A 57671-nucleotide genomic window follows, 5' to 3' on the forward strand; every position below is an offset into this window, starting at 1 on the left:
GCCCGCCGCCTGGGGATAGGGATTGCGGAAAACACTGCCACAACTGGGCAAATGGTAGGGCTGGGTGGATTTGCGCATCCGGAGATTCCGATTGGTTTCCGCCCGTACCGTTGCTTTATCAAAACCGGGTTCCAGTTGAAAGGCGGCTTCGAGCACAAGGCGATCGCTCCCTTGGAGATTAGACGTGCGGTAACGGTAATCGAGATCCGTCGGTTGGAGTTGATGGATTGTCCCGTCGGGATTGAGTACCTTGAGCCACAACAACTGATCGGCAACACAACCTTGGTGAGCGCCGGCATTCATCACTACACTCCCGCCAACACTCCCCGGAATGCCCACGGCCCACTCCAAACCTTTCCAACCCCGTTTCGCCGCATTCCAAGCAAGGCGAGCAATGGGTTCCCCCGCACTGGCTACGAGAATGCCGTCGTCTTCTTGGGCATGGTAATAGCGCAATTTTTTGGTGTTGATAGTAAGGCCAGGAATGCCTTTGTCACTAATCAAAAGGTTAGAACCGGCCCCCAGAATAGTGAGGGGAAATCCCGATAAATGCTTGAGATACCATTCAAAACAAGCTTCTGTTTCCGCCAGATTGCTGGGTTCTGCATAAAATTCTGCCTGTCCCCCAACCCGAAAGGAGGTGTAGTGAGCCAAGGGAACTTGGGCTTGAATCAGGCTAGTGCCGTCGCCTAGGGTTGTCGCAGGAGCAGCAATCTGGGAACGGGAGGGGGAGCAAACCATGGCGTATTTCCGGGTCTAGGGGGCAAAGGTCAAAAGCGCTTAGTCTGGGGCAGAACATTGGGTCAACGGCGCTTGGGGCAGCGCAGGGTCGCCATTGGCAGACAGTTGAGCCAAGAGGCTTGGGATAGTTTGGTTGAGATTCCCGGCTCCCAGAAACAGTACCAGATCCCCCGTTTGCAGTTGCGGTGCTAACCATGTGGGTAGGCTTTGGAGATCTGGGTAATAGGCAACGTCACCATCTTGTTGATGGGCGATCGCCTGCTGTAGGGCTTCACCTGTAAGGTTATCTACATTTTTCTCCCCTGCGCTATAAATATCAGTAATTATGGTCACATCTGCGTTTTTGAAAGCTTTTGCAAATTCATCGAAGAAAGCTTGGGTACGGCTGTACCGATGGGGTTGAAAGATTGCCACAACGCGCCGCCCTTGACCAGCCCGGAGCCGAGCGGCCTGGAGAGTCACTTCAATTTCACTGGGGTGGTGGGCGTAGTCATCAATGAGAGTAATGCCCTGGTATTGACCGCGAATTTCAAACCGTCGCTTTGCCCCTTGGAAAGAAGCTAAAGCTTCGGCAATGGGCTCAAAGGGCACACCACAGCACCGGGCGGCGGCGATCGCCCCCAGGGCATTGCTCAGGTTGTGGGCACCCAGTAGGGCTAGATTAATTTCTCCGAGGCGATCGCCCCGTTCCCAAATGGTTGCCCGGGTTGACGTTGCCCCATAGTGAATATCCGTCGCCCAATAATCAGCTTGTTCAAGATTCTGTAACCCATAGCCCACCTGATAGGGCACGACCCCCGTGGCGATGGTGGGACAGTCCACGCAGGCAATCAGGCGATCGCACTGCTGGGCAAAGGTTTGAAAAATTTCTACTACCTGATCCAGCGATTGGTAATGATCCGGGTGATCCAATTCAATGTTTGTGACAACCCCCAACTGGGGACGGAGTTTTACCAAGGTGCCGTCCGATTCATCGGCCTCAGCTACCAAATAATTACCCTGGCCGAGGCGAGCATTGCCATCCCAAGCATCCACTTCGCCCCCGACAATGATAGTCGGGTCAACGCCGGCCACCAGGAAAATATAGCCGATTAAACTACTGGTCGTCGTTTTGCCGTGGGTTCCCCCTACCGCCACACTGTCATATTCGGCGACGAGGGCAGACAAAACATCAGACCGATGAAAAATGTGACAGCCTAGGGATTGGGCCGCTTGAAATTCTGGATTTTCTTGACCAATGGCTGTTGAGCAAATGACCTGGGGTAAACCATTGTGATGTTCAATGGCATCGGACTCCCCCCCAAAGGCCTGTAAATTTTCTTTGACTTGCTGACTGAAAATATGGGCACCCACTGCCGCCAAGCGTTCTGTAATGTGACTGGTGCGTTGGTCAGAGCCAGAGACGGGTAATTTTTTTTGGGCCAAGACATAGGCAAGGGCAGACATCCCAATCCCGCCAATGCCAATGAAATGGAATGGCTTTCCGTTTAGATCTACTGCTTTCAAAGATCCCTCCCCTCACACGTTCTATCGCTGGTATGGGTAACGATAGATAACAGAACACATTTAAGTATGCAATATTACCGGACATTTACAAGTAAATCATTCCGCAGAAACATCCCTTGGGGCGATCGCCTTTTGGGGTCTAGCCAATCGATCTAGAGGCGTAGCACCGAAGTCTTAATTCCCAAATCAATTCGGCAGTTTCCCGAAATTCGGGGATCGAATTGTGCAGTCTTTGATATGATTGGGGTCATCAAATGAAAACTTTTATTGCAATTTAATCTTTAATAGAGGGCAAGACGCGGTGATTAGAGTAGCGATTAATGGATTTGGACGTATTGGACGCAACTTCTTGAGATGTTGGGCTGGTCGCGAAAACAGCCAACTCCAAGTCGTTGGGATCAATGCGACCACCGATACCAAAAGTAATGCCCACATGCTTCGTTATGACACGATGCTGGGTAAATTTGATGGCGAAATCGATTATGACGCCAACTCTCTGACTGTCAACGGCAACGTAATCAAATGCTGTTCCGACAGAAACCCCCTCAACCTCCCTTGGAAAGAGTGGGGCGTCGATTTGGTGATCGAATCTACCGGTGTATTCAACACCGAAGAAGGATCTTCTAAGCACATTACAGCTGGTGCACAAAAAGTATTGATCACAGCCCCTGGTAAAGGCGGCCATATCGGCACCTATGTAGTTGGTGTAAACGCCGATCAGTATGGCCACGACAAACAAAATGTCATCAGTAATGCCAGCTGTACCACCAACTGCCTCGCCCCCATTGTTAAAGTACTCAATGATCGTTTTGGGATCGTCAAAGGGACGATGACCACCGTCCACAGTTACACTGGCGACCAACGTATCCTCGACAACAGCCACCGGGATCTGCGTCGAGCGCGGGCAGCCGCAGAAAATATTGTGCCGACTTCTACTGGCGCAGCTAAAGCCGTTGCCTTAGTTATTCCCGAAATGAAGGGTAAGCTCAACGGCATCGCCATGCGGGTACCGACTCCCAATGTCTCCGTAGTTGACCTGGTTGCCCAAGTAGCGAAGCCCACCATTGCTGAGGAAGTTAACCAAGTTCTGAAAGAAGCTTCTGAAACCTACATGAAAGGGATTTTGGCTTACACCGAAGAACCCCTCGTCTCCTGTGACTTCCGGGGAACTGATGTTTCTTCCACCATTGACGGTAGCCTCACCCTCGCCATGGATGGTGACTTGATTAAAGTTGTGGCTTGGTACGACAACGAGTGGGGTTATTCTCAACGGGTTGTTGACCTCGCAGAAATCGTTGCTCAAAACTGGCAAGGGTAATTTTTCAAAACGATATGCGCCATGTCTGATCTGACATTGATGTTGAACTAAGATTTGATATTTAGTCAGGTAGGGCAAGTTACAAATCAATAGTAAAAAAAGGTGGTACGCAGCCACCTCTTTTTTTGCTAACTAAACTTCGAATAAGTTTTCAAATTCATGGCGTAGGGCCTGAAGATTGGCAATGCGGGCCACCACCAAATAGGGTTCTTGGGGAGTATCGGGTAATTCCTGTTCACAACGGCGTACCACCGCTTCTTGTTTGAGCCAAAAGTGAACCATGGTTTCGACGACCTCGTCCCAATTCCAATGGGGCTTTTTGGGAATGGTGTCTAGGGCCTGGATAAAGCTATCTAAAGTACAACGATGGGCAGCGAGATAGGCTTTGGGACGCTGGGGGTCTAGTTCGTATTGCTGTTGGTAGTTAAAAAAAGTAAGCAGGGGGGCCACCCCAAGCAGATCGAAAGCGTAAGTCATTTTTTTGCACACTCCAAACGCATAACCAGGGGAAAAGTCAGTCCACAACATCCTCAGGCTGGGACTGTCCCGTACATTAGAGGCGATCGCCACAGGATAGGACAGTGGGAGGGAGAGCGCTCGTCCCTATGGTTGAGGTATAGGGACTGTTACTGATCTAGTTTAAGGAAAATCCCCCCTAAAAGGGTTATCTGCAAACTTTTTGCAATATTTAGCAGTTTCTAGAGGAGAGTGCTAATTTTGGACTGATTTACAAGTATTTGTTGAGCAATAAAGCCAGTTTCTCCTTGGTGCTAGCTGGGACTTGGTCGAGGGGAGTGAGAATCGCATATTTAAGGGCATCATGGGCAGCGGACTGGGGAGGATTTGCCGCTAGTTTTTCGACGACAGCCCGGATCACTTTTTGGGCATTGGTGGCATTTTTGTGGAGATTGCCAATGACCATTTCAACGGTGACACTGTCATGGTCGGGGTGCCAACAGTCGTAATCGGTCACGAGGGCGAGGGTTGCATAGGCGATTTCTGCTTCCCGGGCCAGTTTTGCTTCCTGGAGGTTGGTCATGCCAATGATGCTGGCGTCCCAACTGCGGTAGAGATTGGATTCGGCTTTGGTAGAAAAGGCCGGGCCTTCCATGCAAACATAGGTGCCGCCCTGATGGAGATCAACGCCTTCTAAGTTTAAGGATGCCACTGCATCACCGAGGATCTTCGCCAACTGAGGACAAATAGGATCACCAAAGGCAATATGGGCGACGATCCCGTCTCCAAAAAATGTGTCAGTGCGGTGACGGGTGCGGTCAATAAATTGATCGGGAATGACCATGTCTACAGGTTTGATATGACCCTGGAGAGAACCCACAGCCGAGGCAGAAATAATGTATTCAACGCCGAGGGATTTGAGGGCGTAGATATTCGCTTGAAACGGAAGCTCTGTGGGGAGGAGATGGTGATGGCGGCCATGGCGGGGGAGGAAGACAACGGGGGTGCCGTCGAGGGTGCCGCTGATGAGGCGATCGCTAGGGGCACCAAAGGGGGTTTCAACGGTAATTTCTTCGATGTCTTGGAGGGCGTCCATTTTGTAGAGACCGCTACCGCCGATGATGCCAATTTTAATGTCTGCCATGGTGACTCGCTGTTAGATTTGCCTTGATTTGCTACAACATTATCTTGTATCAAAACCAGCTTGAAATTCCATGTTGCAATTTTTTCGGACGATTCTCATTACTGTGGTGGCGATCGCCTTTATGTGGTTCCCCGGTGAGGCGGCGATCGCCCTGGGTGGCCCCCAACCCGAACTTAACCAGCTCGCCCCAGAATTCACGCTTTTGGGCAATGACGGCGAGGGGGAAATTCAAGAATTCTCCCTCCAAGACTACCGGGGCCAATGGGTCGTACTTTACTTCTATCCTCAGGATTTCACTCCTGGCTGTACCCTCGAAGCTCGCCGTTTCCAACAGGATCTCCCTAAATACCTAGAACGTAATGTGCAGGTGCTAGGGGTCAGTGTTGACGATGTCGATTCCCACGAAGCTTTTTGTGATGCCGAAGGCTTAAAGTTTCCCCTCCTGGCCGATAGTACCGGGGATGTGAGTAAACAGTACGGTTCCTACTTGACAGGCTATTCCCTGCGCCATACCTACCTCATTGATCCAGAAGGGATTTTGCGCAAAATTTATCTAGGAGTAAATCCCGCGATCCATAGCCAAGAAGTCCTCACAGACCTTGATTCCTTGATGGCAAATTCCTCAGCCCAGCTTCCCCCAATGGGTTAAAATCGACAACGATTGTAAAGTTTGTCCACACCGTTGTTTTAAAAGAAGATTCCTCCATGATTCACGATATTTTCATGCCCGCCCTCAGTTCTACGATGACCGAAGGTAAAATCGTCTCTTGGACTAAGTCCCCGGGGGATAAAGTCGCTAAAGGTGAAACCGTTGTCGTGGTGGAATCTGACAAAGCCGATATGGACGTTGAGTCTTTTAATGAAGGGTTTCTCGCAGCGATTATCGTTGATGCGGGGGAAGAAGCACCAGTGGGTTCGGCGATCGCCCTTATTGCTGAAACCGAAGCAGAAATTCCAGAAGCCAAACAAAAAGCCACGACTCTGAAAGGGGGGAGTAGTGCTCCTGCCGCTAATCCTGCGCCTGCACCCGCCCCTGCTGCACCTAGTCCAGAACCGGCTCCCGTTGTGGCAGCCCCTGTGCCTACACCTGCAACCCCGACCCCCGCACCAGTGGTCAACGATGGCAGAATTATTGCTTCTCCGAGGGCGAAAAAACTCGCCAAAGAATTTGGCGTTGATCTTAAAACAGTGCCTGGTTCTGGCCCCCACGGTCGAATTGTCGCCGAAGATGTCGAAAAAGCCGCTGGGAAAGCACCTACTATTGCCCCTGCTGCCGTATCAACTCCAGCGCCGACAACCAGTAAGCCTGCCGCCCCAGCGCCAGCTCCCGTCGCCGTTACTCCTGGTGAAGTTGTCCCGCTGAATACGTTGCAACAGGCGGTTGTGCGGAATATGAATGCCAGCCTGAATGTACCCACCTTCCATGTGTCCTATGACATCACGACCGACGCCCTAGATGCCCTCTACAAGCAAATTAAGAGTAAGGGCGTCACCATGACAGGTCTATTGGCGAAGGCCGTGGCTGTGACTCTCCAGAAACATCCAGTGGTTAATGCCAGCTTTGGGGATAATGCGATCCAATACAGCAGTGGTATTAATGTGGCGGTGGCCGTTGCGATGCCCGATGGCGGCCTGATTACCCCTGTGCTGCAAAATGCCGATCAAATGGATATCTATTCCCTTTCCCGCAAGTGGAAAGATTTGGTAGACCGGGCGCGCCTCAAGCAACTGCAGCCCGATGAGTACAGCACTGGCACCTTTACCCTCTCTAACCTAGGCATGTTTGGGGTCAGCAGTTTTGATGCGATTTTACCCCCCGGCCAAGGTTCAATCCTCGCGATTGGGGGGGCTCAGCCTAAAGTCGTTGCGACGCCCGACGGTTTATTTGGTGTGAAAAAGCAAATGACCGTCAATATCACTTGCGACCACCGCATTATTTATGGTGCCGATGCGGCAGCATTCCTTAAGGATCTAGCTGACTTGATTGAAAATAACACGCACAGTCTGACCCTTTAGGTTCATCTCGTTGCTCCTTGGGATTTTCCTCAAATACGCAATAAAACATGATCTATGGCTCCCCGGTCTGGGGAGTTTTTTATTGCAAAAGTCAATGAACACTTTTAGAGACAATAAAAAAGACAACCTCATTATGGTTGTCTTCGGTACTTCATTTTGCGAATTTTAGATAAAAAAGACGATTTAAATAAAGTCGATCAATCGTGTTTTAGTTAACGGTTTTACCACCACCCCAAGCAACACCACGCACCTGGGCTTGAACGAGGACATAACCGGAAACATTTTGCAGATCCTCTTCGTTGAGGTTACGCATGCTACTCCAGATGTCGGCACGGACGGTATTGGGGTGTAACTGAGATAGGTCTAATTCACCATCGTAGGAGGTGGGATTTTTGAGATAGTCCACCATGGCCAGGATATTATCGCGGCGGGGTTCTGCCCCTTCTAGATCCACTAGAGAAAGGGTTACGTTGGGGTTGCTCTTTGTCCGGCCGCTGTTGTGGCAGGTGGAACAGGTGTTGATAAAGATCCGCTCTCCTTTGGCAACCTGCTGGTCACTGAGGACGACCGTTTCGGTTTCATTGAGGTTGACGGTGCGGTCTACTTCCCGGAGGGCGGTGGCATTGGCAGCGCCGACATTGAGTTGCCAAAATAGTAAAACGAATGCGCTAATCCCGAAAATAAATTTTTTGAGTGGGTCGATCCCCAGAATTTTATTCATGTTTTTCCTCAATACAGCAATAACGTAAATAAATCTATCTCCACCTATTTAACTGTGAAGGCAGACCTACAGGCAAGAATTTATCAAGGCTGTAAGTAAATGTGCTTATCTTTGTTTATTTAAATTTGCGTTGCCAACGGCACCAGTCAGCCAGGGCAACTAACCATACATATCATGCCATTGGCGTGAATTTTTCTTATAAATCCGTAAAGAACAGCAATATTTCACCCTGCATTTCACTATTTTTTTAGGGGTCGCCCCGGAGAATCTGGGCGATCGCCACTGCACATTGGGGATCAGTGCCAAAGGGTTGACCAAGCTGAATTGTCATGGTGGGATTGGCCTGAGCGAAGGTTTTCATCTGGGCGGCGATCGCCTTTGGGATTTTGCCAGAAAAAAGAAAATAGGGAACCAAGTGAATCGTTGTTGCGGTCGTCTCTTGGAGCTGTGCAAGTTTTTGGTCTAAAGAGGGTTCTGTGGCCCAGTAGGCGGTACTGGCGTTGAGGGCCTGGGCGAGCTTTTCGATTTCGGGATTCGCGCCAGTGCGACGGCTACCATGGGCGATCAAAATACGTTCGGCCGTAGAATTTTCGGCAAACTGTCGCTCTAGGAACGGGGCAAGGCGGGCATCTTTACCGAGGTAATCGAGTTGTTGAAACTTTACTTGGGGAAATTGGGACTGCAGTTGGGCGATCGCCTCTGGGAGATCTTCCCGGACATGGACACCGGGCAAGAGGAATAGAGGCAGAATTTGTACTTCAGCGGGTTCTGGGGCGTGATCCCGGAGGAACTGGGCGATCGCCGTCGTTAGGGGCACCTCGCTACATTCTAAATAGGCCCCAAGCACCGGATGATCTACCTGGGCTTTCACCTGGGTCATCAGAGTTTGAAATTCCTGCTGGTAACTGTCACTAAAACTGCCATGGACGACCACCACCGATAACCGCTGCATGAATTTTTGTCCCGTCTATTGTTTCTGTTTGGTGATTATAGAAAAGTTAGCGCCAAATTTCTGGGCCGTAGTTGTGGCGGGATTGGCTTCGGCGTAGGATAAAACGAGGAAAAACTGTGGGAGTCATTAAACTGTGCAATGTCCTAAATGTCGCGATGTTGAGCTTGGGGATCAGCTTCTATCTGGGGAGCTGACCAGTTGTCATTGTGAAAAATGTGAAGGAGATTGGCTCCCTGGCGATCGCTACCAAACCTGGCAAAATAGCCAACGAAAACCACAGCGCCTCAATACCCAACTGTCCCTCCCAGAAACCGTGATCCCCGGTGAAACAGACAATAAAGCGGCCCTCTGTCCCGAATGCCGCCGCTATTTATCGCGGGTAAAAATCCCCGTTGACCAACCTTTTTACTTGGAGCGTTGCCCCGAATGTAATGGCTTCTGGTGCGATCGCCAAGAATGGGAAATTTTAGAAAAACTCCAACTCCACACTAGCCTCGAATATATTTTTACCGCCGAATGGCAGCACAAAGTCCGGGAACAACAGCACAACATCAGCGAACGACAGGCCTTGATCCAGAAACTTGGGCCGACCCTCGCCACCGACGTTTTCGACCTAGGGGAAAAACTAGCGGCCCACAACAATGGCGATTTTGCCGTGGCTTACCTGGCCCGTCAAGTCACTGAAAATCAGACTAATCAAAGTCAATCACGCTAATTGCTAAATGTCACAGCCCCATCGCATCCTTGCAATTCGTTAAGGCTGCCCGGAAGAACGGAAAGGCGATCGCTATGATTTAAAGAGAAAGCCAAGCTTACCCAAGGCTTTTGGAGACTCCACAGCGGCAAAATATTTCCATTTATATGTCTTATCCCCTCTACATCGCGTTTATTTGGCATCAGCATCAACCCCTCTACAAAGCACCGGACGGTCAATATCATCTCCCCTGGGTGCGGCTCCACGGCACTAAAGATTACCTAGATTTGATTTTGCTGCTCGAAAAATATCCGCGCCTCCACCAAACTGTGAATTTGGTACCTTCCTTGATGATGCAGTTGGAAGATTATGCCGAAGGCAAGGCCCTTGACCCCTATCTAAAGCTGGCCCTCACCCCCGTCACCGACCTCAATAGTGACCAAAAATGGTACATCCTGGAGCATTTCTTTGATGGCAACCACCGCACCTTAGTCGATCCCCATCCCCGCTACCGGGAGCTGTACACCGAGCGCCAGGACAAAGGCAAAGCCTGGTGTCTGGAAAATTGGGACGAACAAAAATTTAGTGATCTCTTGGCTTGGCATAATTTAGCCTGGATTGATCCCCTCTTCTGGGATGACCCGGAGATCGCTGCCTGGCTCGAAAAAGATCGCGGCTTTACTTTAGGCGATCGCCAACGCATTTATTCCAAACAACGGGAAATTATTAAGCGGATTATCCCCAAACACAAACAGATGCAGGACAATGGGCAACTGGAAGTGACCACCACCCCCTACACCCACCCGATTTTGCCCCTGCTCGCAGATACCAATTCTGGCCGCGTCGCCGTCCCCAAGATGGAACTTCCCCAGGAACGCTTCCAGTGGTCAGAAGATATTCCCCGCCACCTCAACCGCGCCAAGGAAATGTACCGGGAACGTTTTGGCCGAGAAGTACGGGGTCTGTGGCCATCGGAGCAATCTGTCAGCCCGGAAGTGCTTAACCCCATCGCCGCCGCTGGCTTTAAGTGGATCTGTTCCGATGAAGCAGTGTTGGGTTGGAGCCTGAAACATTTCTTCCATCGGGACGAAGTGGGCAATGTCTACGAACCGGAAAAAATGTATCGCCCCTATCGCCTCGAAACAGACCATGGGGATCTCGCCATTGTCTTCCGGGATCACCGTTTGTCGGATCTGGTGGGCTTTACCTACAGTGGTATGGACTCAGAACAGGCCGCCTGCGATCTGGTTGGTCACCTAGAGGCGATCGCCCGCAGTTTGCGACACCACCAAAAAGAAGGCCAAACTGCCCTCCAAGAACCACACCTCGTAACCATCGCCCTCGATGGTGAAAACTGCTGGGAATTCTACGAAAAAGACGGCATCCCTTTCCTGACCTCCCTCTACGAAAAACTGAGCGCCAATCGCCAACTCGAACTCGTCACAGTCTCCGAATTTATCGAGCAATTTCCCCCCACCGAAACCATTCCTAGCCACAAACTCCATAGTGGTTCCTGGGTTGATGGGAGTTTTACCACCTGGATTGGGGACCCCGCCAAAAATCGCGCCTGGGATATGCTCACCAAAGCCCGCCACCTGCTGGCCACCCATCCTGAAGCGACAGAAATTACCAACCCCGAAGCCTGGGAATCCCTCTATGCGGCCGAAGGCTCAGACTGGTTCTGGTGGTTTGGGGAAGGTCACTCCTCTAACCAAGACGCCATGTTTGACCAACTCTTTCGGGAACACGTCGCTGGGATCTACAAAGCCCTAAACGAACCGATTCCGCCGGAAGTGCTCCAACCCATTGAAGACCACACCCGCCACCGGGAGCACCTCCCCGAAAGCTTTATTCACCCGATCATTGATGGTATCGGCGACGAACAGGATTGGGATAAAGCCGGTTGCATCGAAATTGGCGGTGCCCGGGGAACTATGCACCAAAGCAGCGCTCTACAACGACTCTTTTACGGTTGGGATCATCTTAATTTTTATTTGCGCTTTGACCTCAAGCGGGGCATCAAATGGGGCGAGGAACTCCCGGCAGAACTCCATCTCCTTTGGTTCTATCCAGGGGTAAACTGCGCCATTAGCCCGGCTCCCATCGCCAGTATGCCCGACCAGGCTCCCCTAAATTATCTCTTCCGGCACCACATCGGCATTAATCTCTTAACCCAATCTATCTGGTTTGAAGAAGCCAGTGATTATGGCCAGTGGCGGCCCCGGGGTGCCCATGCCAAAATGGCTTACCGAGAATGTTTAGAATTGTCTGTGCCGTGGGATGTACTGCAGATTAAACCGGACTATACGCTCAATTTAGTGGCAATTTTGGCCGATGATGGTGAGTACCATAGTTTTGTGCCGGAAAATCGCTTTGTTACCCTACAGGTGCCTTAAGCCATTTTCTCAGGATAAAACTTAGCTCGTCGATAACCGTTGCACCGCTGCTCCTCCCAATAAATTATCGGCTTCCTGGAGGTACTGGAGAATGTGTTTGCGGTGGGGACTAAGGCGTAATACGTTGCGTAGATCTACCTCCGTTAAGCGGTCGGCTTTTTGGCCAGGAAACCAGTGGCCGCCGTTGCCCATCAGGTTGTAGCGGGCTTTGCCGTATTCAATCATGTCGTAGGCGATCGCCAAATTTCTGAGCCAGAGAATGACGGGGATATTAATCTGGTGCGGGGTTTGGTCGTAGGTCGGCAGGCCCACTTGCCAGGTCTTGGCCCAATCTTCTCCCAGGGAGGCGATCGCCTGATTTTCCAGTCGCGCGAGAATATCTGGCAAAATTTCATCGGCCCGCCCCAGCAGAGGGAGGGTTTCTAGGTGCTGATCAAAATCTGACGGACGCGCCGCCCCCACACTCAAAGTATGGATCTGGGGATGGGACAAACAAAATAAATCGTTAAACACCATTGGATGCAACGGCCTGCAGAGATCGACTAGCTTTTGGGGTGGATTGTAAAGATGTCCCCCCTTATCTGATGGGCTAATGATAAATACCCCCATATCCTGCTGCGTTGCTGCTTCGATGGCCCGCCAATTGTCCTGATTAATCCAATACCAGTGCAGATTCACATAATCCATCGCCCCCGTTTCGATGGTTTTCACAATCAAATCCGTCGAACCATGGGTCGAAAAACCAATGTGACGAATCCGTCCCGCCCGCTGCAATTCCTGGGCGACTTCTAAACAACCCCGTTCAAAGGTGAACTTAAATATTTCCTCGTTATTAATGCCGTGGATACCAAATAAATCCACATAATCCAGTTGCAAATAATTGAGGGATTTTTCAATTTCGCGCCGAAATGCCTGGGGATCAGCCTTTGGGGAAACCTTTGTTTGGATAATGAGATCTTCTCGTTTAAATTGCGATAAGACCCACCCAAGTTGCATTTCTGACGTGCCGTACCCACGCGCCGTTTCGATGTGGTTAATGCCCAGCTCAAGCGATCGCCGAATCGTTGCCGCTAGATTTTTTTGGTTGTCAGCAGGAATTTTCGCGGGGTCTTGATCCTGCCACTTAAACTGATAGCGCATCCCGCCACAGGAAAAAACAGGCATTTGCAGTTCGGTGCGACCAAAGCGACGATATTGCATAGATCTCAAGCGTATTTCTTAACTTCTATTGGGAGGTATTCAGAAAAAACATTATAACGAAGAAAAAATCTCGTCCCTAAGCGGCAAAGGCTGTTCTGCCTCTGACAAAACAAAACGCGCCTATTTAAACTCAACTGATCAAAGCAACAAACCATCGGTTCTTAAGACATCGCCCCCAGTCTTGTTGGTCTTTGTTATACTATTGCTGCTGTTCAAGCATTATGGGGAGAGTAGCGGCAAAAATTATGCAGAGATCTTATCTCTAAGACTCATTTACACTCTGCTGAAATAATGAATATAATGCTTGCGAGATTGTTTCAAACAGCTTCTACAAATATTTTTTCGAGTTTATGACGACACAAACGCCTACTTCTATTTATGATTTTTCGGCCACGGCCATCGATGGCACATCGGTCGATCTTAGTACCTATAAAGATCAGGTTTTATTGATTGTCAATACAGCCAGCCAATGCGGATTCACCCCCCAATACAAAGGTTTGCAGGCGCTCCATGAACAATATGGCGGCAAAGGTTTAGTCGTCCTCGGCTTCCCCTGTAACCAGTTTGGCCAACAAGAACCCGGCAACGAATCGCAAATTCAATCATTTTGTGAAACTACGTTTGGGGTTTCTTTTCCGATGTTTCAAAAAATTGATGTTAATGGCAGCAATGCCCACCCGTTATATCAATATTTAACCAAGGAAGCGCCCGGTATTTTGGGGACAAAAAATGTGAAATGGAACTTCACAAAATTCCTTATTAACCGTCAGGGTCAAGTGGTAAAACGCTATGCACCCACGGCAACACCGGAGGCGATCGCCAAAGATATCCAAGAATTGCTTTAAAAACTATCTGCTTCAGAAAACGTCCTAGTTTCTGACACTAATTTAACCCCCAGGCTTACATAAAACTTGGGGGCTTTTTTTCTTTATAAGAACAATCAATTAATCGATTTCAATGGTTGTGGGCGCGCCATCTTCGGTCTTTGACTCACGATTACTCCCTGTTTCTTGGCGGAACTCGCGATAAAGGCGATCGCGCCACTCAAAAAACGGCGCATATTCCGCATTATCCCCCAAGCCCGGAATGCCCTTACCTTTGAGGTAGTCAGGGATATCAAAATAGTTCCCCTCAGGAAATTTGAGCAAAATACTCAGGGCGGCCACGGAAAAATCCGCCAAAGTTGGCTGGTCGCCGATTAAATAGGGTTGTTGCTGGACAAGCAAGGTTAACGCTTCGAGATCCTGCCTCAGACCCCGCTGGGCTTCTTTTACCGCGTCACCACCAAGACCAACGCCCGCCCCAAAGAAATCTAAAACATCCCCTGGCACAGCCCCCAGAAGATTTTTAAAGAGATCAGGCACCTGCTTCGGCACAATGGAGGTGCGGAAGTTAGGGTTTTGGTTGAGGGCACCAATGAAGGCTTTTCGACCTTTCAAGCCAATGGACTCATCGGCCCATTCTTCCATGATCAAACATTGGGCCCGTTGCACTGGAGCGGTAGGAATAATCGGTTTTTCGGGATATTTGCGGTCAAGGTAAAAAGCAATTTCTGTGGAGTCACTGATTACCGTATCGCCATCTTTGAGGACAGGCACTTGACGCTGACCCGACATTTTATATACATCCAGTTGACCGATACCGGGGGTCACTTCGATTTTTTTGTACTCTAAACCCTTGTAATCGAGGATTAAGCGGACTTTTTCCGAAAACTGGGATAGTTCAAATTGGTATAACGCCAACATAGGGGTTCGCCTTGATGATTGAGTAGGTAAATCACTCACACCTTACAAAACTTCACAACAAATTGCCATCAGAACTTGTGGCACAATAAAGCAGAACAGTTGTATGGAAAGTCAACGATGACCATTAACCTCGTAAATCTTGTGGGCCGGGCCGGTGGGGATCCGGAAGTGCGCTATTTCGAGTCGGGTAGTGTGCTGTGTAATTTGACTTTAGCGGTAAATCGTCCTACCAGCCGGACGGATCAGCCGGATTGGTTTAATTTAGAGATTTGGGGAAAAACAGCAGAAATCGCCGCTAATTATGTGAAAAAAGGCAGTCTGCTCGGCATCCAAGGCACTTTAAAGATTGAGACTTTCACGAATCGCAATGGCCACGAATCGTCTAAGCCAGTAATTCGGGTTAATCGTCTAGATTTGCTGGGTTCTAAGCGGGATGTGGATCCCAATGCGGTAGATAGTTATAACAACTACGGGTAAACACCCTGCGCCTGCGGCACTTTCCTTAAGGGACGCCCCTCTAACTCCCCTTAATGGAGGCACCCCTCTAACTCCCCTCAAGGGGAGAATTGCACCCTTTGCCTGCACCACCTCCCTCCAGGGAGGATATTTTTTAGAGGCCTTGGGGAATTGCGGCGATGAGTTGTTTGGTGTAGTCCTGTTGGGGATTGCGGTAAATTTGGTCAGCCGTACCCACTTCCTCGATTTTGCCTTTGTTCATCACGATGATGCGATCGCCCATAAATTTCACAACGCTGAGGTCGTGGGAAATAAAAATATAGGTCAGTTGAAATTCCGCTTGGAGTTCCTTCAGCAGATTTAACACTTGGGCCTGGACAGAGACATCTAGGGCCGATACGGATTCGTCGCAGATAATAAATTGGGGTTCAATGGCCAAGGCCCGCGCAATACAAACCCGTTGCCGTTGGCCGCCCGACAGTTCGTGGGGATAGCGGTTTACCCATTGAGGATTGAGACCTACCCGCTCTAACAGATATTGCACTCGCTCAAGGCGTTTTTTCTTGTCTCGCTTGATATTGTGAATGATTAACGGTTCGGCGATCGCCCGGCCAATGGTCATGCGGGGATTGAGGGAATTGTAAGGATTTTGGAAGACAATTTGCATCTCCCGGCGCAGTTGTCGGAGGCGCTTACTCCGGGCTGGGAGTTGGGCAATATTTTCGCCCCGAAACCAAATGTCGCCACTGAGGGGTTGAATCAGTCGCAAAATGGCCCGGGCAAGGGTGGATTTACCGCACCCGGATTCGCCCACTAGACCGAGGGTTTCCCCCGGATAGAGATCAAAGGAAACATTATTAACGGCCATGAAATACCGTTGCCCCGTCAAAAGAAAATTACGGCTTGGATAACCCACCTGGAGCTTTTGCACAGATAGGAGCGGTTTTTGTTTAATTAGGGCTTCGAGGCGCTTTTTATCGGCTTCTAGGGAGACTTCTGCCAGTAAATTTAGATCCGGCTGTCGCTCTTGGATCACGACGGTTTGGGTGTCGGGATCGGTTTCAACACTCATATAGTCGGCGACGGTCGGCAGCAGGACTAATTTTTGATCAAGGCGGGGCCGACAGGCCAGTAACCCTTTGGTATAAGGATGTTGGGGCGCTTTGAAAATCCGTTCGATGGGGCCTTGCTCAACAATTTTCCCCCGGTACATTACCGCCACTTCGTCAACAAGTTCCGCAATCACCCCCAAATCGTGGGTGATAAAAATTAGAGACATTTGCCGGGCCTGACAAAGATCCCGCAACAGTTGCAAAATCGTCGCTTGCACAGTCACATCGAGGGCGGTGGTGGGTTCGTCCGCAATTAATAGCGTCGGATTAGAGGCGATCGCCATGGCAATCATCACCCGTTGCAGTTGGCCCCCGGACAATTCATGGGGATAGCGTTTCATCACCTCGGCGGGCAATTGCACTTCCTGGAGTCGGGCGATCGCCTGTTGGCGGGCCTGGGCTGGGGTGACATTTTGGTGCAATAAAATTGCTTCGGTAAGCTGAAACTCCACGTTATAAACGGGATTAAGGGAACTCATGGGTTCCTGGAAAATCATTGCAATCTCGCCACCGCGATAGGTACGCCGCTCCCATTCGGGCAAACTTTGGAGATCGAGGGGTTCTGTGTCTGGGGTCGCCTTAAAGAAAATTTCGCCCCCGGTGACGCGGCCTGGTTTTTGGATCAGCCCCATCAGTGCAAGGGATGTGACCGATTTGCCGGAGCCGGATTCCCCCACGATGCCGAGGGTCTGGCCCCGTTTAAGCTGAAAGCTAATTTGATCAACCGCGAGATTGGTTTGATTTTCGCTGGTGAAGGCCACCTGCAGTTGACGGACATCGAGAACCAGATCACTCATGGGGGCAGTTTTTTTACTAGACTCAGGCAGAGAAATTTATAGAAAAATTTATGTTGATTGTAGCGTTAGGGGGTTTTGGGGTGGCGATCGCCGAGGGCTTTGCGGGCTTCCTCTCGGTCATCGAAGTGAATTTTTTCGGTGCCCAGAATTTGATAGTCTTCATGGCCTTTACCAGCGATGAGAACCCCGTCCCCCGGTTGGGCCTCTAAAATGGCCCGTTGAATTGCCGTGGCCCGGTCTGCTTCCACGAGAAACTGAATATTTTCGGGAATCCCTTTCACCACATCGGCCAAAATTTGCTTGGGGTCTTCCGTGCGCGGATTATCGGAGGTCACCACAGCCCAATCTGATTGCGTCGCGGCGATTTTTCCCATCAAAGGTCTTTTGGTGCGATCGCGATCGCCACCGCAACCAAACACACAGATCATTTTTTTCGCGATAAAAGGCCGGGAGGCTTTCAGGAGATTTTCTAAACTGTCGGGGGTGTGGGCATAGTCAACGATGACGCTAATGTCTTGATCCTCAGCCACGATCACCCGTTCCATGCGCCCCGGCACCCCTTGGAATTGGGGCAAACAGGTAATCATCTGGTTTAAATCCAAACCCAAGGCCAGACCTGCACCGACGGCGGCCATCACATTTTCGAGATTAAACTGACCGACTAGGGGCGACGTGAATTCTACCGTGCCCATGGGCGTTTTTAGGCGACCTTGAACTCCCGTCGCGGTGTAGATCAGGCGATCCATGTAAAGATCCGCTGCGGCATCTTGGAGGCTATAACCCCAGGCTTTTTCACCGAGTTTGTGGGCGAGGCGATCGCCATAGGGATTATCCAAATTCACCACTGCCCTGCCGTGGCAATATTCCTCGTTAAAAAGCAGGGCTTTCGCCTGGAAATAGTCCTCCATCGTCGGGTGGTAATCCAGGTGATCCTGGGTGAGATTGGTGAAAACGGCCACATCAAATTGACAACCCTTAACGCGATTTTGGTGCAGCGCATGGGAACTCACTTCCATCACCGCGTGGGTATTGCCCGCTTCGAGGGCTGCCGCAAAGTTTTTCTGGAGATCGATGGCGAAGGGAGTCGTGTGGGTGGCAATTTTTTCGTAGCCGGGCCAGCGGGTGTAGAGGGTACCGATGAGGGCCGTGGGCTGTTGGGCGGCTTGGAGGAAATATTCAATTAAGTGGCTGGTGGTGGTTTTGCCGTTCGTCCCCGTCACCCCAACCAGTTTTAAACTTGCAGTGGGTTTTTCGTAGAAAAGGTTGGCAATTTCAGCACAGGCGATCACAGGGTCAGCAACGGGAATGACGCATTCGCCCTTGGTCGCGGGAAATTTTTCGAGGGCCTTTGGACTGACCACAGCGGCGATCGCCCCAGCTTCGATAGCCCCTTGCCAAAACTCGCCCCCATCGACGCGGGTACCGGGCAAACCAATGAACAGATCCCCAGGCATTACGGCTTGGGAGTTGCTCGCCAATCCTTTGACGACCTGCTGGAGCATCGGGTGATCCGGCAGGGATTCAATGGCCGATACCTGTTTTAAAAGTGCGCCTAGCTGCATCATTTGCCTCCAAATCCTGGGATTTTCCCGATTTTAGTCTGTGCTCAGGGAAATTTTGTCATCTCAGTAGCAGTTTAGCTCAATTTTTCGTTGGACTAACGCGGTATTTAGTGGGTCAAGAAAGGTTTAGCGAGATAGTAACTGGCAATGGTTTTGGCATCGAGGCGATCGCCATTATGGATTTTCGCTTCCAACTCCTCTGGACTCAACAAAAGCACCTCAATATCCTCGTCGACGTCCTGGGCTGGAGGAGTGGCTAATTTTTCTAAATCCGTCGCCAAAAAAGCATAGATCCACTCGTCAGAATAGCCTGGGCAAAGGGGGAATTTCCCCAGCGATCGCCAATTTTTTGCCCCATAACCCGCTTCCTCTGGTAGTTCCCGTTGCACCGTGCTGAGGGGGTCTTCCTCGGTTTCAATCGTTCCCGCCGGAAATTCGATAATCCGCCCTTGGAGGGCAAAGCGATATTGCCGTACCACCACCAACTGACCCTCATTGGTCACAGGCACCACCAACGCGCCCCCCGGATGACGGATCGCCCCATAATCACCAACGGCCCCATTGGGTAACCGCAGACGATTCACTTCGTAGGCAAATTTCGAGCCACTGTACATCAAGAGAGGTTTAATCACCTCAGGCAGTTCATTGTGGGAAACCATGGGAAAAATTACAGGATAAAGAATAGGAAAAGAGGAGCCGGAATCGGGGCGATCGCCTTAAAAATTGGTATGATTAAATATTCTGAGTTTTGATGTTGGCGTTTATATCATAATTTTTTGAAGCAAAACAGACCGCTTGTACTAAAGCTTAGCGAGTCCCCCCGTCATTATCCAGTCTTTTTCCCCTGATTCAAGCAGAGTCCCTATGAAACTCCCCATTATTGCCGTGATCGGTCGTCCCAACGTGGGCAAATCTACCCTCGTCAACCGCATTGCTGGCGATCAACAGGCGATCGTCCATGACCAGCCCGGCATTACCCGCGATCGCACCTATCGGCCTGGTTTTTGGCAAGACCGCAATTTTCAGATTGTCGATACGGGCGGGATTGTTTTCGATGACCACGAAGAATTTTTACCTTTAATCCGCGAACAAGCGGCGATTGCCCTTGCCGAAGCAGCCGTGGCCCTTTTTGTGGTGGATGGCCAAGCCGGATTAAATGCCGCCGACCAAGAAATTGCCGACTGGTTGCGCCAACAAAATGTCCCTGTTGTCCTGGCCGTGAACAAATGCGAATCCCTCGAACAGGGCTATACCCAAGCAGCTGAATTTTGGGAGCTGGGCATGGAAGAACCTTTCCCCATCTCGGCGATCCATGGCAGTGGCACCGGCGATCTTTTAGACAAAGTGATCGAATACCTCCCCACGATCACCGATGTCGAAGAAGATACCACCATTAACGTCGCGATCATTGGCCGCCCCAACGTCGGTAAATCGAGTCTGCTCAATGCCCTCACCGGAGAACAACGGGCGATCGTCAGTCCGATTTCTGGGACGACTCGCGATGCCATTGACACAATCATCGAACGCAACGGCCAACAATATCGTCTCATTGATACCGCTGGCATCCGCCGGAAAAAAAACGTGGATTATGGGGCCGAATTTTTTAGCATTAACCGTGCCTTTAAAGCGATTCGTCGGGCGGATGTAGTACTTTTTGTGATTGATGTTTTAGATGGGGTGACCGAACAGGATCTCAAACTAGCGGGTCGGATCATTGACGAAGGCCGGGCGGTGATCATCGTTGCCAACAAGTGGGATGCTGTCGAGAAGGATACCTACACAATCAACCAATACCGCAAAGAGTTGCAAGCGCGTCTATTTTTCATGGAATGGGCCGAAATGCTCTTCATTAGCGCCCAGACTGGTCAGCGGGTGAATAAAATCCTGGATTTAGTTGATCAAGCCGCCGAATCTCACCGTCGCCGCGTTTCTACCGCCGTGATTAATGAGGTGATCCAAGAAGCGGTTTCCTGGCATTCTCCCCCCACCAGTCGCCAAGGAAAACAGGGCCGGATTTACTATGGCACCCAGGTGCGCAGTCAGCCGCCGACAATTTCTCTGTTTGTTAATGACCCCAAACGGTTTAACGATAGCTACCGCCGCTATATCGAGAAGCAATTTCGTCAGGATCTCGGTTTTGCGGGCACGCCGATCCGTTTGGTTTGGCGCGGTAAACGGGTGCGGGATGCAGAACGGGGCACCCCCAACCGAGCCACAAAGGTTTAGCGCAGACGATACACTGAAGGGCATCTTTGTCTGGGACACTAGGCGCTATGTCTTCTGAAAAAATGTCGTCATCGTCACCCCCCTATGATCTGATCGTGGTAGGGGCCACTGGTTTTGTGGGCCAAATTATTTGCCGCTATCTTTGTGACCATGCCGAACGTGAATCGTTTACTTGGGCGATCGCCGGCCGTTCAGCCGAAAAATTAGCCCAACTCAAGCACTCCTTGGGCATCCCAGGGGAGACCTTAGCAACCTTTGTTGTTGATGTGTTTGATCAAGGGACAGTGACGGCCCTCTGCGAGCAAACGAAGGTGATCCTCACAACGGTCGGCCCCTACAGTCTTTATGGAGAAACCTTGCTCCGGGCCTGTGCCACAACGGGAACTGATTATTGCGATCTGACCGGGGAAGTCCAGTGGGTCAAAAAGATGGTGACTAAATATGAGGTGATCGCCCAACAATCGGGGGCGCGGATCGTTCATTGTTGCGGCTTTGATTCGGTGCCGTCTGACCTTGGGGTGTATTTTTTGCAACAGCGGGCTTTAGAACAATTCAGAAAACCCTGTCGCCAAATTAAGATGCGCGTTAAGGCGGCCCAGGGAGGCATTTCTGGGGGGACGGCGGCCAGTGGCGTGAATCTGATCAAAGAGGCGATCGCCGACCCAGAGATCAAAGCGCTGTTGGCTAATCCCTATGCCCTCTGCCCCAAAGCCCCCAATCCCCAGCACCCAGCTCCCCTAATCCCGGTACAAATCGACCACACTTTCGGCGAATGGGTGACGCCCTTTATTATGGCAGCGGTGAATACCCCCATCGTGCTACGCTCCAATGCCCTACAAAATTGGGCCTATGGAGAGCAGTTCCAGTACGACGAAGGGCTGCTTACGGGGATCAGTGTTGGAGGTTGGTTGAAAGCCCAGGGTCTAAGCCTATTACTTAAAATCCTGGGAGGAACTGCGGCGATCGCCCCTGGCATCCTCGAAAAAATTGTCCCGGCCCCCGGCGAAGGGCCTTCCCCCAGCCAACAGCAAGCCGGATTTTATGATCTACGCTTTTGGGGCATTACTACTTCGGGTGAAGCTCTTATGGCAAAAGTCACTGGCGATCGCGATCCGGGCTATGGTTCCACCGCAAAAATTATCGCCCAAGCGGGACTCTGTCTAGCCAAAGATCATTTATCCCGATCCGGTGGCTTCTGGACGCCAGCCACAGCCATGGGTGAACATCTTATCGATCGCCTTATCGCTTACAGTGGCTTAACCTTCAGCATCCTTTGAGTTGATCTTGGCCCTCACGATTCAAAACATAGAAAAGGAGCGACCTGAGTCACTCCCTTTATTTCCCTAATTATTTTTATTTTGGCAATCGGTGGATTAAGCCCGATTTCCTAGCGCAGCACAGGATTTTTCATGGATTCTTCCATCGCCATTTGAGGAAGTCCTTGGGATTTCGTGTAGTGGGTCGAGTACAGCAGCGCACCGATGAAGATACCACCACCAATGATGTTACCAATCGTCACAGGCAGGAAATCCCAGAAGACCATATCCATACCAGAGATCGGCGCACCGAGAACCATGCCAGTCAAGATAAAGAACATATTGACCACGATGTGCTCCAGGCCGAGGGTGACGAACGCGAAGATCGGGAACCAGCAGCCCATAAATTTACCTGGGACGGACTTACTCACCATGCCCATCATCACAGCCAAACAAACTAGGAAGTTACAGAAAATACCACGGACAATGAAGAGGAAGAAACCATTGGTGCCCATTTCTTTCACTGCCACGGTCTTGGAGAGGGCGATTTCGATGATTTTTTCACCCACGGGGCTGGGGTCAGCAGTTCCTCCATTGGTAAGGGAGAACCCCATCAACAGGGCCACAAACAAACAACCTAAAAAATTACCCAGATAAACCCAAAGCCAATTATTAATAACTCTGCCAAACCTCACTCGTCTCGCCAACATTGCCGATGTCATCAGCGCAAAGTTGCCAGTGACCAGTTCCATCCCAAAGAGCACGATGGAGGCAAATCCCCAAGGGAAGAGAAGTGCTCCGAGGAATGGCAGACCACTTTGTACGGCGACGGTAACAGCGAGGGTAGTGGCAACGCCAAGAGCCAGACCAGAGTAGAAGCCACGGATGAGCAGATCTTTGACGGAAAGACGTGCTTTTGTTTCGCCTGCTTTGATACTGGCATCTACTAGTTCTTTGGGGATTACGTAGTCCATTATTTTCTCCTAATTTAAAACCGATGGGGAAACAAAAGGGTTATTGGTTTTTCTAAAGTCAATGCGCTTTGAGATTAACTTTTGAACCACAGATAAATTGTTCATGAAGAACTTAATTTTGCTTTTTCGGAATTTAATTCCAAAAGTTTAGCTCTGGATTTTTATTCTGCTGTGATATTCAGCCAAGAAAATTTCTTGATCTAAGTCAAAGCTAAGCACCACAATATTCTTGAGGAATTCTCCCGAAGAAAAATACTTTTAAATAAAATCAGTCTCCAATCACAATTGAAGCTTTATTTTCTGACTAACTGCAAAAAATATAGAGGATTCAAATTGTTTAGAAGAAAGTAATCTTCAGTTGGTTTTGCCAAGAAAATAATAATGCTTGGCAAAGTAGAGAACGAGCTACAAAAATCTTTTTAAAAGAGATTTTGCGCGTTTAATAGGTCATAAGTTAAACAAGGAAACCCTGAAAATGTGTAACCAAAGCTACGATTTTTGAGGGCACTTGAGTTCTATGCATGAATTGAATTACGTTTTTACATGAAAAACACCCAGGCAAGAATGATCGCGGCCATGGGTGTGTTGCAATGGGGTTGTTAGGGCTGACTCGGGTCAGGTTGGAATGATTTGACCTTCTGAATCTAGCGGGGGATAGGGTAATTGGCGATCGCGGTAATGGGCGACAAGTTCAGGGTAGCCCCACTCAAAGACCTTCTGACGGTAGAACTCTGGATCTAGGCGCGGTTGGTCATAAAATCCAGCCTGGAGGCGTTGGCGTTGTGCCTCAAAGAGAATCACCGCTGCGGCCACGGAAACATTAAGGGACTGCACCATCCCTAACATCGGAATGATAATGTGACCATCTACAAGCTCTGCGGCTGTGTCGCTGACCCCCCACCGTTCGGCCCCCATCAAAATTGCTGTGGGTTGCGTATAGTCAATGGTGCGATAATCAACGGCGCGATCGCTTAAATGGGCCGCATAGATTTTAAAGTTTTGCTGGTGGAGCTGATCGATGGCTACGGTAACGTCAGGGTGACGATTTAAATCAACCCATTTCTCACTGCCTTGGGCCACCTGGGAGTAAGTATCGAGGACATCACCATCTGCGACCTGATTCATTGCATGGACAGCCATCACCCCCACCGCATCACAGGTACGAATAATCGCGGAAATATTGTGGGGTTTGTGGACATCCTCCATGAGGACAGTGAGGTCAGGTTGACGACGGTCTAAGGTTTGGCAAATGCGTTGATATCTTCTCGACAGCACAATCTTATTTTTTAGCTAACAGCACAGGATCCAGATTTTAGGTGATTTGGGAAAGATTGTCTTCCCAATTTTCCCCATCAAAAAATATAATCTCAAAGACATCTAATAGATTTTCATCTAAACAGCGCAGATTCACATCGATACTATCGGGATGGGAGCGGGGTAGATAAAAAGAATGGACGCCACAACGCCGACAAAAAAGGTGGGTTGCTTGGTGGGTATTAAACTGGTAGGCCGTTAGCAGATCTTGTCCTTGGAGTAAATGGAAATCTGCCTGGGGGACAATGATATGGAGAAATCCTTTTTTACGACAAATAGAACAGTTACAGTCAAGGGCTTGAAAGTTTCTCAAGGCGACTTGGAAGCGAACACCACCACAATGACAGCCACCACCATAACGTTTCGGTGTAGAAAAATTAGACATTGTAAAAACTTCAAATAACAAAACTTGTGGCTTCTCCCTGGGCTGCTTTCCAACTGCGGGCGTCGTAATACAAATCAGCAAGGGTAATGTTATAAAGGGCTTCTTGGAGTTTTTGGTGGAGCCGCTGCCAGAGACTAAAGGTAACCCAATCTTCGGCTTGGTCGGGGTGGGGTTCATGGTGGGGGAGCGGTTCAATGGTTTCACCGATGGCCTGGAGAATTTGACCTAGGGAAATATCTTCGGGTTTCGATAGTAATTGATATCCCCCTTGGGCACCACGGACTGAACGAAGAATTCCGGCTCGACGCATCTCAATCAACAGCTTCTCAAGGTATGGGGCAGGGAGGTTTTGGCGTTTGGCGATCGCCTTTACGGAGGTGGGGCCATAACCGGGTTGCAAACTAATATCGAGTAAAGCTTTAACACTGTAATGACCTCTGGTGGTTAGCTTCATGGCTACCTTTTTTGAAAAAATTTTGGCATGTTAGGAAAGAATGCGATTATTTTTGCCAAAAAAAATCGCCTTAACCTCTATTTTAAGAGAGAATAATGTAAGATAAACGTGAGAAACAGCTAATTTAAAAGTTTAAGGTGCGCAGCGAAGTAAAAAAAGAATTCGCAGGCTTCATCCCATAACTCTCATTTATCGTCATTCATTCGTAATAAGTAAATGGCTACAAAGAAAAAGATTGAAACATTGACCGGTGATGCACTGCTCGCAAAAGTTAAGGAGCTTGAAAACCACAGTAAAGAAGAAAAAGCAAGAGCTTGCGGCTATTACACGATCACCAAGAATGGGGTTGAACGTGTCAATATGATGAAGTTCTATAATGCTCTCATCGAAGCAGAAGGGGTGCAGTTAGATAGCAATACAAATGCCCAAGGTCGGGGTGGTCGTGCTGCCACCTATCGTATTAGTGTACAGTCCAATGGGAATCTTTTGATTGGGTCTGCCTACACTAAAAAAATGGGACTCCAGCCCGGTGATGAATTTGAAATTTCTTTAGGTCGCAAGCATATTCACCTCAAACAACTGGGTGCCGATGGTGATGATTAAATTTTCCTAGGAATTAATCTGCACAAATCGAGATAGCGATCGCCATGGTGGGGGTCGTTTTTTGTGGAAATTACCATTGACTGGGGTGATGTTGCTGGATGCGCTGGCTAAGTTCCGGCCATTCTTGTTTTGCGAGCATCGCGGGGGGAAAGAGATCGCTCGAAAGGCCAACGGCGATCGCCCCGGCTTGGATCAAGTCTGGGCCATTGGTGAGGCTAACGCCCCCAGTGGGAATGAGAGGAATGTGGGGTAAAGGGGCTTGGAGACAACGGATAAAACTAGCGCCACCAACGGCTTTAATGGGAAATACCTTGACGCCGTCACTACCCCAACGCCAGGCCTGGTAGATTTCGCTTGGGGTTAAGGCTCCCAGAACCATGGGAATATCCTGGTGATGGGCAATCTGGATTAACTCCCGGTCACTGTGGGGGCTGAAAGCGAAGGTAGCACCACAGGCGATCGCCTCTTTTAAATCTGTGGGCGTGAGGATCGTGCCCGTGCCGATGATTGCCTGGGGAAATTTTTCCCGCAGGGTCGCAATGATGTGGCCAGCTTGGTCACTATTCCAGGTGATTTCAATGAGCTTTAATCCCCCGTTAATCGCGGTTTCAGCCATTTTTATTCCCAGTTGCCAATTCGTGGTTCGAATAACGGCGATCGCCCGGTGTTCTCGGAGTTGTGCAAACCAGCGTTGTTGGAGGGGGGTCATTGCAAATTTGGACAAATGGTCGATGGGGGCTGGGGCTGATCGGAAAAATCTTGCCAACCAGACAGAATACCCTGTAATTCCCCCTTTAGGATCGTCAGGGCGGCCATTTGCTGATTAATTTCTTGGAGTTGCGCTTCTAATAACTCCCTAATTACCCCACAGGGCAATGTTCCTTGGTCGCGCACTGATAGGATCTTGCCAATGTCTTCGAGGCTTAAACCGAGGGACTGGGCCCGTTTAATAAATGCCAACCGAGCAAAGACCGCCGCCGAAAAAAGTCGATAACCCTTTGGCGATCGCCCCATCACTGTGGTCAACAACCCCAGATCCGCATAGTAGCGAATCGTTTTTACCGGTAAACCACTCTGTTGGGCCACTGTCCCAATTTTGAGACCATAATCTGCCGTTGCCATTAGCGTTGTCTTTCGTTCATCAACTGGGGCAGCGGCACATTTACTTCCGTGGGGGGTAAATAACGACGTGGTAAAACCCGATTGAGATCCCGTTGATCGCGGCGGATACGAGACCAGCGAATGGCGATCGCCCCTAATACAAATCCCAAACCGATGCTAAATAAACCCCAATGCTCATCGACACCCCCAATGACCACTTCGATTAAACCCATCACAATCAAGAAGCTAGACACTGGCTCCTTGCGATATAAACGCTTAACAGTTCGTCGATTGAAACGGGCCATAGAATTTTCCAGGGAAATTTTCCACAGGGGCTGAAAAATAATGAATAACGATTACCTTTAGCTTAACAAATTGGCGCTTCTCCTTGGTTCAGGAGCGGTCCCCAAATCACCGTCTATGTCGGGCAACCTTAGATTTTTGCCTTAAGATACATTTTGACTCTGCGCCCCGGTATTCCCCATGAAACTTTCAACCAAGTTCCTGACGCCATATCTTTTTCTGCTACCGGCCCTTGCCATTTTGGGCCTAGCGGTAGCTCTCCCGGCCCTCCAAGCGTTTTACCTTAGTTTCACCGAGTACCAATACGACCTGACCCAAACGCCCCGTTGGATCGGCTTTAAAAATTTTGCCCTGCTGCTCCAGGACGATTTATTTTGGAAAACCTTGGGTAATACGGTGTTGTACCTGATTGGGGTCGTACCGATACTGGTGAGTTTTTCCTTAGCCTTGGCCATTTTGGTGAACCAGAGTCTCCGGGGGATTACTTGGTTTCGGGCGGCTTTTTATACCCCAGTGATCGTTTCTCTGGTGGTGGCGGGAATTGCCTGGCGCGCTCTGTATGCCTCCAATGGTTTTTTTAATCAACTTCTGAAGCAAGTCGGTTTAGGGGATGGGATTCCTTGGCTCACGGATCCCAAACTCGCCCTCTGGAGTGTGATGTTGGTGACCATTTGGAAAGGACTGGGCTATTACATGGTGATCTATCTGGCAGGATTGCAGGCGATTTCCCCGGAACTGTATGAAGCAGCTTCCCTAGATGGTTCGGACGGTTGGCGCAAACACCTAGACATTACGGTGCCCTTGATGCGTCCTTACATTTTGCTGGTGTCCGTGATTTCAGCGATTTCGGCGACGAAGGTTTTCGAGGAAATTTACGTGATGACCCAGGGAGGCCCCTTGAACGCTTCAAAAACGGTAGTCTATTACCTCTATGAGCAGGCGTTTCAAAATTTAGAGATCAGCTATGCTTGCACCATTGGCCTAGTCTTGTTCCTGGTAATTTTTGTCCTCTCAATTTTTAATCTTTATCTGTCTCGCCAAACCAACCAAGGCTTTTAGCTTCCCTTAACGACGCTTAAGCTTACCTTTGATGCGCTGCCAAAAAATCTCTAACTCTGGCAATTTCAACAAACTCGCAAGGCTAAAGAAAATAACCAAAGAAAAGGCGATCGCCACGAATAATTCCAAGCCCTGCACATAGAGGTTTTGGCCGAAACTCAAGGATTCTACCCCCAGCGAAATTCCCCAGCTTACAAATCCAGCGGCGATCGCTGCCCCCGTTAAGCCCAGCAAATTCAAGCCCCATTCTCCCAAGGGCAATCCGCCGAGGCGACGATTTAAGATCCCAAGCATCATAATGATCGAAAAAACATTGACCCCAATCGTGGCAAAGACCAAACCCGGCGTCTGGAATTGGTTCACCAAAATAAAATCTAAAAACCCATTCAAAAAGATATTAAAAACACTAATCCGTGACGGCGTGACCCCATCCCCCAAGCCATAGAAAACCCGCACCAACACATCCCGTCCCAGGTAGAAAAACATCCCTATCCCATAGGCCATCAAAACCGGAGCAACGATGGCCGTCGCTTCCGCCGCAAAAGCATTGTATTCGTAGATAATCCGGATAATCGTCCGCGCCTGGGAGACAAAAATTGCACTCAGGGGCAACATCGAAAGGGCCGTGAGCAACAAACCCTGACGAATGCGAATCTTTAAATCATCCCAATTTTCTGGGGCCGCCAACCGCGAAAACACAGGCAACAACGGTACCAAAATCATGTTGGAAATAATCCCCAAGGGCGTGAGGACGATGAAATTGGCATAGCGCATCGCCGCCGCCGCACTCTCAATGTAGGAGGCAAAATACATATCCGTATAAACATTGATATGCAGCATCCCCGAAGACAAGGTGGCGGGCAACATCACCCGCATCACATCCTTCACCCCTGGAATATTCAGATCCAATCGAGGCCGCAGAGTCCCCAAACCCGATTTCCACTGAGCAAACACCTGGGCGAGCCACTGCCAAACCGCACCAACGAGGGTCGTTCCAGCGAGGACAATACAGCCCAACTGCATATATTCGGGGGCGCTGGCCTGTTCCCCCAAAATCCAGATCAAGCTGCCGACCCCGATCACCACACTGAGGCTCGAAAACAACGGGCTAATCCCCGGTAGCCAATATTGATCCGAGGCATTTAACACCCCGAAACCAATGCCAATCAGACCCGCAAAGACCGCCAACGGAGCCATAATCTGCAACTGCAAAATCGCCAACTCCCGCACCGTTCCCTCTAAGCCTGGGGCTACCAAGTCAATGAAAAATCCCGCAAAGACCACCAGCAAAACGGTGATCAACAGGAGTCCCCCCGTCACCAGGGTAGAAACCGTTTCTACGAGGGGCGCAGCATCTTTTTGATCTCGCTTGGCCAAGATACTCACGAGGGCACTGTGGAACGGCCCATTGATTCCCCCCAACAGAATGAGCAAAAAGCCCGGAATAATGTAGGCATAGGCATAGGCATCGACCACTGGCCCCACCCCAAATGCCCGGGCGATCGCCTGCTCTCGCACCAAGCCGAATACCTTACTAATCAGGGTGGCGATCGCCACAACCCCCGCAATACCAGCTAGCGAACGAGACTTTCGAGGAGAATCAGTCACAATCTTTTAGGAATTTAAAAAACACAATAAAAAGCGAAAAGCTTTCCCATTCTCACCGAGAATGCCTTCTTTGAGAATCACTTGCGGCCCCATCTACCAGAGAAGGTCAATTTTCTGGTAGCTTACTATAAACAATGAAAACTTTAGGATTTTCAAAACCCTATTTGGCATCCTAAGCCCATAAACCCCATTTGCTTGCTGTCTTGGGAGAATTTTAAAAAATGACTATTTTATTTCAACTTGCCCTTGCTGCCCTCGTGGCCCTTTCGTTCCTGATGGTAATTGGTGTTCCCGTTGCCTATGCTTCCCCCACCAACTGGGAACAGTCCAAATCCTTGATTTTTGTCGGTTCCATTGCTTGGACTGTTCTGGTCATTGCCGTCGGTGTCCTGAATTTTTTCGTGATCTAACCACGCATATTCCTATGTCTGGCGATCAGGACGGCCCTGATCTCCCCCAAGGTGCAATCTTCTGCGTTGGCAACCTCAACGTGATTGCACCTTAATTTTTTTATTAATTTCCCCCTTTACACCTTTTCTCTACAAATCCATTATGGCTACCTTTGAAGGAACCTATAACGACAACACCCAAGCGCTCAAATTGGCGATCGTCATCGGTCGTTTCAATGACCTGGTAACAAGCAAGCTCCTCGCAGGCTGCCAAGACTGTCTCCGTCGCCATGGAGTCAATACCGATCCAGAAGGAGCGCAAATCGATTACATTTGGGTGCCCGGCTGTTTTGAAATTTCCCTAGTCGCCAAAAAACTGGCCGATTCTGGTAAATACGATGCCATCATTTGTCTTGGGGCGGTGATTCGGGGCGATACTCCCCACTTTGATTACGTTGCGGCTGAAGTTTCCAAGGGAGTTGCGGCGGCGGCATTCCAAACGGGCGTACCGGTTATTTTTGGCGTCCTGACCACAGATACCATGCAGCAGGCCCTCGAACGAGCCGGGATTAAGAATAACCTCGGTTGGGGCTACGCTCTCAGTGCTTTAGAAATGGCGAGTCTGATGGGAAAGATTTAAGCGTTGGGGCGATCGCCAACGGGATCTCAAAAAAAATCAACGAGACCCTTGACATCTTCGTTTTTTCTTGGCATAGTTGTATACGTGCTCAGCACGCAAGCGGGTATAGCTCAGCGGTAGAGCGTCACCTTGCCAAGGTGAATGTCGCGCGTTCGAATCGCGTTACCCGCTTAACTAAAAAACTAATCAAACAATAAAATAACCTCATCATTGGCCTGGTACAATCGTTGCGATTTGCTATAGACTGTCTGGAATATTCGAGCACATTTGTTAAACTGGCTCCGAATCAAAGATTGCGATGAGCCATATCGCTTAATTCGAGCCATGCTTAGAGGATTTCGGCGTGTTTAATTTTGTCAGAAAGTCAGTGTCTCAACCCCTAGAAGACAACACCAATCAATTGCAGAGTGGGTCACAACCTGGGGCTAGCTCTGACCATGACTTACAAGGTGCTGAAAGGGTAGCCATGGACGGGGGAGAATTACCACAAACCATTACAGATAACGGCGCATCACCCCAAAAGCCACAGCGAAAATCAAAAAGACGACGTTGGCGGCTTTGGCTATTGGCGGGACTTGTGCTTGGGGTTGGCAGTGGCAGTTTTCTTATCTACCGGGGCTGGCAGGAACTAGAGGCACTGGTACCGGAAAATGTCGATGAAATCTTAATTTATACACGTCCGGGTACCCTCACCATTCAAGCAGCCGATGGCAGTGTCATTGAAGAGGTAGGGCCTGTTTCCCATGATCGGGTCAAAATCTGGGCCGTACCAACGACTTTAACCGAGGCGTTTATTGCCAGTGAAGACCGACGCTTCTATGAACATTTTGGGGTGGATTTACAGGGGGTCGCACGGGCCGCCTACATGAACTTTCGGGCAGGCAGAGTCGTAGAAGGGGGCAGTAGCATTACGCAGCAGGTGGCGCGTATTGTCTTTTTGAACCAGGAAATGACCCTAGCGCGTAAGGTCAAGGAAATGCGCTTGGCAACAAAATTAGAAGAACAGTTCTCCAAGGAGCAGATCCTAGAAAGTTATCTAAATTTAGTTTATCTAGGCTCCGGGGCCTATGGTGTCTCGGATGCGGCTTGGGTTTATTTTGGTAAAAATTTAGAAGAATTGACCCTAGGGGAAACGGCGATGATTGCGGGTTTAGCGCCAGCCCCCAGTTTATATTCACCGTTTGTTAATCTCCAGGCGGCGACGGTGCGGCGGGATCAGGTGCTAGAGCGGATGTGGGAAGAGGGTTATATTTCTCAGGCCGAGTATGAAACGGCGATCGCCACCCCCATTGAAACGAATCGGCAAACGCCCCAACGTTTACTGCGCAAATACCCCTATTTTGCTGATTATGTGAAGGCAGAACTGAAACGGTACCTTTCCCCAGAGCAGTTGGAAACGGGCAGTTTTGTCATTGAAACGACCTTAAATCCTCAATGGCAGGAGTGGTCAGAGGCGGTTGTGGCGGAAGGAATTACGAACTACGGACGTTATCAACGCTTTGAACAGGCGGCGATGGTGAGCATCGATCCCCGCAGTGGCCAGATTAAAACGATGGTTGGGGGTTTAGATTTTGAAAATAATCAATATAACCGCGTCACCCAAGCCCAACGGCAACCGGGTTCGACCTTCAAAATGTTTGTCTATGCAGCGGCGATCGCCTCTGGGATGTCTCCCAATGCAACCTATGTTGACCAAGAATTTGCCATTGATGGCTACCGTCCGAAAAACTATTCCGGTACCGTCAGCAATCAAGCCGTTTCCCTCACAGAAGCTCTGACAAAATCGATCAATACCATCGCCCTGAGTGTGATGCTTGATGTGGGTTGGGACCCGATCATTAATCTCGCCCACCGCATGGGCGTTGAATCGGAGATGAAGCCCACCTATTCCCTAGCTCTGGGAGCCTGGGAAGTGAATTTACTAGAGCTAACCGCCGCCTATGGCACCCTCGCAAATGGTGGCGCTTATCAGCCTGTGTATGGCATTAGTCGAATTCTTGATCGCAATGGCAAGGTCGTTTACCAAGCGAACCGCAAACCGATCCAAGCCATTGATTCTGATAGTGCCGCCATCATGACCTATATGCTGCGAAATGTCGTGAGTAGCGGTACCGGCAGCCAAGCGAATATTGGTCGTCCGGTGGCCGGGAAAACAGGCACCTCTGATCAGGCGCGAGACCTGTGGTTTATTGGTTACATCCCCCAAATGGTAACAGGGGTTTGGCTCGGCAATGACGATAATAAACCCACCTGGGGAGCCAGTAGTACGGCGGCGCGCCTTTGGGGTGATGCAATGCGTCAAATTGCGGCGGCCATGACGGTGGAAGATTTTCCCAAATTACCAAATTTGAATAATCGCGTCGGTTCTATTGCCGCAGAACCAATCCAAGGGGGCGCGAAAAAAACGAAGGTCGTTGCCACAGATACAGAAGAAAAAACCAGCACCACAAATTCAGAAGCACAAGAGACCACGGAAGCATCCTCTGATGAGCGCCCAACCCCAGAGGCAGCGGCGACAACACCGACGAACAATGATAATAAAGCTGTGGTCGACAATGAAATTAAGCCCCCAGCACCGGCCTTTGACTTCACTGATCCGGCGGATACTGTACCTCCCCTTGCCCCCTTACCGAGGAATAATCGACCTGCATCCACCGCAACGCCACCGAGTCCGCCTGCGGCCCCGAGACCAGCTCCTACGAATGTTGATGTGCCGGCTCCCCCTGTCATTCAAAAGAAGGAAACAGCTCCCTAGGTATTCTGCTCGCCAAAGTAATATCCTTTTCCGTAGATGGTGTGGATTAGAGGGCGATCGCCTTTTGCTTCTACCTTGCGTCGTAGCAAGCGTACCAGAGCCGCCAGCACATTACTGCTGGGAGATTCATCGCCATCTTGCCAGAGGTGTTGATAAATTTGCTCGTGGGTCAGGAGTTGAGCTGGGTGCTCCATAAAATAGCTCAGGAGTTGCAACTCCCGATCCGAGAGGCGAATGGCCCGGCCAGCACGGTAGGCCATTTGGTTGGCGATATCTAATTCGAGATCGGCAATCTTTAAACGATTAGGTGGCTCTCCCCCCGGCGATCGCCTTAATAACGCCCGCACCCGGGCCAGCAGTTCCCGCAACTCAAAGGGCTTGACTAAATAATCATCGGCACCAGCATCCAGACCAGAAACCCGGTCGTCCACCGTATCCTTGGCCGTTAAAAATAAAATAGGCGTTGTGCGGCCTAGCGATCGCACCCGTTGGCAGATTTCAACCCCCGAATATTGCGGCAACATCCAATCCAAAATCAGTAGATCATACTCTTGATCGCAGGCCAGTTCTAACCCCTGCTGGCCAGTTTCTGCCAATGCCACGGTATGCCCTTCCCGTTGGAGCACTTGGCTAAGGGCGCCCCGTAATTCCCGTTCATCGTCTACCAACAAAATGCGCATGGTTACTTCCAAAACACCTTGATTCCCATTATTCCCGAAGAAGGAAACCTGACCCAAGGCGATCGCCGACCATTTTCCCAATAAAAAAGGAAGCAGCTTCCGTCTACTTCCAACTAATATTCATTATTCTTACTGTTACGACTACTGGGGAGATTTACCTTGTTCCATCACCAGAGTCAGAAAGAGTTTAAATCAAAATCACAACTTACACCGAGGATAAAGCATTAGATTCCTGTTGCAGCAAGGTAATCAGTTGTTCGTCCCCCTGGGCTTGGGCCGTGTGGATCCGCCGTTCTAAGCTGCGGCGCATATTTTCTAGGTGCACACGCCGGGCGTCTTGACCCATTAATTTAGAGAGCTGTGGGACTCGTACCGGACAAGCTGCAGCGGCCGCTTCCTGTTGCTGTTGGGCCGTCGCTTTAACCACAGGTTGCTGAATCGCGTAGGTGCCACTCCGATAGTGGAGGAGTACTGACTCAACATCCGGACGATCAACTGTTTGCGTTACACAGTGTCGCCGCACCGTTTGTCCACGATAACGACCTAAGATATCCCCTTCTGTCACTTCTAAGGTTGCGGGAAGAGAATCATAGGAAACACCACGATATGTCAATTTCATAGAGATTTCCTCACTGTGCCTCAAAACTTTTTTCTGTAACTATTGTTACATTAATTCCTAAATTTTCTCGAAAAAATCAGAAAAACTTAAGGATTCTACTTAGATTGCGTATAACCAAACCACAAAAAAGGAGCCCGAAAGCTCCTCTTGGCATCTTAGGTTTTAATTAACGTTAGGGTTATCGACAGGCTATGGATTGGTCACAGTTAACCAGGTTGCTTGGCTAATTCCAAAGGTTTTGCCGCTTTACTGACGGCCACTTTACCTTCTTCATTGATGTCAACGATCGCCGTATCACCAGAACCAACGCGGCCAGAAAGAATTTCCTCAGCGAGGACATCCTCTAACAGGCGCATAATCGCGCGACGTAATGGACGGGCACCATAGGATGGGTTGTAGCCTTCTTCCACGAGTCGCTCCTTAAACTTGTCGGTAACTTGCAACTCAATTTCCTGCTCAGTCAGGCGCTTGAAGACGTCCTTAAGGAGGATTTCGGAGATTTCTTTAACCTCTTCTTTGTTGAGTTGGCGGAAGACAATAATCTCATCGAGACGGTTGAGGAACTCTGGACGGAAGTATTGCTTGAGTTCTTCGTTGACCAGGGAACGGATCCGGTTGTACTGGGATTCTGCCGCATCTTCGCCAAATTCGAAGCCGAGGCCACCGCCACCTTTTTCAATGACCTTAGAGCCAATGTTGGAGGTCAGGATAATCAAGGTGTTCTTGAAGTCCACGGTGCGCCCCTTCGCGTCGGTCAAACGTCCATCTTCAAGGATTTGCAGCAGCATGTTGAAGATGTCGGGGTGGGCTTTCTCGATTTCGTCAAAGAGAATGACTGTGTAAGGGCGACGACGGACGGCTTCGGTTAACTGACCCCCTTCGTTGTAGCCGACGTAGCCGGGAGGGGAACCAATTAATTTAGAAACGGTGTGCCGCTCCATGAACTCGGACATGTCGAGGCGAATCATCGCATCTTCAGAACCGAAGAAGTAGGCAGCTAAAGCCTTGGTTAATTCGGTTTTACCAACCCCAGTGGGGCCAGAGAAGACGAAGCTGGCAATGGGACGGTTGGGGTTTTTCAAGCCAACACGGGCCCGACGAATGGCGCGGGATACAGCTTTAACGGCATCTTCTTGACCAATGAGCCGCTGGTGCAGGGTATCCTCCATGTTGAGGAGTTTGGTGGATTCGCTCTCGGTGAGTTTGTTGAGGGGAACCCCTGTCCAAGAGGCGACGATGTGGGCGATTTCTTCGGCATCAACCACGGCATCGATGTCGCTATTTTTCTCTTTTTGGCTGGCGGCGATCGCCCGAATTTCGGTTTTGATTTCCATTTCGCGATCGCGCAATTCACCCGCTTTATCGAAGTCTTGGGAGCGCACCGCTTCATCCTTTTGCTTCAGGACATCGCGCAATTCTTTATCGAGTTCCTTGGCTTCAGGGGGCAGTTGGGAATTAATCAACCGAACACGGGAACCCGCTTCATCGATCAAGTCAATGGCTTTGTCGGGCAAGAAGCGATCGCTGATGTAACGGTCGGCTAATTTTGCCGCTGCATCGAGGGCTTCATCAAGGATTTTGAGCTTGTGGTGCTGTTCATAGCGTTCCCGCAGACCAAAGAGAATTTCGATGGTTTCTTCGACGGAAGGTTCACCAACCATTACGGGTTGGAAGCGCCGTTCTAAGGCTGCATCCCGCTCAATGTGCTTGCGATATTCATCAAGGGTGGTGGCACCGATACATTGCAGTTCACCACGGGCGAGGGCAGGCTTGAGGATATTGGCGGCATCGATCGCCCCTTCCGCAGCACCCGCACCGATTAGGGTATGAACTTCGTCAATCACCAGGATCACATTCCCGGCTTGGCGAATTTCGTCCATGATTTTTTTGAGGCGTTCTTCAAATTCACCCCGGTATTTCGTGCCCGCAACCAGCAAACCAATATCGAGGGTGACAACGCGCTTTTCTTCGAGAATGTCAGGCACATCCCCATTGGAAATTCTTTGGGCCAGACCTTCGGCGATCGCCGTTTTCCCGACCCCTGGTTCGCCAATCAGTACCGGATTATTTTTCGTGCGGCGACCAAGGATTTGAATTACTCGTTCAATTTCATTTTGACGACCAACGACGGGATCAAGCTTACTGTCTTTGGCCAGTTGGGTCAGATTCGAGCCGAATTCATCTAGGGTCGGCGTCTTATTGCTCCGGGAAGAACCGCCACCCGCTGCGACTTCTGCGGTCTCACCGAGCATCCGGATTACCTGGGTACGTACCTTGGAGAGGTCAACCCCTAAATTTTCGAGGACTCTGGCAGCAACTCCTTCCCCTTCACGGATTAAGCCTAGTAACAAATGCTCCGTACCAATATAGTTGTGACCCAATTGGCGAGCTTCTTCGAGGGAGAGTTCTAAAACCCGTTTTGCCCTGGGCGTGAACGGAATTTCAACGGCCACAAAGCCAGAACCCCGCCCGATAATTTTCTCTACCTCAATGCGGGCATCCTTGAGATTAACCCCCATAGACCGGAGTACCTTAGCGGCAACGCCAGTCCCCTCACCAATGAGACCGAGGAGGATTTGCTCCGTACCAACGAAGTTGTGACCAAGGCGACGCGCTTCCTCTTGGGCGAGCATAATCACCTTAATAGCTTTTTCTGTGAAGCGTTCAAACATGACCTGTTTTTTACCTGCTGCTAGTCCCTATGTAGAGTTGATTCTAGCACAGGGGAAATTTTTGGTTGATGCCTAGAACAATTGATTCTGATACGGTTTCTCCCCCTTGGCAAGCTCTGGTAACATTCGCTACGAACCGACGTTGACGGCGGAAACAGTGAGGCCATACAGGAGCCCAATTTTGAAGACATGCATCAGTTGAAATAAGAGTCGGCTCTGGGGCGCAGTGGGGTTTGTGGCCGCTTTTTGGGCAATGGTTTGGCGATCGCCTTGTCTATAGTAGAGAAAGTTGATCACTTCAGCCAAAAAAATGATCCCAATGGCAACTATCGGATCCCAAGCCATGGCTTGACCGACAGCCGGCGGAAAAACCGTCGCAACAAAGTTTCCAAAAAGGAGAAAAATGGCGAGCAAGGCCATCTTGCGCCATGGATTTTGAAAAAAACTGGTAAATTGCCCAAGGGTTGCCCCCAGGAGGAGATTAAGTCGGGTGCGTTGCATAGGTCACGTCGGGAACGGTGAGGACATTATTTATTCAATCGATCGAGGAGCCAGAGGGCAATGACAATCCCGGTGAAATGGGAGGCGATCGTGTGGGTATTCGCCAGGATAATAAATAAATCTTTCGGTTGAATGAGCTGGGATGTGTTTGAAAAAACGGCCCCCTGGGGAATGGTCAAGGATTTTCCGAGGACGAGCCCCACAAAGGCTTCGGCACCAATGATCGCAAACATCATGCCCAGGAGGTTAGCCAAGAGACCAAATTTAATGGTTTGAATGGTGTAGGACTTCTTGGGCCGGAGGGAGCTATCACCCGCGAGCATCAGTCGGGCAATGGTTTTGTAGCGAAAGAAGAAAAAGATACTCACGATGAGGGCAATGAGACCGCCGGCAGCACAGAATAGCCCAAAGCTGCTTCCCTGGCTAAAGCGAATATCTTGGTTGGCGTTGGTGGCATCACTGCCGACTAGGCTCGCACTGGCAAAGAGGAGAATTAGCGCTGCGACAACACCGAGGATAATCTGTACCCAGAAGCCAATATTACCGGCGAGTTTGAGGGTGGCCGAGGCTCTGAGGATGGCGGCGGGGATCGATGCGCCCGCTAAAGCACCGTAGGAATCACGTTTCATAGGAGTTTGTGGTGATGGGGTTATGTCTGCAGGGTCAGAATTTGCTTTTGCTCCATTCTCTTATATCAACTGTTGGGTTGCCAAAAGGGAAAAGGCGATCGCCTCTGGTTCTAACCAACACTCCCTTGTCTAGCATTTGATGCCTATCACCAAGATCAATGGTGACCAAACAGTCGGAAACAAACAATGGGAGTCAAGTGAACTAAGGGTTACAGCATCCTCAGCGAAGGGGGACAAGCTATGATGGTCATCAGGTTTTTCAGAGAGTTTGCGCGTTAATGCACCCGATTCGCCTCACCTTATTTTTCATTGGCCTGAGTATTATTCTGGGGCTGATGTTGTGGTTGGTGAATTCCCTCTATCGTCTCTATCTCCAGGTGTCCTTTACGGCGCCATTTCTGGCAAATCTGCTGATTTTGGTGCTTATTGCCCTAATTGGTTTAATTCTCTGGACGTTTTGGCGCTATTTCAACCTCTTTGGCCGCAAACGAAAACCGCGATCGCCCCGGAAAGTTGCCAATTACCAGCCCCAACTGCCCACGGAAAAAACAGAAGTGGCGGCGGCGAATCTACGCACCATTCAACAGCAAGTCAACCAAATCCAAGATAAAGTTGCCCAGAAAGTCCTCCTGAACCGTTCCCAGGAAATTCAGGCGAATTTTGAGCGACAAGAGCTCCAGGTGGCTGTTTTTGGTACGGGATCGGCGGGTAAAACATCTTTGGTGAATGCCTTAATTGGGCAAATGGTGGGTAATGTCGAAGCGACCATGGGCACCACCCAAACGGGTCAGACCTATCGCCTAAAACTAAAAGGGGTGAATCGGCAAATTTTAATCACGGATACGCCGGGGATTTTAGAAGCGGGGGAAGCGGGCATTCAACGCGATCACCTGGCGCGGGAGTTGGCAACCAATGCGGATCTGTTGATTTTCGTGGTAGATAATGATCTGCGGCAATCGGAATATGATCCCCTCTGTGAGCTGGCTGAAATTGGCAAGCGATCGCTGTTGGTGTTTAACAAAATCGACGTTTACGCAGACGCTGATCAACAATTGATTGGCGATCGCCTCAAGGAAAAAGTGCAACACCTGATCACTCCCCAGGACGTGGTTTTAGTCTGTGCCAATCCCCAACTCGTAGAACTAGAGGATGGCGAAATTTTTACCCCAGAGCCGGACGTGATGCCCTTAGTAAAACGTTTAGCGGTGGTGCTGCGGGCCGAAGGGGATGATTTGTTAGCAGATAATCTCCTCCTACAATCCCAACGCCTGGGGGAAGAAGCCCGCAAAATCATTGAACACCAACGGAAAAAACAGGCCGAACAGGTGATCGAACGCTACCAGTGGATTGGCGCTGGAGTAATTGCTGTAACGCCCTTACCTGTGGTGGATATGTTGGCGACGGCAGCGGTGAATGCCCAGATGGTAATGGAAATTGGTCGGGTGTATGGCTGCGAAATCGATGGCGATCGCGGTAAAGAATTAGCTGTTTCCCTGGGCAAAACCCTGGTCAGTTTAGGGGTCGTTAAAGGCGCGGTCGAAATCCTTGCAAAAATTCTCCAAACGAACATCGCCACTTACCTCGTGGGCAAAGCAATTCAGGGGGTGACAGCCGCCTACCTCACGCGCATCGCGGGCAAAAGTTTCATTGAATATTTCCGCCATGACCAGGATTGGGGCGATGGCGGGATCACGGAAGTGGTGCAGGAGCAATTTAAGCTCAGTAAAAAAGATGAGTTTGTCAAAGATTTTGTCGGCGATGCCATTCTAAAAGTTGTCAATCCCTTTAAGGAAGTGTGGCAAATTGAACTGGAAGAAGACCCAGAATTGGCGGAGTTGGAATGGACAGCACCCCAACGGCGACGGCGGGATGAATGGTAGATTTTACACGGAAGCTTGAGGCATGGTTATGGCACTACAGCGACAGATTAACTGGCAGAAATTAGCGGAAATTTACGAACTCAAGGAATTTTTTGCGGCGGATTTTGCTGGTTTCCAAGCCGAAATTGAACAGCAATTGCAAGATCTGGATCGCTTCCCGACAGAAACCTTGGATAAATTAGCAAAACTACGTGCCCTAGAAGTGACCAACGGCATCACCCAATGGGCCTATCGGCGCGGCGCGGCCCAAGCGCTCCCCATCGAGCAGACCCGGCAATGTATGAACATGGTGATGGGCTTTATGAAAAATGTGGAATTGTCGTTTCCCAGCATCGGCACTGTTGAATTTAGCGATTGGGAAACAGACTATGTGCGGCGGGTGCGGGGACTCTATATTGATGCGTTTAAAAATAATCTGCCTGGGGCAGAATCGCAGTTCCATGCCATTTCTACGGCGCAGTTTATCGCCTGTGGTCATCACCGTTTAAATGAGGCGATCGCCCTCGTAGAAGCAGACTATGGGGAACTGTTTTCGGCCTATTTCATCGAACGAATGAAAAAATATATCGGCGCTTATCTGGATAGTTTTAGCGAAAGCCCCTAAGATCCAAGACTGCGCATCCGTGGCATCGGCATTGGGGAGAATCGAGCAGCAATGAAAATTCAGGCAGTAGACTACACAACCTTGGTGGCCCTGGTCACGGAATTACAGCGGGACTGGGTGCCAGCGCGCCTCGAACAGGTTTATCAATACGACAAACAAACCCTCTGTTTAGCCCTGCGCACCCTCGAAAAACGGGAATGGCTCTGGTTATCTTGGCACCCCCAGGCCGCCAGAATGCATTTAGGCGATCGCCCCCCCAGGGATCCCGATACCTTTACCTTTAGCGACCAACTGCGCCACTTGATTAAAGGTTCGGCCTTGCTGGGAATTGAACTGATCCAACCCTGGGAACGGGTGGTGGATTTTCAGTTTGGTCGCCGCCCTGGAGAAGCCCCCCAATGGCATTTGTACGTCGAAATTATGGGGAAACATAGCAACGTGATCCTCGCCAATGCCGATCAGCAAATTGTCACTACGGCCCAACAAATTAGTGGCGATCGCTCCACCGTCCGCCCCGTCCAAACCGGCCAACCCTACGAATTTCCCCCGGCCCTGACGAAAACAGCACCCAGCCCTACAGAATCCTTTGAACGCTGGCAAGAAAGAATCGCCCTATTGCCAAAATCTCTGAAAAAACAAATCCTCGAAAATTACCGGGGCGTGAGTCCTATTCTTCTAGAAGGGATGATTGGTGCGGCCCAGTTAACCCCTGAGCAAACGACGGATACCCTCACCGCTCACGATTGGGAAAATCTTTTTCAGCAGTGGCAACGGTGGCTTGCTTGCCTAGAACAGCGACAGTTTTGCTTGACGCTCCAGGACAACCAATATCAAGTGGTACCTTGGCAGCCGGATGAATCTTGTTTGCCCCTACAGCCAACTCTCAATCACTATTATCAAAGCCGCCTTAATCAACAACAATTCCAACAACTGCACCACCAACTCAACCAGAAAGTTAGTCTCCTGTTGGGAAAATTGCAGCAAAAAGCCCAACTCTTTCGGACGCGCCTCACAGAATCCACCGAAGCGGATCAATACCGTCAATACGGCGATTTACTCATGGCCTATTTGCATGAGTGGCAACCGGGTTTAACCGAAATTGCCCTAACGGATTTTGCCTCAGGCGATCGCCTTAAAATTCCCCTCCAACCAGATAAAAATGCCGTCCAAAATGCCCAGGCTTTTTATAAACAACACCAAAAACTAAAGCGAGCAAATCACATTGTGCAACCGCTTTTAAAGGAAGTAGAAACAGAAATTCATTACCTCGAACACATTGAAGCCAGTTTGGGACAAATCGCGAATTACGAAAATGCCACTGACTTAGAAGCTTTACAGGAAATTCAGGCAGAATTGATCCACGGGAGTTACCTCAAAACCAACCGAGAACCTACTGCTAAACAAGTGGTTTCTAAACCCCACATTTACCGCACCCCAGGAGGATCAGAACTCTGGATCGGGCGCAATAACCAACAAAATGATCATCTAACGTTTCGGGTGGCTAATGATTATGATCTTTGGTTCCATAGCCAAGAAATCCCCGGTAGCCATGTTTTATTACGACTAGAACCCGGCGCGGTTCCCGATGAGGCGGAATTGCAGTGGGCGGCCGATTTTGCAGCTTATTACAGTCGCGCCAGCCAAAGCGATCAGGTGCCCATTGTTTATACAAAACCTAAGCACGTTTATAAACCCAAGGGGGCCAAACCAGGAATGTGCATCTATAAACAGGAAACGATTCTCTGGGGTCAACCCCAACGGGCCAAGGCGGCGATCGCCAAATTAACCCAATCCACAGATCAGTCCGAGAAAAAGTAGGGGGTAGGGTTTCGGTTCATTGGGGGGAAAGGTATGAGATCCCTCACTTGATTTTTTAAAGAAAATATGTAGCCACGAAAGACAAATTGCTTGAAAAGCCTTTTTTAAAAGCTTTTGGCCCGTTTGCGTCGCCGAAACCAGAAAACATTAGCAGTCGCCCCCTAGGAGTGCTAAATTTGCTAGTGACGTAAAACTTTATAACGCAAACTCCTATGGCTAAGATTGTCTCTTTCAAGGATGACTCTAGACGCTCCCTCGAAGCAGGGATTAATGCCCTTGCCGATGCGGTAAAAATCACCCTCGGCCCCAAGGGTCGGAATGTACTCCTCGAAAAGCAGTATGGTGCGCCTCAAATTGTGAATGATGGGATCACCGTTGCGAAGGATATTGAACTTAGTGATCCGCTCCAAAATACGGGGGCGCGGTTAATCCGGGAAGTGGCAGCGAAAACCAATGACAGTGCTGGGGATGGCACGACCACTGCTACCGTTATGGCCCAAGCGTTGATCCGCGAAGGTTTGAAAAATGTGACGGCTGGGGCGAACCCTGTGGCCCTGCGTCGGGGTATTGATGCGGCAGTGAAGTTCCTCGTGAAGGAAGTTGCCGCGATCGCCAAGCCCGTTGAAGGAGAGGCGATCGCCCAGGTGGCTGCTGTGTCTGCTGGGAATGACGAAGAAGTAGGCCGGATGATCTCCGAAGCCATGGCCAAAGTCACCAAAGATGGCGTGATCACCGTTGAAGAGTCCAAGTCCCTCGCCACCGAACTGGATGTGGTTGAAGGAATGCAACTGGATCGCGGTTATATCTCCCCCTATTTCGTCACCGATCAGGAACGGCAAATCGTTGAATTTGAAAATCCCTATATCCTGATCACCGACAAGAAAATTTCGGCGATCGCCGACCTCGTGCCCGCCCTCGAACAGGTGGCTCGTTCTGGTCGTCCTTTGCTGATTGTTGCCGAAGATATTGAAGGGGAAGCCCTCGCGACCCTCGTTGTGAACAAAGCCCGTGGTGTCCTCAATGCCGCCGCGATCAAGGCTCCCAGCTTTGGCGATCGCCGTAAGCAAATGCTCCAGGACATCGCTGTCCTCACCGGCGGTCGGGTCATTTCCGAAGAAGTGGGCCTCAGCCTCGAAGCCATTGACCTTGATATGCTCGGTAATGCCGAAAAAATCACCATCAGCAAGGAAGAAACCACCATCGTTTCCGGTGGCGGCAGCAAAGCTGATATTGACGCCCGCGTTAGCCAAATCCGTAAGCAACTGGCTGAAACCGACTCCGAGTATGACATGGAAAAACTCCAGGAGCGGATCGCTAAGCTTGCTGGTGGTGTCGCTGTGATTAAAGTTGGTGCAGCCACTGAAACTGAACTCAAAGACCGCAAACTCCGCATCGAAGATGCCCTCAACGCCACCAAAGCCGCTGTCGATGAAGGCATTGTTCCCGGTGGTGGCACGACCCTAATTCACCTCGCTGAAAAGGTCGCTGAAGTAAAGGCAAGCCTCAGTAGCGACGAAGAGAAACTTGGTGTCGATATCGTTTCCCGCGCCCTAGAAGCGCCCCTCCGCCAATTGGCTGATAACGCGGGTGCCGAAGGTTCTGTGGTTGTAGAACGGGTTCGTACCAGTGACTTCAACGTTGGCTACAACGCGGCCACTGGCGAATACGTTGATATGATTGCCGCTGGCATCATTGACCCGGCGAAGGTTGTCCGTTCTGTTTTGCAAAATGCAGCCTCCATCGCTGGAATGGTGATCACAACCGAAGCCCTCGTTGTTGAGAAGCCCGAACCCGAAGCACCCGCCCCTGACATGGGTGGTGGTATGCCCGGTATGGGTGGCATGGGCGGCATGGGAATGCCTGGCATGGGAATGATGTAATTTTTCCTGAACCCTTTTAAAAATTCAATATCTGCATTGGGCACCCTCCGGGGTGCTTTTTTTGTTTTCTGGGCGAAAATCTTGGGTTAAGTTAGCCCGTCGGGGACTGTTCTTGTAACCAGTGATTGAGGGTTTCCCGAAGGGTTTGGGGATTGAGGGGTTTACTGAGGTAGTCGTTCATGCCTGCTGCCAAATACTGCTCTTGGTTGGCTTCTCCTAGGGTGGTGGTGAGCGCAATGATCGGTATCTGCCGGTGGCGATCGCCGCCACCCCGGCGAATATGTTGGCTCGTTTGAAAGCCATTCATCTTGGGCATGAGGCAATCCATCAAAATTAAACGATAGGGCTGATTTTCAGGGGTTGCTTGGAGCATTTGTAGGGCTTCTGTGCCCCCTGGGGCGACATCGACGGAAAAACCAAACTGTTGGCAGAGGCCCCGAATAATAATTTGATTGACGGGGTTATCTTCCACGAGGAGGAGGCGGGCCGAGATTTTTTGGCCCTGTTTGCTTGCGCTAGGTTGGGAGCCAGAATCTGGGGGTCGAGCGTTTGGCTGGGCGAAATTTTCACAGAAACGCCGACAGGCCTGCCACAGGGGACGGGATAAAATCGGCTTGACGAGGTGGTGGGTTGCCGTGAGTTGGGGGAAGCTTTGGGGATCGGTGGGGCTGTAGGGAAACGTAGTGAGCAGCAGTAACTGGCAGGTTTTTTGGGGGTAAAGCTGTTGAAGATTTTGGGCGAGGGTCAGGGCATCGATCTCCCTCAGGGAATGATCCAAGATCAGGAGGGGCGTTTCGGTGGTGGGGGGCTGGGTTTGCCAAAGGGCGATCGCCTCTTGGCCATTGGCTGCGGCTTGGACAGTGGCGCCCCAGGCTTGGAGCTCATCGCGCAAAATTTCCCGTTGGGTTTGTTGCTCTTCGACGATGAGGATCTCTAATCCCTGCAAGCTATCGGCGGTCATCCGCGACAGTTGAGATCGCCCCGCCCCATACCCTAGGGTAAAGGTAAAACAGCTCCCCTCCCCTGGGGTACTAACCACTTCAATGGTGCCCCCCATCACTTGACAAAGACGCTGGGTAATCGCCAAACCGAGACCCGTGCCACCATAACGCCGGGTGGTTCCTGCTTCTAACTGGGTAAAAGGCTCGAAAAGATCGTTCAATTTCTCAGCGGCGATGCCAATGCCAGTATCCGTCACTGAGCAGGTAAAATCGAGGCGATCGCCAACCCGCTCCGTTTGACAGCGAATCATCACCTCCCCTTGGTTGGTAAATTTAATGGCATTGCTTACCAGATTCGTCAGGATTTGTCGTAAACGCCCAGGATCTCCTTGGATAGAACCGTGCCGCAAACCCCGTAAATCAAAAATGAGATTGAGACCTTTCTCCTGGGCCGCAAACGCCATCAACTTGGCAAAATTTTCAAAAAATTGATGGAGATCAAAATCCACCGTTTCTAGTTGCAGCTTACCGGCTTCCATCTTCGAGAAGTCCAAAATATCGTTCAGCAAGATCAGTAAAGATTCAGCGCTAGAAAGGGCGATGCGGGCGTGTTCTTGCTGTTCTGTGGTGAGCTCTTCGCTATAGAGCAGTAAATTGAGCATTCCGATAATGCCATTCATGGGCGTCCGAATTTCGTGGCTCATGGTGGCTAAAAACATACTTTTGGCATGGGCGGCCGCTTCTGCTGCTTCTTTGGCATCAATCAACGCCTGCTCCGCCTGTTTGCGATCGCCAATGTCACTATGGGTACCAATAATCCGCAGAGGTTCTCCCGACGGTGTCCATTCGATCACCTTGCCCCGGTCTAAAATCCACTTGTAGGAACCATCTTTGCACCGCACCCGATGTTCACTGCGATAGGTTTCTGTCTGGCCATCAAGGTGAGCCTGGATGGCTTGATAAGTCATTGCCAAATCATCTGGGTGGACACGACTTTCCCATTCCATCAGGGTGTCACCAATTTCTGCCTCGCCGTAGCCCAACATCGCTTTCCACTGCCGCGAAAAAAAGACATGATTTGTTTGGGCATTCCAATCCCAGACCCCATCCCCAGAACCCTCTAGGGCAAATTGCCAACGGAGTTCACTTTCCCGGAGAGCCTGTTCTGCCAAGACCCGCTCCGTAATATCGAGGGCAGTCCCAAAAAAACGGATGGTTTTGCCAGAGGCATCTTTTTGACTACTCCCCCTCGCCTCATGGTAGAAAATTTGGCCATTGGTCAGTTGGGCACGGTATTGCACCATATAGCTTTCGCCCGTGCGCATCGCTGTTTCAACGCAGTGTTTGAGGCGTTCTTGGTCATCGGGGTGAATTAAAGCCCAGTGTTCATCGTAGGTGGGCGGCCCCTGGGCCATATTTAAGCCAAACATTCGCAACAGTTCCGGCGACCAGGAGAGATGACCAGTGGCTAGATCGACTTCCCAGCTACCGATATGGGCGAGGCGTTGGGCTTCCTGGAGGGAGGCTTCACTGTGTTTGAGGCGTTCTTCAAAGCGTTTGTAGGGGGTCAAATCAATGTGGGAACCAATGATACGCAGCGGCTGACCTTGTGCATCCCATTCGATGACCTTACCAGAACAAAGCACCCAGACAGTGGAGCCATCTCGGTGACGATAACGGACTTCGTTGCAGAAGGGAATTTCGCCGTGGCTAGCAATGTGCTGTTGCAGGTTGTGGTTAACTTTCTGGAGATCTTCGGGAAAAATCAGTTTTTGCCAGGATTCTGGGCGGTTAGGCAGTTCGTGATCTGCATAGCCAAACATCCGCTTAAAACTGGGGCTGAGATACTCGATATTGTTAATACAATCCCAGTCCCAATAGCCAGCAAAGGCATTTTCAAGAATTTCTTCAAAAAATTTCAGTTCATGGTGACTGTATTCCGGTGCTGCGGCTGGTTCTGGGTCGAGGTGTTGGCGTAATTCGGCGAGGCGATCGCCAGGCAAGATTCCCACTGGTCTCCCTTGCTCATCCACAAGGGTTAGCCAAGCAAGCTGCTGCTCGGCGAAGTATTGACATAATGATTCAATTTGGTCGAGGGCGGCCACGGGATAGGTCGGGGCGGGCCGTTGCATAATCTCTGCGGCGGTTGCCGTTTGGAGATTTTCCCCCTGGGCGATCGCCCGTAAAATATCCCCAGGAGAAACGGTGCCAAGGAGCTGTTCGTTAGCCATAACCAGCACGCCAACAAGTTGAGGATCGGCACAAAGGCGATCGCTCAATGCGATGAGAGATAGATTAGGCGAAACAATAACCGGTTGATGCAGCAAACTGGCGATCATTTCGGGCACTGGAAACCGTGATGGAAGTGCTGTTGACATGGCACATAGGCTGAAAGAAAGTCGCGGCAGGAAGTGCAACAACCAACTTTTATGTATCAATTCCTTGGGAGATAACTCTTATCTTATCAAGCGATGTTTCCTGTTGTTTGATTTATGAAGGGAAAAGCAATATTTTTTTCGTTTAAATTAAAACGATCACTTCATGATGTAAAAACAACGCCTCTAAACTCTCTAGTAATTGACAGTAAATCTCAATTCAATTTCAGTCTAAAAATGTCAACCAGTAGATCCAGATAACATTAAATTGCTATGAAATTTTTCCATCTTGAAATGCATTAATTATTTTTTGAATTTCAGTTAGATTATCAGTGCTGAGATTGCGGACTATTGAACAATCAGATAACCGTCACGATACCAAGTTTCAAGCTGTGCGAGGGAAATGCCGCTGGCGATCGCCTCTTTTTGGGTAAACCCTTCAGGATATTCACTGAGCAAAGTTTGCAGTGCGGGAATGGTTTGGTGTTTGGCGAGAAAATCATGGTAAATGCCCCCTTCCCAGAGGTAACACCACGATGGCAAACGGTAGCAGGTCTTTTCAGTGATTGGGGGATAGCGATAGGCGAGGGGTTCACGACATTGCGCGTTTAAAATCGCTTGGGCATAGCCTTCTAATTGACCTTGCACACCGTAGTTTTCATGGAGATAGGCAAGGGTTTCGGGGGAAGTTTTGCGTTTTTCTATAATAATTTGCGCGGCGATCGCCGCCGCTGTTTTCGCGTCCCCAAAATGAACTTTGTCAATTAAATAATCAGGCAACAATTCCCGATGGGTCGAGACACGGGACACAATCGCTGGGGTTCCACAACCTAAAGATTCATAGGGGGAATTACCAAAGGATTCAACAAAATTACCCAAGCCCAAGGTGACAGCACCCAAACTGTAATATTGCGGCATTAACGACTGGGGAATCCATTCATGAAAAATGAAATTTTGCGTTAAATTGCGGGTTTTAATTTCCGTTTCCATCTCCCGATAAAAGGCTGCCACTTCCGGCGAAATGCCCACCTCTAACCAGCGGGGAACCAACACTTTTAAATTTTTAATGCCGTATTTGTGGACGAGTAAATCCGCGACGCCGATCGTTTGAGGTAAACCCTTCGTGGGTTCAGGGCGGTGGGGATGAATCACAATCGCATCTTTTACCGGGTCAACAGGCACAATCGCCAAAATTTCTTGCGGTGGAGTCGGTTTAAAAATATCCCAATCAATGCCCGTTGAAACGACTAATAGCCGCTCATTTAATTCCGGCAAAAATCGTCCCATCGTCTCCGCATAAAAACGCCGCGAATATTCCGACACCGCAATCAGGCGATCGCCCTGAAATAAAAATCCCCCAAGGATCGTTTCCGGATAGACGTTATCCCGCAGTGCCACCACCGTCGGAATGTGCTGGTAAGCATAGGGAAAGAGAAATTCCCCGTCGTGCATATAAAAGCGATCTGCGCCGTCGAGGTGGGCAGCCACATCCTGCATCATGTTTGCAATATCGTAGGCGGGGATGGCGTAGGGCTGTGGAAAGGGTTGATGGAACCGCAAAATCGGTTTAACCAACACATTGTCATGCCAGCGAAATTCAACGCAACTATCGGCGCAACGGGTCGAGAGAATCACCACCTCATGCCCCATTTCCCCCAGATACACCGAGATATTTTTAATCTGTTTCGGTGCGCCCCCGGTCACATGGTCACGGAACAGGGGATTAATCGAGAACATGACAATTTTCATCGGCGGCAAAGGGCAATAAACAGCAAAAAAACATTACCTATTCAACGGGAACCAGGTGAAGTTTAGTTTAAGGTTTCACTAGGAAATAGCTTCACTGCATTACTGAGCTCTGTATCTTGATCCTCACGTGACCTAGAAGATACAAGCCCATGCTAAGTAAATCCGTTTGATGCCGATTTAGCAGCGTTAAAATTATCTAAGGTATGCTCGTTCTCCAATTGGAAGATCATCGCTTTACGGAACCTTATGTACGGAAAACTCGAACCAGTCACGGCTGCCAAGTACCACAGATATATTTCGTGCTGCTGCTATGTAGTAAAGATCTCCATCAATGACTTGTAGGCTACAGCCGAATCGACAACTTGGTCGCATTAAAAAAGATTCAAATTGGGTTCGTCCTAGATTTATGCCTGCTCTCGCATCCCTCGGAAAAACATCTGAAGCTCTAAAATCAAAGATGTCCACTTCCACAATTTCAGGGCGTTGATAAGTGCTTCTACTAATTACGCCTGGTCGGCCTCGCGAATCCCTATCTCTGTTTCTCGGATCGCTTGTAGTGACAGTGTCAGTTACCAGGCGGACGGTCGGGACACTTCTAACGTCACTATCTAAAAGAATTTCATGCAGAACAATATGATCGATTTCTCCTTGGTTAAACATACTCGCTAAAACCAATCGATCAGTTTGCTGGATCAGGCTCATACCAGACGACGATGACCAAACATTATCAAAAGTCTTAATTAGTCGCCATTTACAACCTGGTTGATCTAAATCATCGCACTTTACCGATTTGAAAGACCGTGGCACCCATGGATCAAGATTCTCTTGACCAGGAGATGAATATATTTCACGCTCAGCGCGGTAAATTTCCAATTGCGAGGGCGCATATTCAGCGACATCTGACCGAACGAGAAAAATACCATGATCACCAAACTCCGTAATTCCTACCGAATTAGTTTTCTTTTCGATGCGGAGATCTGGTAATTCTTTTAATTGATTATTGGCTAAATTGTATACGCGAATATTGCCTATTCCTCTTTTATCGTCGTTATCTGTAGCAACGATATAATTCCCATGGGCTTGCAAAATACTGGGGTGGTAATAATCAAAAATACATTCGGTCTTCCAGGTAAGATTTTTGGCATCCATGCCTTCCGACCAGGGCGTCGAATAGGAGATTGTGCCGCAGGTTTGACTATTTTCACCTCTATTCTCTAGTGAATGGCTGATCACAATCCGGCGATCGCCGGTCATAGTGATGCCTTGAACATGATCACTCCATCCTCGCTGATCGTTAAACCGGTCGTAAAAGCCCTGAATTTCCGTAGTATAAGTTGTAGAACGATCTGACCACCTCCTATTAGGGCCTGAATTCGACAAGAGGTCGAGCACACTTCTGTTAAGGGTTGAGTCCTCAGCATGTGCTACACTCTGCAGAAATGTTCCGAAAACAATGATTTGACAAGCAAACAATAGCAACTTCAGGGTGCGCACTTTCTCGACCTAATTATGTTCTTTTATCATGTTATCTGTGATTTTAGAGCGGGTTATAAGGGTTTATAAAAAGAGACAAGGAAAAAGGAAAGTATTGCCTGTTATTGAGTAGATCTTGGTTTATGCCAAGAATTATTAAATATCATCAATCCGTAAGCGTCCATCCCGAACAACCCCGCCCGCTTTTGTCACGCCGCCATAGGTTTTAATGTGGGTGATCAAAGCTTCCCGCAGCAGCAATTCCGTATCTTTGCTGGGCAAGACATCAAGATTAAACAGGGCAATATCCAGATGCTTTTGGGTAAATTTAGCTTCCCAGTGGCAGGCAGGTTGCCGGATAAAACTATGGGTCACAAAGGTAAAAGTATGCGCCAGTTGATCTTTTAACGGTGTACCCCGCACCAAAATATCCGTTGCCTGGGCCGCGACGCGATTTTCACCAAGCTGAATTTTGTAGCGAATTTGCCCGCTAAATTGCACAAAACCCCGTTCTAGGTGGGCTTCACCGTAGCGATTTGCCCGCCGTGCATTGTCCTGCAACAGATCCCAAAGTTGTGCCCCTGTGATTTGAAACAAACGCAACGTATCGGCGTGGGGCATCACCGCAAACCAATCGCCATAGACCAACGTCGCTGGGGGTAAACCTGCGCACAACACCGCCGCATCGGTCAGGGCAAAATCTACTTCGTAACCGTTTTTTTGTGCCTGTGCCACCATGCCCGCTGTGATGAAATTGGCAAAGGCGGATTCATGGCTGGCAAAATCATTTAAAACGACATCGGTTTCTAAATCGGGATGATCAGCGACCATGCCCAAGGGGTGATTCAGTTTTTGGTGTAGGGAGGTAATGATCGGGGCAATCTGGGTTTGCTCAAAGGTTCGCTCGACGGGCAGATCGGCAGTCACAGACAGTTTGGCATTGGTCACGGTGGCGGGCTGCTGCTCATCTCTCAGGGTAATGGTCACTTCCCCTAAAAACCGCCCTAAAGTTCCCGCCTGCACAATAGGAATACCGTTGACGATGTTTTCTTGATTCAGACAGGTTTCATTCAAAATGTGGTGGGTGTGTCCGCCGATAATCAAATCCACTGCGCCAGAGGGTAAATGTTCCGCCAGTTGGCGATCGCCGTAACCCTCTACCGTGGCACTGGTCGAATGGAGGTCATAGCCCAAATGACTGAGGATAATCAGCACGTGGCAATAGGGACGCAACACAGGTAAAAGATTTTTGACAACTTGCACCGGATCGACAAAGGTTAAATGACGCGCATCGGAACCCTTCATTTGCGCCGAGGTGGTTAAGCCGATAATGCCGACTCGTACCCCCTTCACATCCAGTAATGCCGCCGGATAAATGACCTTTTTTAGCTGGGCTGGCGGTAACAGATTCGCCGACAACACCGGAAAATCCCCCGACCGTTGAATCATTTTGACGAGGGCATGGGTGCCTAAATCGAGATCGTGATTCCCCAAAGCGGCGGCATCGACCCCCAAGGTTTGATACAGATCGTAGGCATGGTTGCATTCAGAAACCAGCGCATCAAAGGGGGTTCCCACCATGTCATCCCCCGCTGAAAGGAGCAACACCCCAGCTTGGGGATTGTTGGCATACTTGCGTTGTTGTTGGTGGTAACGGGAGACAAGCCGCGAAAAAACAGGGATATTTCCCTCTGGGGCAAGGTGACTGATGCGTCCATGCAGGTCATTAAAATGCAAAATTTTTAACCGAAAGGGGGTCACAATCGGCAGGTCAGCGGCGCGGGGGATTTGGTAGCGACTGGAAATATTGGGATCAACGTCAATCGCGGTAATGGGCTGGGTAGCATCACCAATAAACAAAAACCGCGATCGCCCCTGATTTTTCGCCAGATAGGGAGCGGCGACCAAACGTAGCGGATTGGGGATAAACGCAGATTCTGATCGGGCAGAAGGCTTTGGGACTGGAAGATTTGGCTGGCTGTTCACAGGACTTCCCAAAAGGATGACGGCACAGGGAGAGGCGATCGCCACAATGACGAAATGCAGTTTCTAGGGGAAGCGTGGCACAGTTGTTTAATCGGCGCGTTAAGGTTCCGTTAGTGGGTTGTAAAGTTCTGCCAAAGTGACCGAAAAAAAAGACATGGCCGCAACCATGTCCAGATTAATTACGTTTTTAAGGGCATTTAGTCATTTTTCATCGAATCAAGCCAATGTCTGACCTGTTCTGCGGCGATATCTTTACCACCCAGACCAAAGGCAATGGCGATCGCCACAGCAATCCCACCGACCAGCAGTCCAAAGGCCAAATTCACGATATTTGTGGCAATGCCCATTTGTTCCAGCGCCATCGCGCCCACGAGGACGAGAATGATAATCCGCGCCGCTTGACCGAGGATCTTCGACTGCCTAGAGCCAGAGGCAGCCAGGGCTTTGTAGGAAATGTTGGAGAAATACAAACCCAACGCAAAGATCAAAAGGGCGACTAACACCTGTCCGGCGATCGCCAAAATGACCCCCACAACGCTGGTGAGAGCTTCAATTTGCAGCACATCAACGGCAGTCAGCGCCGCCACCAACATAATGACCACCAGGGAAATCGTCCCCATCACCTGGGAAGGGGTTTTACCCGGTTTCGCGGTTTCGCCCTCGCCTTCCCTCGGAGCAGCACTAACCATCCCGTCTAGGCCGAGCCAAGTTAAGACATTATCAAAGCCAAAACCCGTCAGCACATTGCTCACAAACTCAGACACATATTCACCCACCACATAGGCAAAGGTGAGAATAATCGCAGCGGCGAGAAGCTTGGGCAAGAGCATTAACACTTGATCCAACATGGCGATCGCCGGGAGCGAAATCGCCTCAATCTGGGCCACCTCTAGGGCAGAAATCGCCACAGGGATCAAGATCAAAATATAAGCAATGGTACCGAGCACCCAAGACAAAGACTGTCGCCCAGCACTACTAGACAGACCAAATTTTTCACCAATTTGATCTACGCCCGTTGCCTTCAGGAGGTTGGTCACCAAACGGCGCACCACCTGGGCAATGAACCAACCCACAACCCCAATCAGGGCCGCCGCAAAGAGATCCGGCAGGATTAGCAATACTTCATCCACGACATCCCGTAGGGGCGCGAGGGTATTTTCTAAGCCCAGGGTTTCGAGGATCGGCGTAAGGAAAAAGAAGAAAATAAACCAATACAGCGCATTGCCGATGGTTTCACTGATATTCGTGGTCTGGGATTGCGGTGCCGTTTCTGCTTCTGTCGCCTCGGTCTCAGCGTCGGTGTCCGCCGGATTAAGGCGCTCATCTAGGCGAAAGGTATTTAGGCCTTTGACCACAATTAATTTGGCAATGGTGGCCACCAACCAAGCAACCCCTAACCACAAACCCGCCGCAAACAGTTGGGGCAAGAAGTTTGTGACTTGACTAAGCAGTTCATTCAGTGGTGTGTAAACCCCGTCAAGCTGGAGGGTTTCTAAAACAGCCACCACCGTAAAGAGAATGACGAACCAGTAGACGATATTCGCCGCCCAAATTTCAATGGGCAGATCACTTTTGCCGTCGTGACCGGTGATCCAAGCGGCAATTTTATTATCGACATCGGTTTTATTCAGCAACCCTTTAACGATGGCTTTCACCACTAGGGCAACGATCCAACCGATGATTAAGATGGCGATCGCCTTAATGATATTGGCGACATCTTCCCCGACGAGGGTTTGTAGAGACTCCGGTAATTGGAGTGCTAAAACAGCATAGGGGTCACCCACAGGAGGCCCCAAGGTATTGATTAAAGGTGACATTGTTTCAGAATTAAAATTAAATAACTACATCGCTAATCACGGCCATAATGGGCGTTTTTGCGCTAATTTACGGCAAGACGTTGCCTCTTCCACCCTACAAAGATCCTCCGGATTTTTCACCCGCAAAAAGGATAAATTCGCTATATTTTTTTTCATAACTTTGGGAAAATCCACCTTTAGATAGAATTTTGATGGAAATTTTTGAGCAATCAATTCAAGTGCGGGCCAGTGCCACCTGTGTTGAGCAGTGTTTTACGGATCTAGAAACCATGCACCGCTGGTTAAATCCCCTGCTGCGGTGTGAACCCCTCGGCGATCGCTGGAGCACAGCCCTCGAAAGTCAAAGTCGCTTTTGGTTAAAAATTCCCTTGGTTAACCTGGTGTTGAATAATCGCGTTGTGGAACGGGAACCGGGGTTAATTGTCTGGCAATTCACGGGCTTTTTCCGGGGGCGAGACCGTTGGGAATGTATCCCCAATGCCACAGGAACCCAGTTGGTAAACCGCTTTCAGTTTGAAATTCCCAATCCTTTGGTGCGTTGGGGCTTTAAAACCTTTGCCGCCCGCTGGACAAAGAAAGATATGCAGGCCCAACTGCGACGGATCAAGGCGATCGCCGAAGCCACCCAACCGTGACCCCCCAAACCGTTTAAGATAAATAACAGGAAAAATAACCCGTAAACCTGCATGTATAGTCTGGATTTGACCCTCAAATATAGCCCGATCCCCGTTTCTGTCCAACGCAAAGAAGCTGATGCGGCCCAAGCACTCTATCAATCTGTCCTTGAGGCGATGAAAGGCGACTACGCCACCCTCCTCGAACTCACCTGCGAAAAGGATGAGGATAAAAAAATCGCCCTCCTCAGTGATCAAATTAGTGCCGTTGTCCTCAACAAGAAAAGTGGTGCAGCCGCTGGCGGACGGGTACCAGGCTTTTTTGCGACCCAAGCGGCAGAATAACAAAGGTCTCTGGCCTCAACCCACGGGGGGCGATCGCTGCCCTCTTTTTTGTTACGTTTACTGTGTCGTTGTGATTATGGCCCCCAGTGACCACTCCCAAAGCCATGTCTAGTTCTGCCATTGCCGTCGAAAACCTAAATTTCAGTTGGCAACCGGACAAAAAAATCCTCAGTCACTGCAATCTAGCCGTCCCCCAGGGAGAATTTTGGATGCTCTTGGGCACCAATGGCAGTGGCAAATCGACTCTGTTACGGATTCTGGCGGGACTCCTAACGGCCGATTCGGGTACCGTTGAATTGATCCAACCCGTCGGCTTTGTCTTTCAAAACCCAGATCACCAGTTGGTCATGCCTACCGTGGGCGCAGATGTCGCCTTTGGCCTGGTTTCTGAACGCTTACCAACCCCCACCATCCAACAGCGGGTGGCCGAGGCCTTGGGAGCAGTGGGTTTAGGTAATTTGGCCCGTCGGCCGATCTATGCCCTCAGTGGTGGCCAAAAACAACGGGTCGCCATTGCCGGGGCGATCGCCAGACATTGTGAAGTGCTGCTCCTCGATGAACCCACGGCCCTCTTGGATGGTGATACCCAACTCGATCTCGTCAAACAAGTGCAACATTTAGTTAAAAGTCGGGGGATGACGGCCCTCTGGGTGACCCATCGCCTCGATGAATTAGACTTTTGTGATGGGGCCTTCCTCTTGGAAAATGGCCGAGTCGTTGACCAAGGCGATCCCCAAACCCTCAAACATCGTTTACAAACCACCACCGTCTAGCTTTCTATGCACCTCCGCCTCCTCAAGCTCCACCCCAACGCCATTATTCCTAAATATCAACACGATGGGGATTCTGGTGTTGACCTCCATGCCATTGAACCCGTGGCGATCGCCCCCCACAAAACAGCCTTGATTAAAACGGGCCTCGCGGCGGAAATTCCCATTGGCACCGAACTTCAAATTCGCCCCCGCAGCGGTTTGGCCCTCAAACAAAGTGTCACCGTTCTCAACAGTCCTGGCACCATCGACGCCAACTATCGCGGTGAAATCGGCGTGATCTTAATCAACCATAGCGATACAGTCTTTGAGGTCAAAGCCGGGATGCGCATTGCCCAAATGGTGATGGTTCCCGTGATGCATTTAGATATTACGGTGGTTGACAAAGTCAGCGACACAAGCCGAGGTACGGGCGGGTTCGGCTCTACGGGCACT

General features: G+C 49.9%; 51 protein-coding genes and 1 tRNA gene (2 of these 52 only partly in view). 23 read left to right on the forward strand and 29 right to left on the reverse strand.

The window, feature by feature from the left end; genetic code table 11:
• Positions 1 to 741: the 5' portion of a UDP-N-acetylmuramate dehydrogenase gene (murB, locus tag AWQ22_RS00585; RefSeq protein WP_065709862.1), read on the reverse strand. 204 nt of this gene lie to the left of the window's left edge; 741 of the gene's 945 nt are visible here — the first part of the coding sequence; its start codon is at positions 739 to 741; its stop codon lies beyond the left edge, outside the window.
• A 39-nt stretch (positions 742 to 780) separates the two neighbouring features.
• Positions 781 to 2247: a UDP-N-acetylmuramate--L-alanine ligase gene (murC, locus tag AWQ22_RS00590; protein ID WP_030006744.1), complete on the reverse strand. Its 1467-nt coding sequence runs from the start codon at positions 2245 to 2247 to the stop codon at positions 781 to 783.
• Between the two features lie 301 nt (positions 2248 to 2548).
• On the opposite strand from murC, the gene AWQ22_RS00595 reads away from it, so the two are divergent.
• Positions 2549 to 3565, forward strand: a complete 1017-nt coding sequence (locus tag AWQ22_RS00595; RefSeq protein WP_012305745.1) for a type I glyceraldehyde-3-phosphate dehydrogenase — start codon at positions 2549 to 2551, stop codon at positions 3563 to 3565.
• A 132-nt stretch (positions 3566 to 3697) separates the two neighbouring features.
• On the opposite strand, the gene AWQ22_RS00600 is transcribed toward AWQ22_RS00595, so the two are convergent.
• Both AWQ22_RS00600 and AWQ22_RS00605 read right to left on the reverse strand, forming a co-directional pair.
• Entirely contained in the window at positions 3698 to 4042 is a 345-nt protein-coding gene (locus AWQ22_RS00600; protein ID WP_065709863.1) for a hypothetical protein, read from the reverse strand.
• 250 nt (positions 4043 to 4292) lie between these two features.
• Positions 4293 to 5165 (reverse strand): S-methyl-5'-thioadenosine phosphorylase, encoded by an 873-nt coding sequence (locus tag AWQ22_RS00605; RefSeq protein ID WP_062431704.1) that lies wholly within the window; start codon positions 5163 to 5165, stop codon positions 4293 to 4295.
• Between the two features lie 70 nt (positions 5166 to 5235).
• On the opposite strand from AWQ22_RS00605, the gene AWQ22_RS00610 reads away from it, so the two are divergent.
• Together AWQ22_RS00610 and AWQ22_RS00615 are read left to right on the forward strand one after the other, a co-directional pair.
• On the forward strand, positions 5236 to 5814 hold the full coding sequence (locus tag AWQ22_RS00610; RefSeq protein ID WP_030006741.1) for a peroxiredoxin: 579 nt from the start codon (positions 5236 to 5238) through the stop codon (positions 5812 to 5814).
• Between the two features lie 56 nt (positions 5815 to 5870).
• Positions 5871 to 7181, forward strand: coding sequence for a dihydrolipoamide acetyltransferase family protein (locus AWQ22_RS00615; RefSeq protein WP_065709864.1), 1311 nt, complete (start codon positions 5871 to 5873; stop codon positions 7179 to 7181).
• Positions 7182 to 7389: 208 nt separating this feature from the next.
• On the opposite strand, the gene psbV is transcribed toward AWQ22_RS00615, so the two are convergent.
• Together psbV and AWQ22_RS00625 are read right to left on the reverse strand one after the other, a co-directional pair.
• A complete protein-coding gene (gene psbV, locus AWQ22_RS00620; protein ID WP_012305751.1) occupies positions 7390 to 7902 on the reverse strand; it encodes a photosystem II cytochrome c-550 in 513 nt (170 codons plus the stop codon).
• A gap of 247 nt (positions 7903 to 8149) precedes the next feature.
• Entirely contained in the window at positions 8150 to 8854 is a 705-nt protein-coding gene (locus AWQ22_RS00625) for a sirohydrochlorin chelatase (protein ID WP_065709865.1), read from the reverse strand.
• Positions 8855 to 8987: 133 nt separating this feature from the next.
• Here AWQ22_RS00625 and AWQ22_RS00630 point away from each other — a divergent pair, with 133 nt between their 5' ends.
• Both AWQ22_RS00630 and AWQ22_RS00635 read left to right on the forward strand, forming a co-directional pair.
• A complete protein-coding gene (locus AWQ22_RS00630) occupies positions 8988 to 9569 on the forward strand; it encodes a zf-TFIIB domain-containing protein (RefSeq protein WP_012305753.1) in 582 nt (193 codons plus the stop codon).
• Between the two features lie 146 nt (positions 9570 to 9715).
• A complete protein-coding gene (locus tag AWQ22_RS00635; RefSeq protein ID WP_065709866.1) occupies positions 9716 to 11944 on the forward strand; it encodes a glycoside hydrolase in 2229 nt (742 codons plus the stop codon).
• 21 nt (positions 11945 to 11965) lie between these two features.
• Here AWQ22_RS00635 and AWQ22_RS00640 read toward each other — a convergent pair whose 3' ends face one another.
• Positions 11966 to 13144, reverse strand: coding sequence for an aldo/keto reductase (locus AWQ22_RS00640; protein WP_065709867.1), 1179 nt, complete (start codon positions 13142 to 13144; stop codon positions 11966 to 11968).
• Between the two features lie 350 nt (positions 13145 to 13494).
• On the opposite strand from AWQ22_RS00640, the gene AWQ22_RS00645 reads away from it, so the two are divergent.
• Positions 13495 to 13989: a glutathione peroxidase gene (locus AWQ22_RS00645; protein ID WP_030006736.1), complete on the forward strand. Its 495-nt coding sequence runs from the start codon at positions 13495 to 13497 to the stop codon at positions 13987 to 13989.
• A 99-nt stretch (positions 13990 to 14088) separates the two neighbouring features.
• Here the strand turns inward: AWQ22_RS00645 and AWQ22_RS00650 are convergent, their stop codons facing one another.
• Positions 14089 to 14889: a glutathione S-transferase family protein gene (locus AWQ22_RS00650; protein ID WP_065709868.1), complete on the reverse strand. Its 801-nt coding sequence runs from the start codon at positions 14887 to 14889 to the stop codon at positions 14089 to 14091.
• A 117-nt stretch (positions 14890 to 15006) separates the two neighbouring features.
• Here AWQ22_RS00650 and AWQ22_RS00655 point away from each other — a divergent pair, with 117 nt between their 5' ends.
• On the forward strand, positions 15007 to 15366 hold the full coding sequence (locus tag AWQ22_RS00655; RefSeq protein ID WP_030006734.1) for a single-stranded DNA-binding protein: 360 nt from the start codon (positions 15007 to 15009) through the stop codon (positions 15364 to 15366).
• A 133-nt stretch (positions 15367 to 15499) separates the two neighbouring features.
• Here the strand turns inward: AWQ22_RS00655 and AWQ22_RS00660 are convergent, their stop codons facing one another.
• The 3 genes from AWQ22_RS00660 to AWQ22_RS00670 form a co-directional block, all read right to left on the reverse strand.
• Positions 15500 to 17254: an ABC transporter ATP-binding protein gene (locus tag AWQ22_RS00660; RefSeq protein ID WP_065709869.1), complete on the reverse strand. Its 1755-nt coding sequence runs from the start codon at positions 17252 to 17254 to the stop codon at positions 15500 to 15502.
• Positions 17255 to 17319: 65 nt separating this feature from the next.
• Positions 17320 to 18819 (reverse strand): UDP-N-acetylmuramoyl-L-alanyl-D-glutamate--2,6-diaminopimelate ligase, encoded by a 1500-nt coding sequence (locus tag AWQ22_RS00665; protein ID WP_232321415.1) that lies wholly within the window; start codon positions 18817 to 18819, stop codon positions 17320 to 17322.
• 104 nt (positions 18820 to 18923) lie between these two features.
• On the reverse strand, positions 18924 to 19475 hold the full coding sequence (locus AWQ22_RS00670) for an NUDIX hydrolase (RefSeq protein WP_065709871.1): 552 nt from the start codon (positions 19473 to 19475) through the stop codon (positions 18924 to 18926).
• Positions 19476 to 19680: 205 nt separating this feature from the next.
• Between AWQ22_RS00670 and der the strand changes: the two genes are divergently transcribed.
• On the forward strand, positions 19681 to 21042 hold the full coding sequence (gene der, locus AWQ22_RS00675) for a ribosome biogenesis GTPase Der (RefSeq protein WP_012305762.1): 1362 nt from the start codon (positions 19681 to 19683) through the stop codon (positions 21040 to 21042).
• Between the two features lie 47 nt (positions 21043 to 21089).
• Positions 21090 to 22319, forward strand: coding sequence for a trans-acting enoyl reductase family protein (locus AWQ22_RS00680; RefSeq protein ID WP_084448933.1), 1230 nt, complete (start codon positions 21090 to 21092; stop codon positions 22317 to 22319).
• 110 nt (positions 22320 to 22429) lie between these two features.
• On the opposite strand, the gene AWQ22_RS00685 is transcribed toward AWQ22_RS00680, so the two are convergent.
• From AWQ22_RS00685 to AWQ22_RS00700, 4 genes are all read right to left on the reverse strand, one after another.
• The gene (locus tag AWQ22_RS00685; protein ID WP_012305764.1) at positions 22430 to 23272 is read right to left on the reverse strand and encodes a formate/nitrite transporter family protein; all 843 of its coding nucleotides are present in this window, start codon (positions 23270 to 23272) and stop codon (positions 22430 to 22432) included.
• A 615-nt stretch (positions 23273 to 23887) separates the two neighbouring features.
• Entirely contained in the window at positions 23888 to 24547 is a 660-nt protein-coding gene (trmH, locus tag AWQ22_RS00690; RefSeq protein WP_012305765.1) for a tRNA (guanosine(18)-2'-O)-methyltransferase TrmH, read from the reverse strand.
• A gap of 37 nt (positions 24548 to 24584) precedes the next feature.
• Positions 24585 to 24971: a GFA family protein gene (locus AWQ22_RS00695; protein WP_065709872.1), complete on the reverse strand. Its 387-nt coding sequence runs from the start codon at positions 24969 to 24971 to the stop codon at positions 24585 to 24587.
• 10 nt (positions 24972 to 24981) lie between these two features.
• The gene (locus AWQ22_RS00700; RefSeq protein ID WP_012305767.1) at positions 24982 to 25425 is read right to left on the reverse strand and encodes an Rrf2 family transcriptional regulator; all 444 of its coding nucleotides are present in this window, start codon (positions 25423 to 25425) and stop codon (positions 24982 to 24984) included.
• Between the two features lie 216 nt (positions 25426 to 25641).
• Between AWQ22_RS00700 and AWQ22_RS00705 the strand changes: the two genes are divergently transcribed.
• The gene (locus tag AWQ22_RS00705; RefSeq protein WP_012305768.1) at positions 25642 to 26028 is read left to right on the forward strand and encodes an AbrB family transcriptional regulator; all 387 of its coding nucleotides are present in this window, start codon (positions 25642 to 25644) and stop codon (positions 26026 to 26028) included.
• 70 nt (positions 26029 to 26098) lie between these two features.
• Here AWQ22_RS00705 and AWQ22_RS00710 read toward each other — a convergent pair whose 3' ends face one another.
• The 3 genes from AWQ22_RS00710 to AWQ22_RS00720 are packed head-to-tail and all read right to left on the reverse strand — an operon-like array spanning position 26099 to position 27434.
• Positions 26099 to 26737, reverse strand: a complete 639-nt coding sequence (locus AWQ22_RS00710) for a bifunctional 4-hydroxy-2-oxoglutarate aldolase/2-dehydro-3-deoxy-phosphogluconate aldolase (RefSeq protein ID WP_065709873.1) — start codon at positions 26735 to 26737, stop codon at positions 26099 to 26101.
• A complete protein-coding gene (locus AWQ22_RS00715; RefSeq protein WP_065709874.1) occupies positions 26734 to 27150 on the reverse strand; it encodes a heavy metal-responsive transcriptional regulator in 417 nt (138 codons plus the stop codon). Before AWQ22_RS00715 ends, AWQ22_RS00710 begins: the two co-directional genes overlap by 4 nt.
• Positions 27150 to 27434: a hypothetical protein gene (locus tag AWQ22_RS00720; protein ID WP_065709875.1), complete on the reverse strand. Its 285-nt coding sequence runs from the start codon at positions 27432 to 27434 to the stop codon at positions 27150 to 27152. Before AWQ22_RS00720 ends, AWQ22_RS00715 begins: the two co-directional genes overlap by 1 nt.
• A gap of 178 nt (positions 27435 to 27612) precedes the next feature.
• Between AWQ22_RS00720 and AWQ22_RS00725 the strand changes: the two genes are divergently transcribed.
• Entirely contained in the window at positions 27613 to 28491 is an 879-nt protein-coding gene (locus AWQ22_RS00725) for a carbohydrate ABC transporter permease (RefSeq protein WP_012305772.1), read from the forward strand.
• A 6-nt stretch (positions 28492 to 28497) separates the two neighbouring features.
• Here the strand turns inward: AWQ22_RS00725 and murJ are convergent, their stop codons facing one another.
• Positions 28498 to 30099 (reverse strand): murein biosynthesis integral membrane protein MurJ, encoded by a 1602-nt coding sequence (gene murJ / locus AWQ22_RS00730; RefSeq protein WP_065709876.1) that lies wholly within the window; start codon positions 30097 to 30099, stop codon positions 28498 to 28500.
• A gap of 221 nt (positions 30100 to 30320) precedes the next feature.
• Between murJ and psbZ the strand changes: the two genes are divergently transcribed.
• The 4 genes from psbZ to AWQ22_RS00750 all read left to right on the forward strand — a co-directional run bounded on the left by psbZ (position 30321) and on the right by AWQ22_RS00750 (position 33883).
• A complete protein-coding gene (gene psbZ / locus AWQ22_RS00735) occupies positions 30321 to 30509 on the forward strand; it encodes a photosystem II reaction center protein PsbZ (RefSeq protein ID WP_012305774.1) in 189 nt (62 codons plus the stop codon).
• A gap of 142 nt (positions 30510 to 30651) precedes the next feature.
• Positions 30652 to 31128, forward strand: a complete 477-nt coding sequence (gene ribH, locus AWQ22_RS00740) for a 6,7-dimethyl-8-ribityllumazine synthase (RefSeq protein WP_012305775.1) — start codon at positions 30652 to 30654, stop codon at positions 31126 to 31128.
• A gap of 99 nt (positions 31129 to 31227) precedes the next feature.
• Positions 31228 to 31299 (forward strand) — tRNA-Gly (locus AWQ22_RS00745).
• Between the two features lie 196 nt (positions 31300 to 31495).
• Positions 31496 to 33883, forward strand: coding sequence for a transglycosylase domain-containing protein (locus AWQ22_RS00750; RefSeq protein WP_232321417.1), 2388 nt, complete (start codon positions 31496 to 31498; stop codon positions 33881 to 33883).
• Here AWQ22_RS00750 and rppA read toward each other — a convergent pair.
• The 5 genes from rppA to AWQ22_RS00775 all read right to left on the reverse strand — a co-directional run bounded on the left by rppA (position 33880) and on the right by AWQ22_RS00775 (position 38984).
• Positions 33880 to 34563, reverse strand: a complete 684-nt coding sequence (gene rppA, locus AWQ22_RS00755) for a two-component system response regulator RppA (RefSeq protein WP_030006723.1) — start codon at positions 34561 to 34563, stop codon at positions 33880 to 33882. The genes AWQ22_RS00750 and rppA overlap by 4 nt on opposite strands.
• A 205-nt stretch (positions 34564 to 34768) precedes the next feature.
• On the reverse strand, positions 34769 to 35182 hold the full coding sequence (locus AWQ22_RS00760; protein WP_065709878.1) for a DUF4278 domain-containing protein: 414 nt from the start codon (positions 35180 to 35182) through the stop codon (positions 34769 to 34771).
• Between the two features lie 206 nt (positions 35183 to 35388).
• On the reverse strand, positions 35389 to 37854 hold the full coding sequence (locus tag AWQ22_RS00765) for an ATP-dependent Clp protease ATP-binding subunit (RefSeq protein ID WP_062431746.1): 2466 nt from the start codon (positions 37852 to 37854) through the stop codon (positions 35389 to 35391).
• A gap of 129 nt (positions 37855 to 37983) precedes the next feature.
• The gene (locus tag AWQ22_RS00770; RefSeq protein ID WP_065709879.1) at positions 37984 to 38355 is read right to left on the reverse strand and encodes a DUF565 domain-containing protein; all 372 of its coding nucleotides are present in this window, start codon (positions 38353 to 38355) and stop codon (positions 37984 to 37986) included.
• Between the two features lie 26 nt (positions 38356 to 38381).
• Positions 38382 to 38984 carry a DUF3611 family protein gene (locus AWQ22_RS00775; protein ID WP_012305781.1) on the reverse strand — a complete coding sequence of 201 codons (603 nt, stop codon included), beginning with the start codon at positions 38982 to 38984 and terminating at the stop codon, positions 38382 to 38384.
• A 278-nt stretch (positions 38985 to 39262) separates the two neighbouring features.
• Here AWQ22_RS00775 and AWQ22_RS00780 point away from each other — a divergent pair, with 278 nt between their 5' ends.
• The 4 genes from AWQ22_RS00780 (at position 39263) to groL (ending at position 45166) form a co-directional block, all read left to right on the forward strand.
• The gene (locus AWQ22_RS00780; RefSeq protein WP_065709880.1) at positions 39263 to 40864 is read left to right on the forward strand and encodes a YcjF family protein; all 1602 of its coding nucleotides are present in this window, start codon (positions 39263 to 39265) and stop codon (positions 40862 to 40864) included.
• A 22-nt stretch (positions 40865 to 40886) separates the two neighbouring features.
• On the forward strand, positions 40887 to 41468 hold the full coding sequence (locus AWQ22_RS00785; RefSeq protein ID WP_084448934.1) for a hypothetical protein: 582 nt from the start codon (positions 40887 to 40889) through the stop codon (positions 41466 to 41468).
• A 51-nt stretch (positions 41469 to 41519) separates the two neighbouring features.
• Complete coding sequence (locus AWQ22_RS00790) at positions 41520 to 43286, forward strand: NFACT RNA binding domain-containing protein (RefSeq protein ID WP_198166509.1); 1767 nt, start codon at positions 41520 to 41522, stop codon at positions 43284 to 43286.
• Between the two features lie 212 nt (positions 43287 to 43498).
• Positions 43499 to 45166, forward strand: coding sequence for a chaperonin GroEL (gene groL / locus AWQ22_RS00795; protein ID WP_012305785.1), 1668 nt, complete (start codon positions 43499 to 43501; stop codon positions 45164 to 45166).
• Between the two features lie 91 nt (positions 45167 to 45257).
• On the opposite strand, the gene AWQ22_RS00800 is transcribed toward groL, so the two are convergent.
• From AWQ22_RS00800 to AWQ22_RS00820, 5 genes are all read right to left on the reverse strand, one after another.
• Entirely contained in the window at positions 45258 to 48485 is a 3228-nt protein-coding gene (locus AWQ22_RS00800) for a PAS domain-containing protein (protein WP_084448935.1), read from the reverse strand.
• A 345-nt stretch (positions 48486 to 48830) separates the two neighbouring features.
• The gene (locus AWQ22_RS00805) at positions 48831 to 50231 is read right to left on the reverse strand and encodes a glycosyltransferase family 4 protein (RefSeq protein WP_065709883.1); all 1401 of its coding nucleotides are present in this window, start codon (positions 50229 to 50231) and stop codon (positions 48831 to 48833) included.
• Positions 50232 to 50465: 234 nt separating this feature from the next.
• On the reverse strand, positions 50466 to 51485 hold the full coding sequence (locus tag AWQ22_RS00810; RefSeq protein WP_157094560.1) for a hypothetical protein: 1020 nt from the start codon (positions 51483 to 51485) through the stop codon (positions 50466 to 50468).
• A 375-nt stretch (positions 51486 to 51860) separates the two neighbouring features.
• On the reverse strand, positions 51861 to 53690 hold the full coding sequence (locus tag AWQ22_RS00815) for a bifunctional UDP-sugar hydrolase/5'-nucleotidase (RefSeq protein ID WP_232321419.1): 1830 nt from the start codon (positions 53688 to 53690) through the stop codon (positions 51861 to 51863).
• A gap of 197 nt (positions 53691 to 53887) precedes the next feature.
• Positions 53888 to 55507, reverse strand: coding sequence for a mechanosensitive ion channel (locus AWQ22_RS00820; protein ID WP_065709886.1), 1620 nt, complete (start codon positions 55505 to 55507; stop codon positions 53888 to 53890).
• 191 nt (positions 55508 to 55698) lie between these two features.
• On the opposite strand from AWQ22_RS00820, the gene AWQ22_RS00825 reads away from it, so the two are divergent.
• The 4 genes from AWQ22_RS00825 to dut form a co-directional block, all read left to right on the forward strand.
• Positions 55699 to 56142, forward strand: a complete 444-nt coding sequence (locus AWQ22_RS00825) for an SRPBCC family protein (protein WP_030006713.1) — start codon at positions 55699 to 55701, stop codon at positions 56140 to 56142.
• 51 nt (positions 56143 to 56193) lie between these two features.
• The gene (locus AWQ22_RS00830) at positions 56194 to 56466 is read left to right on the forward strand and encodes a hypothetical protein (protein WP_012305791.1); all 273 of its coding nucleotides are present in this window, start codon (positions 56194 to 56196) and stop codon (positions 56464 to 56466) included.
• 104 nt (positions 56467 to 56570) lie between these two features.
• Positions 56571 to 57239 carry an energy-coupling factor ABC transporter ATP-binding protein gene (locus AWQ22_RS00835; protein WP_012305792.1) on the forward strand — a complete coding sequence of 223 codons (669 nt, stop codon included), beginning with the start codon at positions 56571 to 56573 and terminating at the stop codon, positions 57237 to 57239.
• Positions 57240 to 57245: 6 nt separating this feature from the next.
• Positions 57246 to 57671: the 5' portion of a dUTP diphosphatase gene (gene dut, locus AWQ22_RS00840; RefSeq protein ID WP_030006710.1), read on the forward strand. 3 nt of this gene lie beyond the right edge of the window; 426 of the gene's 429 nt are visible here — the first part of the coding sequence; its start codon is at positions 57246 to 57248; its stop codon lies beyond the right edge, outside the window.

This window comes from Picosynechococcus sp. PCC 7117, from assembly GCF_001693275.1.
Lineage (GTDB): Bacteria > Cyanobacteriota > Cyanobacteriia > Cyanobacteriales > MRBY01 > MRBY01.

Coding starts and splice junctions, on each gene's coding strand:
- AWQ22_RS00680 (WP_084448933.1), top strand. CDS start 21,090: ATGTCTTCTGAAAAAATGTCGTCATCGTCACCCCCCTATGATCTGATC.
- AWQ22_RS00625 (WP_065709865.1), bottom strand. CDS start 8,854: ATGCAGCGGTTATCGGTGGTGGTCGTCCATGGCAGTTTTAGTGACAGT.
- AWQ22_RS00770 (WP_065709879.1), bottom strand. CDS start 38,355: ATGCAACGCACCCGACTTAATCTCCTCCTGGGGGCAACCCTTGGGCAA.
- AWQ22_RS00780 (WP_065709880.1), top strand. CDS start 39,263: ATGCACCCGATTCGCCTCACCTTATTTTTCATTGGCCTGAGTATTATT.
- AWQ22_RS00645 (WP_030006736.1), top strand. CDS start 13,495: ATGACGACACAAACGCCTACTTCTATTTATGATTTTTCGGCCACGGCC.
- AWQ22_RS00715 (WP_065709874.1), bottom strand. CDS start 27,150: ATGGCAACGGCAGATTATGGTCTCAAAATTGGGACAGTGGCCCAACAG.
- AWQ22_RS00765 (WP_062431746.1), bottom strand. CDS start 37,854: ATGTTTGAACGCTTCACAGAAAAAGCTATTAAGGTGATTATGCTCGCC.
- AWQ22_RS00665 (WP_232321415.1), bottom strand. CDS start 18,819: ATGATGCAGCTAGGCGCACTTTTAAAACAGGTATCGGCCATTGAATCC.
- AWQ22_RS00695 (WP_065709872.1), bottom strand. CDS start 24,971: ATGTCTAATTTTTCTACACCGAAACGTTATGGTGGTGGCTGTCATTGT.
- AWQ22_RS00635 (WP_065709866.1), top strand. CDS start 9,716: ATGTCTTATCCCCTCTACATCGCGTTTATTTGGCATCAGCATCAACCC.
- AWQ22_RS00710 (WP_065709873.1), bottom strand. CDS start 26,737: ATGACCCCCCTCCAACAACGCTGGTTTGCACAACTCCGAGAACACCGG.
- AWQ22_RS00615 (WP_065709864.1), top strand. CDS start 5,871: ATGATTCACGATATTTTCATGCCCGCCCTCAGTTCTACGATGACCGAA.
- AWQ22_RS00705 (WP_012305768.1), top strand. CDS start 25,642: ATGGCTACAAAGAAAAAGATTGAAACATTGACCGGTGATGCACTGCTC.
- AWQ22_RS00700 (WP_012305767.1), bottom strand. CDS start 25,425: ATGAAGCTAACCACCAGAGGTCATTACAGTGTTAAAGCTTTACTCGAT.
- AWQ22_RS00600 (WP_065709863.1), bottom strand. CDS start 4,042: ATGACTTACGCTTTCGATCTGCTTGGGGTGGCCCCCCTGCTTACTTTT.
- AWQ22_RS00670 (WP_065709871.1), bottom strand. CDS start 19,475: ATGGTTTCCCACAATGAACTGCCTGAGGTGATTAAACCTCTCTTGATG.
- AWQ22_RS00810 (WP_157094560.1), bottom strand. CDS start 51,485: ATGACCGGCGATCGCCGGATTGTGATCAGCCATTCACTAGAGAATAGA.
- AWQ22_RS00720 (WP_065709875.1), bottom strand. CDS start 27,434: ATGGCCCGTTTCAATCGACGAACTGTTAAGCGTTTATATCGCAAGGAG.
- AWQ22_RS00830 (WP_012305791.1), top strand. CDS start 56,194: ATGTATAGTCTGGATTTGACCCTCAAATATAGCCCGATCCCCGTTTCT.
- AWQ22_RS00760 (WP_065709878.1), bottom strand. CDS start 35,182: ATGAAATTGACATATCGTGGTGTTTCCTATGATTCTCTTCCCGCAACC.
- rppA (WP_030006723.1), bottom strand. CDS start 34,563: ATGCGCATTTTGTTGGTAGACGATGAACGGGAATTACGGGGCGCCCTT.
- der (WP_012305762.1), top strand. CDS start 19,681: ATGAAACTCCCCATTATTGCCGTGATCGGTCGTCCCAACGTGGGCAAA.
- AWQ22_RS00725 (WP_012305772.1), top strand. CDS start 27,613: ATGAAACTTTCAACCAAGTTCCTGACGCCATATCTTTTTCTGCTACCG.
- AWQ22_RS00650 (WP_065709868.1), bottom strand. CDS start 14,889: ATGTTGGCGTTATACCAATTTGAACTATCCCAGTTTTCGGAAAAAGTC.
- AWQ22_RS00805 (WP_065709883.1), bottom strand. CDS start 50,231: ATGAAAATTGTCATGTTCTCGATTAATCCCCTGTTCCGTGACCATGTG.
- AWQ22_RS00610 (WP_030006741.1), top strand. CDS start 5,236: ATGTTGCAATTTTTTCGGACGATTCTCATTACTGTGGTGGCGATCGCC.
- AWQ22_RS00785 (WP_084448934.1), top strand. CDS start 40,887: ATGGTTATGGCACTACAGCGACAGATTAACTGGCAGAAATTAGCGGAA.
- AWQ22_RS00835 (WP_012305792.1), top strand. CDS start 56,571: ATGTCTAGTTCTGCCATTGCCGTCGAAAACCTAAATTTCAGTTGGCAA.
- AWQ22_RS00800 (WP_084448935.1), bottom strand. CDS start 48,485: ATGTCAACAGCACTTCCATCACGGTTTCCAGTGCCCGAAATGATCGCC.
- AWQ22_RS00605 (WP_062431704.1), bottom strand. CDS start 5,165: ATGGCAGACATTAAAATTGGCATCATCGGCGGTAGCGGTCTCTACAAA.
- AWQ22_RS00820 (WP_065709886.1), bottom strand. CDS start 55,507: ATGTCACCTTTAATCAATACCTTGGGGCCTCCTGTGGGTGACCCCTAT.
- AWQ22_RS00685 (WP_012305764.1), bottom strand. CDS start 23,272: ATGGACTACGTAATCCCCAAAGAACTAGTAGATGCCAGTATCAAAGCA.
- AWQ22_RS00640 (WP_065709867.1), bottom strand. CDS start 13,144: ATGCAATATCGTCGCTTTGGTCGCACCGAACTGCAAATGCCTGTTTTT.
- AWQ22_RS00655 (WP_030006734.1), top strand. CDS start 15,007: ATGACCATTAACCTCGTAAATCTTGTGGGCCGGGCCGGTGGGGATCCG.
- AWQ22_RS00790 (WP_198166509.1), top strand. CDS start 41,520: ATGAAAATTCAGGCAGTAGACTACACAACCTTGGTGGCCCTGGTCACG.
- AWQ22_RS00775 (WP_012305781.1), bottom strand. CDS start 38,984: ATGAAACGTGATTCCTACGGTGCTTTAGCGGGCGCATCGATCCCCGCC.
- groL (WP_012305785.1), top strand. CDS start 43,499: ATGGCTAAGATTGTCTCTTTCAAGGATGACTCTAGACGCTCCCTCGAA.
- psbV (WP_012305751.1), bottom strand. CDS start 7,902: ATGAATAAAATTCTGGGGATCGACCCACTCAAAAAATTTATTTTCGGG.
- AWQ22_RS00660 (WP_065709869.1), bottom strand. CDS start 17,254: ATGAGTGATCTGGTTCTCGATGTCCGTCAACTGCAGGTGGCCTTCACC.
- psbZ (WP_012305774.1), top strand. CDS start 30,321: ATGACTATTTTATTTCAACTTGCCCTTGCTGCCCTCGTGGCCCTTTCG.
- AWQ22_RS00825 (WP_030006713.1), top strand. CDS start 55,699: ATGGAAATTTTTGAGCAATCAATTCAAGTGCGGGCCAGTGCCACCTGT.
- ribH (WP_012305775.1), top strand. CDS start 30,652: ATGGCTACCTTTGAAGGAACCTATAACGACAACACCCAAGCGCTCAAA.